The following is a 57153-nucleotide window of genomic DNA, read 5'->3' on the forward strand; positions in this document are numbered from 1 at the left end:
CAGCAGCAGTGGGCTTCGCACCGTTCCCGCCCTTGACGAGGAGTGAACGAATCTTGCCGGCTTCAGCGTCGCTGATCGAGCTGCTGTGGCTCTTCGCAGCGATCGACAGCTTTTCAGCCGCGTCCAACACGTCCTTGTTCTCAAGGCCGAGGTCCTTGGACAGCTCGTAAATTCTGACTTTGCCGCTGCTGGTCATTCAGTTCGGGTCTCCGATCGGTCCGGGCATGGAATGCCGCGGTGGCCACTCACACAGTGGGGCCAATGTTCAGTCTGCCTCAGCGGATTCACCAGGGGTCTGGATAAGCCGCTGTTTCAACACCGCAAGCACTGTTTCGGGCACCTGACAACGCAGGGCTTTCTGTAGGCGTTTGCGACGGGTTGCCTCCTCAAGGCAGTTTCCCTCTGGACAGAGATAGGCCGATCGGCCCATCCCTGCATCGAGGAGAACTCCGTCCTGATGGTCGCGGATCACCCTCCAGAGCTGGCGGCGATCTAACAGCTGGCGGCAGGCCACGCAGCGACGCAGGACGGGGCGCTCACTCACCGGACCTGCTCCTGGTCTGGATCAGCATCCACTGCTGTATCCGTGTTGTCTGCTTCTGGCTCGGTGTCAACTTCTGCTTCCGTGCTGGCTTCAACCTCCTCTGCAGTCTCCTCAAGTTCGGAAGATTGCTCTTCGGAGAATTCCTGGCTGGGTTGCTCCTCGCCGTACTCCTCCTCGTCCTCCGGCAGCGGGTACAGCTCTCGTAGGCGTGCATCTTCTTCGGCCCGAGCAGCCTGTTCGGCGGCCAGGCGTTCCTCAGCTTGTTGCTGGAGGGCCTCCTCTTCCTCGCGCTGGGAGATCAACTCAGCCACTACGGCATCCTCAGCTTCCTGGTCGTACTCCGTGGAGTTCTTAATGTCGATCTTCCAGCCGGTGAGTCGGGCGGCCAGGCGCACGTTCTGGCCTTCACGGCCGATGGCCAGGCTCAACTGATCGGGGGGAACCAGCACGTGGGCATGCTGCCCCATCGGATCAACGAGGCGCACCATGTCCACCCTGGCGGGGCTGAGGGAATTGGCGATGTACTGACCGGGATCCTGAGACCAGCGGATGACGTCGATTTTTTCGCCACGCAGTTCGTTCACCACCTGCTGAATGCGGGAGCCGCGGGCTCCGATGCAGGCACCGACGGGATCGACTTCACGCTCGATACTGTCGACGGCCACCTTGGTGCGGGGTCCCACCGAACGGGAGGGTGGATTGGCCTCGCGGGCCACGGCCACGATCCGTACTGATCCCTCCTGAATTTCGGGAACTTCGTTCTCAAATAGGTAGACCACCAAGCCGGCATTGGAGCGGCTGACGAAAAGCTGTGGTCCCCGCCGGGGAACTTCGCTGACCTCTTTGAGGAACACCTTGAAGGTGGCGTTGGCGCGGTAGTTGTCGTTGGGCAGCTGATCGCGACGGGGGAGTTCCGCCTCGACTTCCGGACGCCCCAGGCCTGAGCTGACCGCCATGATCACTGATTGGCGCTCGAAGCGGATCACCCGTGCGGTCAGCACCGGATCCTCCAGATCGGCGAACTCCTCCTGGATCATGCGGCGCTGTTGATCCCGCAGTTTCTGGGCCAGCACCTGTTTGGTGGTGGCGGCGGCCATCCGGCCGAAATCCTCCTTCTCCGGGGTGACATCCAGCACCACCGTGTCGCCCACCTGGGCATCATCAGCCACCTGCATCACCTCGGCAATGGCGATCTGGTGGTCTTCGCTTTCCACCTCATCAACAATGATTTTGCTGGCGAGAACCCGGTATCCCTCCTCTTCCAGGTCAAGGCCGACGTCGAAGTTGCTGAAGTACTCCTCATCAAAGGGGTCTTCGCTGATCCCGAGGTAAAGGGTGCGCCGGTAGCGCTCGTAGCCCTTCAGTAGGGCCTCCCGCAGGGCTGCTTCCACAACCTGAGGTGGCAGCTTCTTCTCTTCACTGATGTCGTCGATCAGATTGGTGAGACCTGGAAGAAGAACGAGAGCCATCGCGTTGGTTTAAGGGAAGGGTTGAGCGGTTGAAGGGGGGTGAACGCTGGGTTCAGCTGCCTGGACTGGTGAGGCGGACACCGATCACGCAATCGCGGGGAATTCGTTTAACTCGCCCGCGAATGTTGATCTGCAGCGTGTCGGCGTCGCGTTCAAGCAAGAGGCCTTCAAGGCGTTGCTCGGTCTCGCCCTTGTCGCGGTGATGGACCTCGATGGGAAAGCCGCGGAAGGTTTGAAAATCGCGATCGCTGGACAGCTGCTCGCCGATTCCTGGACTGCTGATCTCCAGAACATACGCGTCAGTGAGCAGGGTGGAGGCCTCAAGGGCATCCCCAAGCACTCCGCTGAAACCCGCGCAGTCGTCGAGGCTCACATCCGCTCCACTGCTGTGGCGGATCTGCACTTCCAGGGTCATCGGGCTCATATGAGTGAGCAGCTGGATGCCGCAAAGGTCAAAGCCTTTGCGGGCGGCCACGTCGGTGACCAGCGTTTCGAGATCCGGAAGCAGAGGATGAGGCAACGCGAACTGAGGGCGGACGTTGGTCCGACGTGCATTTCAGTTGTGACCGATCTCCGCAGGGAGATGCCCGTCGGACACACCTTCAATGTAGGGGACTGCCCGCCATCCGTCAGGTGTTGCCCAGATCGATGGGCGGTGCATCGGGGAAAGCGTCACCAGCCTGTTCGGTGCCGCGACCTTCGGAATCCTGATTGATGCAGATGCGCTGACGCTCCGGATGAGTCACGTACTGACAGACGCGACTCCAAAGTTTGCTGCGGCTGCCCTGGGGGCCATTGCTGAACTGCACAATGTCCGCTCGTCCTGGGGAGGACTCGATGACGACCTGGCAGAGCTGACATCGTTGTGAATCAGCGGATTTGCTCAAGGCTGAAGATCACAAATTGGCCCGAAGCTAGGCAGAAGCTTCAAAAGCCGCAGTGCGATCAGTGGCAGCCCTGTACGGAAATGCGGTAGCTGAATCCAGTGGCTTGCGGGTCGTTGTTGGCCCCGATCCGGAAATTCACCTGGCTGATGCTCTTGCCTGAGACCTGCTGGAAGGGCCCAAACATGCGGCCGGTGCCTACAGGCGGCTGCAGTTGTTCATCGGCCACCTTGCGGTTGCTTCCATCGCTGAATTTGAGGAAGGCCTGAATGGGATAACTGCTGGGATCGCTGGAATCGGCGGTGAAAAACAGCTTGAAGCTGCGGTAGGGCTGATCCACCACGAAATCGGTGTTCCAGTTGGTGCGGCCGACTGCTTTACCGATGAGCCCTTTGGGACGCTCCACCTTTTTTTTCACAATGGGGTCGCCGCCGCCCACCGGAGTCAGAAAAGTGCAGGCGGCTCGGGCCTGCATCGGAATGAGCAGCAGGCCCAGGACAGGCAGGACAGCGATGGACCGCATGGAGAACCAGATCAATTGGGTGTGATTGGAGTCAGGGGAGGACCCTCTTCGAACCGCTCCAGCAACACCTGAACAGGAATCTGGGTGCCGAAGCGACAGGCGTTGGTTTCGCTGGCCGCCAGGCTGCCGTGCTCCCAGAACTTGTTGCTGCCGTTGCCTCCGCCACAGAGGCCGAAGTATTCACAGCCCTTCTGGCAGGTGTCGACACCGCTAGTCATGTCGGCCATGAGGCGACGGAACTGATCGGTGTGGGTGGACTCCACCAACGACAGATCACGCAGATTGCCGAGGTTGAAGCTGCCATAGCGGTCGCTGGCCACTGACAGCAGCTCGGGGTCGAAGGTGGAGAAATTTCCCTCCCAATCCACGCTGAGAATTGAGAATGGGCGATTCAACTCGTTCTGGGTCATCCGTTCGTTGCCTTGAATCAGGCTGATCACCTGCTCGAATTCACGCAGCACCACGGGATAGCCGTCCTGCTCGCTGAGCCGCCAGAAAGCCCGGAGGAAGTCGCGGTACTTCTCCTCCATCGCTGAGCCTTGCATCGAGGAGCTGGTGTTGATCCCCTCCTGTTCCTCAACGTTGAAGCCCACATCGGTGATGCCGTTGTCCCGGAAGAAGCGATACATGCGCTCCGGTTGCTCCATGGCATCAGCGGTGACCACCGAGATGCAGTGGAAGGGCACATCGTTGCGATGCAGGGCTTCAATCCCCTTCATTGCCATGGCGTGGGAGCCCCGTCCATTGCGGAAGCGCCGGTGGGCGTCGTGGATGTCCTCTGGGCCATCCACACTGATCCCCACCACGATGCGGTTGCGCCGGAAGCAGTCGCACCATGCATCGTTGATCAACGTTGCGTTGGTCTGCACGTGCTGGGTGAAGTCCAGCTCCTGGGCGTTGAACTGCTCGAGGCTGCGATGCAGGATCGCCGTCGCCTCGTCGTACCAACTGGTGGGCAGGGTGAGCGGTTCCCCGGCATGCCATACGAGTCCGAACTCTGGGCCGGCATAGGGGCTTTCCAGAATCCGCTGGATCAACAGCGGCAGAAGATCCAGGTCGAAGACCCGCTTTTTTTGCCGATCAGGCAAATAGCAATAGGAGCAATCGAGGTTGCACAGCGAGGTGGACTGCACAACCACGAGCCCGATGGGCCCGAACCGGTTGAGGTCGGGCCTGACGTTTGGGGAAGAAACAATCACCAGTTCACGAATCCGCCGCCACCGTTGCCCCAGCCACCGCCACCGTTGCGCCAGCCGCCGCCATAGCCACCGTTGCCCCAGGTGCGGCGGCTATTGCCCCACTTGTTGCCGCTCTTTCCATTGCCCCACTTGCCTTTACCGCGGCTGTTGCCGAACTTTTTGCCCTTGCCGTTCTTCCATTTGCTCTTGGCAACAAGTTCACCCTCGATTTCGGGATCCTTGAGCAGGCTGCCCCAGTCGGTGTTCCGCACCGCTTCGATCCGGGCTTCGATGCTGTTGGCTTTGGCCTGACCGTTCAGCTGCTCGGGAGCTGTGTAGGTGGAGCTGGCTTGGGCGGTTTGGCACAGCACGGCGCTGGAGGCCAGCAGTGCTTGAAAGGCAATCAGTGAACGCTTCATGGCTGTTGATTGATAAAGAAGGAAAGCAATCGAGGAACAGTCAGATTCCCGGTGTCGCAGGGGTGTTGATTTCTGCTGTGATGCTGAGGATCAGGCCGTAAAGAGAGCGGATCGACTCCTGGGTCAGTCCCACATCGCTGCCGGGACCAATCCAACGGTTGATCATGCGGCGCGTTCCGGCATCACCGTCCATGTAGGCCTGCATCATCTGGCCCAAGGCGATATTGGTGGACGAGAGCAGCTTGCCGTTGTTTTGTTTGACGATGCAGCTGATGCCCGAGCGGCCGTAGGGGCGGAAAGGCATCAGAGCCGTTTTGTCGATTCGGCTGTTGGCGGCTAACCACAGGGTTCCTCCACCAAGGATCGGAACCTCACCCGCATAGAAGGCGTCCAACGCTTCCTTGGGAGTGTTGAAGCTTTTCAGCGTGGCGCCGGGCACCACGCTTTTCAGCACCTTGGCGGAGGCGGTGTCCGCAACCACGCCGATGGTCTCTCCTTTCAGCGAGTCAGGGGTTCCATCGATGGTGGTGTCGCTGGCCATGAGCAGCCGTGTGCCACCGACGCCGAAGGGAAGGCTGTAAGTGACCTGAGTGGAGCGCCCCCATGTGAAGGCCACGCCACAGGCGATGTCGGCCTTGCCGGTGATGACGGCACCGATGCCTTCATTGACGGAAGACGCGACTCGGTAAGTCACGTTGCGGCGTTTGGCCTGAATCCGGATCTGTTCGAGAACATCAACCCCGAGGCCTTCGTAGCCGGTGTCGGTTTTTTGATACAGCGGCTTGACTTCCTCAAAAATCACCGCCTTGAGCGTTGTGCTTTCCGCGGAGGCTTGTGGAGTCAGGGCAACTGGGCCAGCCAGGGCAAGCAGCGCTGCCGCTGGAGCCAGAAATGCACGCATGCGAAAACTGCATTTCATTGACTCTTAGCTGGATTTTTCAGGCTTGTCCGCCGATTGCAATTGGCGTTGTGAGATTGCGATCGATCGGGACCAACGCCCGCTTCCACGGCTGGATCCGATAAAAAGAAGTCAATTCGTCGGACCTGGTGTTGCGGTACGCCCTGCGTCAACTGTTGGTAGTGCTGGTGGCAGTGGCCTGCTTGGTCGGTGATGGAGCGTCCGTGCAGGCTCTGGAGCACAGCTTTGTCGCCGATGCCGTTCAGCAGGTCGCCCCGGCTGTGGTTCGGATCGATACTGAGCGCACCATTGAACGGCAGCCGTTTGATCCCACGCTTCTCGATCCGTTGCTGCGGGATCTCCTGGGGGACCCCCCTGCGGGGCCGGGCCGGGAACGTGGTCAAGGCTCCGGTGTGGTGATTGATGCCAAGGGGCTTGTGCTCACCAACGCTCATGTGGTGGATCGGGTGGAGTCCGTCAGCGTCACCCTGGCCAACGGAGATCAACGCGATGGCCGGGTTGTGGGCACCGATGCCGTGACTGATCTGGCCCTAGTGCGTCTTGAGGGTGATCAATTGCCCCCCCGGGCTCCCCTCGGTGACTCCGAAGCCATGCAAGTGGGCGATTGGGCGATCGCCCTCGGCACTCCATTTGGACTGGAACGCACGGTGACCCTAGGAATTGTCAGCAGCCTGCATCGCAACATCAACAGTCTTGGTTTTGCTGACAAACGGCTTGAACTGATTCAGACCGACGCCGCCATCAACCCCGGTAATTCCGGCGGCCCCTTGGTGAACGGTGATGGCCAAGTGATTGGGATTAATACCTTGGTGCGTTCTGGCCCTGGGGCTGGCCTTGGTTTTGCCATCCCGATCAACCTGGCCCGCAGGGTGGCCGATCAGCTGCAGCAGCAGGGTGAGGTGGTGCATCCCTATATCGGCCTTCAATTGGTCGCTCTCACGCCCCGGATCGCGCGCGAGCACAACAAGGATCCCAATGCCCTTGTGCAGCTGCCGGAACGCAGCGGTGCTCTAGTTCAAGCCGTGCTTCCCGATGGCCCGGCCGAAAAAGCGGGCCTGCGCCGCGGTGATCTTTTGATCACTGCTGATGATCGCGATATCCCCGATCCTCAGGTGCTTCTGGAAGTGGTGGATGCTGCTGCCATCAATGCTCCACTGCCCTTGAAGGTGCTGCGGGCGGGTCGCGAGTTGACCCTGTCGGTCAAACCTGAGCCCCTGCCTGGAATGGCTTGAAACCCTTGCTACGGTCGCGCCCAAAGGACGAGACCTGATGGCTGATCTTCAGACCCAGATGAAGCAGGCAGTGGCCGATGCCGCTGTTGAACAGATCAAAGACGGCATGGTGCTGGGTCTGGGATCTGGGTCGACTGCCGCACTAATGATTCAAGGCCTGGGCGCCAAGCTCGCCAGCGGCGAACTCAAAGACATCGTGGGTGTAACGACCTCTTTTCAGGGGGAGGTGCTGGCCGCAGAGCTGAACATCCCTCTGCTCAGCCTCAATGCCGTCAACCGTATTGATCTGGCCATAGACGGTGCTGATGAAGTCGATCCTGGCTTCCAGTTGATCAAGGGCGGTGGTGCTTGCCATGTACAGGAAAAACTCGTAGCTGCACGGGCCGATCGTTTCGTAGTGGTGGTGGATTCCACGAAACTTGTGGATCGTCTCAACCTCGGTTTTCTGCTGCCGGTTGAAGTTCTTCCTGGTGCCTGGCGCCAGGTGAAGCAGCAGCTGGAAGCCCTGGGGGGTACTGCTGAACTGCGGATGGCCCAGCGCAAGGCCGGCCCTGTGGTCACGGATCAGGGCAATTTGGTGCTGGACGCCAAGCTCAATGGAGGCATCACCGATCCAGTGGCCCTGGAGCAGACCATCAACAACATTCCGGGAGTGCTGGAGAACGGATTGTTCGTCAACATCACCGATGAGGTGTTGGTGGGCGAGATCGATGATGGCGTGGCGGGGGTCCGCAGCCTGGGGAAGCGCCTCAGCTGAGGCGCCGTCGCACCGATTCGGCGTGGCTGTGCAGGCCTTCACTGGTGGCCAGCTCCTGCACAGCTGAACCTGTTGCTTCCAGAGCAGCCCGGTTGAATCCGATCAGTGAGGTGTGGCGCATGAAGGTTTCAACGCTCAGCGCCCCACTGAAACGCGCGGCTCCACAGGTGGGCAGGGTGTGGTTGGGACCTGCTAGGTAATCCCCAACGGCTTCCGGAGACCAGGGGCCCAGGAAAATGGCTCCAGCGTTCTGGATCCGATCCGCCAGAGGTTCGGGACGTTCGACCAGGAGCTCTAGATGTTCCGGAGCGAAGCTGTCGCTCAGGCGGGCACAGCTCTCGAGGTCGTCGCACACCACCACCAGCCCCCAGTCCCGCAGTGCGGCTTCGCAGATCTCGCGACGGGGGTGGTTGGAGAGCTGCTCGGCGACCGCGGCATTGATCCCGTCGGCCAGAGCATGGTCGGTGGTGATCAGCACCGCCGCCGCCAGAGGATCGTGCTCAGCCTGCGCCAGCAGATCCGCAGCTACCTGATCCGGCTGTGCGGAGTGGTCGGCAATCACCAGCACCTCGCTTGGACCTGCCAGGGAATCGATGGCCACCTGGCCGTAAACAGCTTGTTTCGCAAGTGTGACGTACAGGTTGCCTGGGCCGCTGATCACATCCACCTTGGGCACGCTTTCACTGCCGTAGGCCATGGCGGCAATGGCTTGGGCGCCCCCGAGGCGGAACACCGTCTTCACGCCGGCAAGGCGCGCCGCTGCCAGCACCACAGGGTTGACTTCGCCATCCCGTCCGGCGGGGGAACAGATCACCAGCTCCTTCACCCCGGCGACACGGGCTGGCACTGCATTCATCAGCACGGTGCTGGGGTAGGCCGCGCGTCCCCCGGGCACGTAGAGACCCGCCCGCTGCACCGGTCTCCAGCGCCGTCCGAGCTGCTCGCCGTGGGGACCTGTTACCGCTAAATCGGCGGGACGTTGGCGTTGGTGGAAATCGGTGATGCGGCGATGGGCCAGCTCCAGGGCATCAAGCAGGTTGGTCGGCAGCGTTGTCCAGGCCTGTTCGAGCTCCTCCTGGGGAACCGCCATCGGCAGAGGCCGAAAGCCATCGAACTGTTCTGTGAAGTCTGCAATCGCCGCATCACCGCGGTCGCGCACCGCCGCAAGAATCGCGTCGACCCGTTCTCTGGCTTCGCTTTGCTGGGTCTGAGCCGTGCGGCTTGATAAGCGCTGCAGTTCTGTCTGGGCCTGTTCCGGATCCCGCACGATGCGCAGGGGAGCGACGGCCGGTTGGCTCACAGACAAAGGAATGGGTGGGAGATGTAGTCAAGTTAGGACTCGACAACACTGGGAAGCGGTCCTGTCACGGAGTAAGGTGATGGATTGTTCGCAACGTTGAAGCCTCAGTGGCCAATAACAAGTCAGCCAAGAAGCGGATTGAGATTGCTGAGCGCAACCGTCTGCGCAACCGCACCTACAAGTCGTCCCTGCGCACGTTGATGAAGCGCTGCTTCACTGCCTGTGACGCTTACAGCGCAACCCCTGGCGACGAAGCCAAGACCACGGTGCAGAGCTCGATGCGTGCCGCCTTCAGCAAGATCGACAAGGCGGTGAAGGTCGGTGTCCTTCACCGCAACAATGGTGCCAATCAGAAGTCCCGTCTTAGTGCAGCGGTGCGCAAGGTTCTCGAGCCCGCCAGCTGATTCGGTTCCAACCGGCAGAATGGGCCGAAAGCGCGTTTCGGCCCAGCTGTGTCTCCCACTCCGACGCTGATCGACAGTCACTGTCACATCGTCTTTCGCAACTTTGACGAGGACCTCGAGGACGTGGCCTCACGTTGGCGCGAGGCCGGTGTCGGCGCTCTGTTGCATGCCTGCGTCGAACCTTCCGAAATTCCTGCGATCCGGGCACTGGCTGATCGATTCCCGGAAATGCGGTATTCCGTTGGCGTTCATCCTTTAGATACCCAGCATTGGGCTGATGACACAGCGGCGGTGCTGCGTCGGGCGGCTTTGGAGGATGACCGGGTGGTCGCGATCGGTGAACTCGGGCTCGATCTCTTCCGCGACAAGAACCTGGAGGAGCAGCTTGCTGTGCTGCGTCCGCAGCTGGATCTGGCGGTAGAGCTGAACCTGCCGGTGATCATTCACTGTCGTGATGCCGCCGAGCCGATGCTGGTTGAACTTCGGTCCCGTCAGGCGGAGGGCCGTTGTCCCGCGGGAGTTATGCATTGCTGGGGCGGCACTCCCGATGAAATGCAGAAGTTCCTGGAGCTCGGGATGTACATCAGCTTCAGTGGCACCGTGACCTTCCCCAAAGCTGAGCCCACCCACGACTGCGCCCGTCAGGTGCCCGAAGATCGGTTTTTGGTGGAAACCGATTGCCCCTTCTTGGCTCCCGTACCTCGTCGCGGCAAGCGCAATGAGCCGGCCTTTGTGGCCTCTGTCGCGACGCGTGTGGCTGAGCTGCGGGGTGTGGATCTCGAGAGCGTGGCTTGCAGCAGCACCGCCAACGCCCGACGATTGTTTGGACTCCCTTAACTGGTCTTCCAAGAGTGTCGACTCCATATGTAAGATGTTGTATTGGCCTGGCCATGCGCGGGATTCGTTCTTGTGCGTGGTGCCTGAAGCGTCCATTTCCTTCCGGTGCACTTGTCGTCGTCAGCTGATCTGACCCGCGATTTCTGAAGAGCAGCAGCGGCTCTGTCGGTTCCTTCCTGGAAACCGTCGGTGCCGCTGTTGTTGCGAATCGTCCTGTCGGGTGAGCTTTTGCCGCCAACCCAGTCCTGCCCAATCCCTTCGTCCTCTCTGCCGGTCCCCGCATGAGCAGCAGCGCGATTCAGGTCGCCAAGACCGCCACCTACCTCCCTGATCTGGTGGAGGTGCAGCGGGCCAGCTTTAAGTGGTTTTTGGATCAAGGTCTGATTGAGGAGCTGGAAAGCTTCTCTCCGATCACGGATTACACCGGCAAGCTGGAGCTGCACTTCATCGGTAGTGAGTACCGCCTGAAGCGCCCCCGCCACGATGTGGAAGAGGCGAAGCGTCGCGATGCGACCTTTGCCTCGCAGATGTATGTCACCTGCCGTCTGGTCAACAAGGAGACCGGTGAGATCAAAGAGCAGGAGGTCTTTATCGGCGAACTACCGCTGATGACCGAGCGAGGCACGTTCATCATCAACGGTGCTGAGCGCGTGATCGTGAATCAGATCGTGCGGAGCCCCGGTGTCTATTTCAAGGATGAAATGGACAAGAACGGTCGACGCACATACAACGCCAGCGTCATCCCTAACCGGGGAGCATGGCTGAAGTTTGAGACTGATAAAAACGACTTGCTTCACGTCCGTGTGGACAAGACTCGCAAGATCAATGCGCACGTGCTCATGCGTGCCATGGGTCTGTCCGACAACGACGTGCTCGACAAGCTGCGTCACCCCGAGTTCTACAAGAAGTCGATTGATGCCGCTAATGACGAGGGCATCAGTTCGGAAGACCAGGCACTACTCGAGCTCTACAAGAAACTTCGTCCGGGTGAACCCCCCTCGGTGAGCGGCGGTCAGCAGTTGCTGCAGACACGTTTCTTTGATCCAAAGCGCTACGACCTCGGGAGGGTTGGTCGCTACAAGATCAATAAAAAACTACGCCTCACCATCCCCGACACGGTGCGCACCCTCACCCATGAGGACGTGCTCTCCACGCTTGATTACCTGATCAATCTGGAGCTGGATGTCGGCGGCGCCAGCCTCGATGACATTGACCACCTCGGTAACCGCCGGGTGCGCTCCGTCGGTGAACTGCTGCAAAACCAGGTTCGGGTCGGTCTGAATCGCCTGGAGCGGATCATCAAGGAACGGATGACCGTCGGTGAAACCGATTCGCTGACTCCGGCGCAGTTGGTGAATCCCAAGCCTCTGGTGGCGGCGATCAAGGAGTTCTTTGGCTCCAGCCAACTGAGCCAGTTCATGGATCAGACCAACCCCCTGGCTGAGCTGACTCACAAGCGCCGTATCTCGGCCCTGGGACCTGGAGGTCTCACCCGTGAGCGTGCTGGCTTTGCCGTCCGCGATATTCACCCCTCCCACTACGGCCGCCTCTGTCCGATTGAGACGCCGGAAGGTCCCAATGCCGGTCTGATCAACTCCCTGGCGACCCATGCCAGGGTCAACGAATACGGCTTCATCGAAACCCCGTTCTGGAAGGTGGAGAACGGTGTCGTCATCAAGGAAGGTGACCCCATCTATCTGTCCGCGGACCGTGAAGACGAAGTGCGCGTTGCCCCAGGTGACGTGGCCACCGAGGGCGACGGTCGGATCACGGCGGATCTGATTCCTGTGCGCTATCGCCAGGATTTTGAAAAGGTCCCCCCCGAGCAGGTCGACTACGTCGCCCTGTCGCCGGTTCAGGTGATCTCAGTGGCAACGTCCCTGATCCCCTTCCTGGAGCATGACGACGCCAACCGGGCCCTGATGGGCTCCAACATGCAGCGTCAGGCTGTGCCGCTGCTGCGCCCCGAGCGTGCTCTGGTGGGCACCGGTCTCGAGACCCAGGTGGCCCGCGACTCCGGCATGGTGCCGATTTCTCGGGTGAATGGCACCGTCACTTATGTGGATGCCAACGCCATCGTTGTTCAAGACGAGGACGGCAATGAGCACACTCACTTCTTGCAGAAGTACCAGCGCTCCAACCAGGACACCTGTCTGAACCAGCGTCCGATCGTCCGATGTGGCGATCCCGTGATCGTCGGCCAGGTGATGGCGGATGGCTCGGCTTGTGAAGGCGGTGAGATCGCCCTGGGACAGAACGTTCTGATCGCTTATATGCCTTGGGAGGGTTACAACTACGAGGACGCACTGCTGGTCAGCGAACGTCTGGTCACAGACGACCTCTACACCTCGGTGCACATCGAGAAGTACGAGATCGAAGCGCGGCAGACCAAGCTCGGTCCCGAGGAGATCACCCGAGAGATTCCCAACGTCGCTGAGGAAAGCCTCGGCAATCTCGACGAGATGGGCATCATTCGCGTGGGTGCTTTCGTCGAAAGCGGCGACATCCTGGTGGGCAAGGTGACGCCCAAGGGCGAATCCGATCAGCCGCCGGAGGAGAAGCTGCTCCGCGCGATCTTCGGTGAAAAGGCTCGCGATGTTCGCGATAACTCCCTGCGCGTGCCTGGCACCGAGCGCGGCCGCGTTGTGGATGTGCGCATCTACACCCGTGAACAGGGTGATGAGCTGCCGCCTGGCGCCAACATGGTGGTCAGGGTTTATGTGGCTCAGCGCCGCAAGATCCAGGTCGGCGACAAGATGGCCGGCCGCCATGGCAACAAGGGCATCATCAGCCGCATCCTTCCCCGGGAGGACATGCCTTATCTCCCCGACGGCACCCCTGTCGATATCGTGCTCAACCCCCTGGGTGTGCCGAGCCGGATGAATGTCGGTCAGGTCTTTGAGCTGCTGATGGGTTGGGCGGCGTCCAACTTGGATTGCCGCGTACGCATCGTTCCCTTCGATGAGATGTATGGGGCTGAAAAGTCTCAGCAGACTGTGGAGACTTTCCTCAAGGAAGCCGCCAAGCAGCCCGGCAAGGGTTGGGTGTACGACCCCGAAGATCCTGGCAAGCTCCAGCTGCGTGATGGGCGCACCGGTCTGCCCTTCGACCAGCCCGTGGCCGTGGGCTATTCCCACTTCCTCAAGCTGGTCCACCTGGTGGACGACAAAATCCACGCCCGTTCCACCGGCCCCTACTCCTTGGTCACCCAGCAGCCTCTGGGTGGTAAGGCACAGCAAGGCGGCCAGCGTCTTGGTGAGATGGAGGTGTGGGCACTTGAGGCCTATGGCGCCGCGTACACCCTGCAGGAACTGCTCACGGTCAAGTCCGATGACATGCAGGGCCGCAACGAGGCCCTCAACGCAATCGTCAAGGGCAAGCCGATCCCCCGACCAGGTACGCCGGAATCCTTCAAGGTGCTGATGCGTGAGCTTCAGTCTCTGGGTCTGGACATCGCCGTCTATACCGATGAAGGCAAGGAAGTGGATTTGATGCAGGACGTGAACCCGCGTCGCAGCACCCCCAGCAGGCCCACCTACGAATCCCTCGGCGTCGCGGATTACGACGAGGACTGACGGATCAACGAACGAACCGATTCCCCGCTCCTTCTTCCATAACCGTCAATGACCAACAGCAACCTCCGCACCGAGAACCACTTCGATTACGTCAAGATCACCCTCGCCTCACCCGACCGGGTGATGGAGTGGGGACAGCGCACCCTGCCCAACGGCCAGGTTGTCGGTGAGGTCACCAAGCCGGAGACCATCAATTACCGCACCCTCAAGCCTGAGATGGACGGGCTGTTCTGCGAAAAGATCTTTGGCCCTTCCAAAGACTGGGAGTGCCACTGCGGTAAGTACAAGCGGGTGCGTCACCGGGGCATCGTTTGTGAGCGCTGCGGTGTGGAGGTCACTGAGAGCCGCGTGCGTCGTCACCGCATGGGCTTCATCAAGCTGGCGGCTCCTGTCTCCCACGTCTGGTATCTGAAGGGGATCCCCAGCTACGTGGCCATCCTGCTGGACATGCCCTTGCGGGATGTTGAGCAGATCGTCTACTTCAACTGCTATGTGGTGCTGGATCCAGGCGATCACAAGGATCTGAAGTACAAGCAGCTGCTGACCGAAGACGAGTGGCTGGAAATTGAAGACGAGATCTACGCCGAAGATTCCGAGATCGAGAACGAGCCCGTGGTGGGTATCGGTGCAGAGGCGCTCAAGCAACTACTCGAAGATCTCACCCTCGATGAGGTTGCTGAGCAGCTGCGTGAGGAGATCAACGGCAGCAAGGGCCAGAAGCGCGCCAAGTTGATCAAGCGTCTGCGCGTGATCGACAACTTCATCGCTACCAGTGCTCGTCCTGAGTGGATGGTGCTGGATGTGATTCCAGTGATTCCGCCTGACCTGCGCCCGATGGTGCAGCTCGATGGTGGACGCTTTGCCACCAGTGATCTCAACGATCTCTACCGGCGGGTTATTAACCGCAACAACCGCCTGGCTCGGCTGCAGGAAATACTGGCCCCTGAAATCATCGTCCGCAACGAGAAGCGGATGCTGCAGGAGGCCGTCGATGCCCTGATCGACAACGGCCGTCGCGGCCGCACCGTCGTGGGTGCCAACAACCGTCCGCTCAAGTCACTGAGCGACATCATCGAAGGCAAGCAGGGCCGCTTCCGTCAGAACCTTTTGGGTAAACGGGTCGACTACTCCGGTCGTTCCGTGATCGTGGTGGGTCCGAAGCTGAAGATGCACCAGTGAGGTCTGCCCAAGGAGATGGCGATCGAGCTGTTCCAGCCCTTCGTGATCCACCGCCTGATCCGCCAGAACATCGTCAACAACATCAAGGCAGCCAAGAAGCTGATCCAGCGGGCCGACGATGAAGTGATGCAGGTGCTGCAGGAGGTGATCGACGGTCACCCGATCCTGCTTAACCGTGCTCCAACCCTGCACCGTCTCGGTATCCAGGCCTTCGAACCCAAGCTGGTGGATGGCCGCGCCATTCAGCTCCACCCCCTGGTCTGCCCAGCATTCAACGCTGACTTTGACGGCGACCAGATGGCTGTTCATGTGCCCCTGGCCATCGAGGCTCAGACCGAAGCCCGCATGCTGATGCTGGCCAGCAACAACATTCTTTCTCCTGCAACAGGCGAGCCGATCATCACTCCGTCTCAGGACATGGTGTTGGGCTCTTACTACCTGACGGCGCTTCAGCCCGATGCGACCAAGCCAGAGTTCGGAGACCGCAGCTGCACCTTCGCGGGCCTGGAGGATGTCATCCACGCCTTCGAGGACACTCGCGTCGGTCTTCACGATTGGGTTTGGGTTCGCTTCAACGGCGAGGTCCAAGACGATGACGAGCTGGAAGAACCCAGCAAGAGCGAATCACTCAGTGACGGCACGCGCATTGAACAGTGGAGCTTCCGCCGCGACCGTTTCGATGAAGACGGTGCCCTGATCAGTCGCTACATCCTCACCACTGTGGGCCGCGTGGTGATGAATCACACGATCATCGACGCGGTGGCCGCTGGCTGAATCAAAACAGACGCCCTTTCCTCCCTTTCCTGATCTGCGCGCAGCCATGACCTCTTCCTCGAAATCCCGCAAGTCCAAATCCAGCAAAGCCTCCAAAGCCTCCAAGGCTGCCAAGGAGGCTCCTGTGAGCGCATCCCGTCCGCTCTCGAAGACCCCACCCCCGTTCCGCAACCAGGTCATCGACAAGCGGGCCCTTAAGCAGCTCGTTGCCTGGTCCTACAAGAACCACGGCACGGCGGTGACCTCGTCCATGGCCGACAACCTCAAGGATCTCGGCTTTAAGTACGCCACCCAAGCTGCGGTCTCGATCTCCGTCGACGACCTGAAGGTCCCCGAGGCGAAGAAGGATCTGCTGGGCCAGGCCGAGGAACAGATCACGGCTACCGAAGAGCGTTACCGCTTGGGTGAAATCACCGAGGTGGAGCGTCACACCAAGGTGATCGACACCTGGACCGAGACCAACGAGCGTCTGGTCGATGCCGTCAAAAAGAACTTTGACGAGAACGCACCGCTGAACTCGGTGTGGATGATGGCCAACTCCGGCGCGCGGGGAAACATGTCCCAGGTGCGTCAGCTGGTGGGCATGCGCGGTCTGATGGCCAACCCGCAGGGCGAAATTATTGACCTTCCGATCCGCACCAACTTCCGTGAGGGTCTGACGGTTACCGAATACGTCATCTCCTCTTACGGCGCCCGTAAGGGTCTGGTGGATACAGCGCTTCGTACCGCTGACTCCGGCTACCTCACCCGTCGATTGGTTGACGTTGCCCAGGATGTGATCGTCCGCGAGGACGACTGCGGAACCACCCGCCACATCGTGGTGGAGGCCGAGAATGGCAAATTCCGCAGCCGGCTTGTGGGTCGCCTGACCGCCGCCCAGGTGGTGAATGCGGATGGCGAGGTGCTTGCTGAGCGCGACACCGAAATCGATCCGCCTCTGTCCAAAGCCTTTGAGGCAGCTGGGGTAAAGGCGGTGAGTGTGCGCTCGCCGCTCACCTGCGAAGCCAACCGTTCTGTCTGCCGCAAGTGTTACGGCTGGGCACTGGCCCACAACGAACTTGTCGATCTGGGTGAAGCCGTCGGCATCATCGCTGCCCAGTCGATCGGTGAGCCTGGAACCCAGCTCACCATGCGGACCTTCCACACCGGTGGTGTGTCCACGGCTGAAACCGGTGTGGTCCGCTCGAAAGTTGCGGGCACCGTTGAGTTCGGCAGCAAGGCGCGGGTGCGCCCCTACCGCACGCCCCATGGTGTGAACGCCCAACAGGCTGAGGTTGACTTCAATCTCACGATCAAGCCTTCCGGGAAAGGAAAGGCGCAGAAGATCGAGATCACCAACGGCTCCCTGCTGTTCGTCGATAACGCTGCCGACATTGATGCCGACGTGACGGTGGCTCAGATCGCTGCTGGTGCGGTCAAGAAGAGTGTTGAGAAGGCCACCAAGGATGTGATCTGCGATCTGGCCGGCCAGGTCCGCTACGAGGAGGCGATTCAGCCCCGTGAAGTCACCGACCGCCAGGGCAACATCACCCTGAAGGCTCAGCGCCTCGGCCGGATGTGGGTGCTTTCGGGCGATGTCTATAACTTGCCGCCCAACGCACAGCCCGTCGTTGGTGGTGAGACCCAAGTCACCGAGGGTCAGGTACTAGCTGAGGCAAGCCAGCGCAGTGAGTACGGCGGTGAAGTTCGCCTGCGCGATTCCATCGGTGATTCCCGCGAGGTGCAGATCGTCACCACGGCGATGACCCTCAAGGACTTCAAGCTGCTTGAGGAGTCCACCCACTCCGGTGAGATCTGGAATCTCGAGGCCAAGGACGGCACCCGATATCGCCTCAACACCATCCCCGGAAGCAAGATCGGTTCCGGTGAGGTCATTGCCGAACTGGCGGATGATCGCTTCCGCACCGGCACCGGTGGCCTGGTGAAGTTCGCACCCGGTCTGGCGATCAAGAAGGCCCGTTCCGCCAAGAACGGCTACGAAGTCAACAAGGGCGGCACCCTGCTGTGGATCCCCCAGGAAACCCACGAGATCAACAAGGACATCTCCCTGTTGATGATCACCGACGGTCAGTGGATCGAGGCCGGCACCGAGGTTGTCAAAGACATCTTTAGTCAGACCGCCGGCATCGTCACTGTTACCCAGAAGAACGACATCCTGCGCGAAATTATCGTCCGCAGTGGTGAGTTCCACCTCTGCACAGATGCCAAGGCGTTGGAGCGTTTCGAGGGCGATGGCCAGATGGTCAACCCCGGCGAGGACGTTGCCAAAGGGCTGTCCGTTGATGTCATGAAGTATGTGCAGACGGTCGAGACCCCTGAAGGAAAAGGCCTGCTGCTGCGTCCGGTTGAGGAATACACCATCCCCAATGAGGCCCAGCTGCCTGAGCTGTCTCATGTGAAGCAGGCCAATGGCCCTCACCTCGGAATCAAGGCCACCCAGCGTCTGGCCTTCAAGGACAACGAGCTGGTCAAGTCAGTCGAGGGTGTGGAGCTGCTGAAGACGCAGCTGCTTCTGGAGACCTTCGACACCACCCCTCAGATGACGGTGGATGTGGAGAAGGCTCCCGACAAGCGTGCCAAGACCATTTCCCGTCTGCGACTCGTGATCTTGGAGTCAATCCTTGTGCGTCGCGACACCATGTCTGACTCCAGCCATGGTTCGACCCACACCGAGCTGCAGATCGAGGACGGTATCTCCGTTAAGGCTGGCGATGTTGTTGCCACCACTCAAATCCTTTGCAAACAGGCTGGTCTGGCGCAGTTGCCAGAAGCGACGGAAGCCGACCCGGTGCGTCGGATGATCGTCGAGCGCCCCGAAGACACCACCACCCTCAGCACCTCCGGCAAGCCGGTGGTGAGCGTCGGCCAGCGGATTGTCGACGGCGACCCCCTCGCTGATGGGGAAACTGCCAGCTGCTGCGGTGAGATCGAGGCTGTTTCCGGTAACAGCGTCACCCTGCGTCTGGGACGCCCCTACATGGTGTCCCCGGACTCCCTCCTGCACGTGCGCGATGGCGACCTGGTGCAACGAGGTGATGGTCTGGCCCTGCTGGTGTTTGAGCGGCAGAAGACGGGTGACATCGTTCAGGGTCTGCCCCGAATCGAAGAATTGCTAGAGGCCCGTCGCCCCCGCGAATCCGCGATTCTCTGCAAGAAACCCGGAACCGTTGAGATCAAGCAGGGTGAAGACGACGATTCCCTCGTCGTCAATGTGATCGAATCCGATGACGCCATCGCTGAATATCCGATCCTGCTCGGCCGCAACATCATGGTGAGCGATGGTCAGCAGGTCACGGCTGCTGAACTGCTGACGGATGGCCCGATCAACCCGCATGAGCTTCTCGAGTGCTACTTCGAGGATCTGCGCAGCCGCAAGCCTCTGATGGAGGCCGCCCAGGAAGCGATCGCCAACCTGCAGCACCGCCTGGTGACTGAGGTTCAGAACGTCTACAAGTCTCAGGGCGTGTCGATCGACGACAAGCACATCGAAGTGATCGTGCGTCAGATGACCAGCAAGGTGCGGGTGGAGGATGCCGGTGACACCACTCTGTTGCCGGGTGAATTGATCGAACTGCGTCAGGTGGAGGACACCAACCAGGCAATGGCGATCACGGGCGGTGCTCCCGCCGAATTCACGCCGGTTCTGCTGGGTATCACTAAGGCGTCGCTCAACACCGACAGCTTCATCTCCGCCGCCTCCTTCCAGGAGACGACCCGGGTGCTGACGGAAGCCGCCATCGAAGGCAAGAGCGACTGGCTGCGCGGTCTCAAGGAGAACGTGATCATCGGTCGCTTGATCCCTGCCGGTACAGGCTTCAGTGGTTTCGAAGAGGAGCTGCAGAAAGAGGCTGGTCCCCACCCCGACATCCTGTCGGAGGACCCCGCTGGTTACCGCCGCATGCAGAACCTGCGTCCCGACTACACCGTTGATATGCCTCCTGCGGCGAGTGCCACTGCTGTTCTGGATGACCCCAGCGATGCCGACCTTGAGGCCACCCGCACCCGCCACAACATCGACCCCTCGGCGAGCAATTTCGCCGCGTTCACCCGTCCGGACGCCGACAATGAGCTGAAGGAAGAGCAGGTGGTTGATGCTGAAGCCGTTGAAGGTCTTCAGGAGGAAGGCCTGCTCTCTGACGAATGAGCTCCGCTCAATTGTTCACCGTCGCAGACCCTTCCATGCTTGAGCCCACTGAGATCCCCACGAGACGCCTGCCCCGGTATGGGTTCCACACCCATACCGAGCGGCTGAACGGACGCTTGGCCATGCTTGGCTTCATCGCCCTGATGGCGGTGGAGATCAAGCTGGGCCATGGTTTGCTGATCTGGTGAGCCAGGCTCTGCTGGGTCGCAGTGCGGCCGAGCTGCAGGACTGGGCGGTTGCCCAGGGGCAGAAACCGTTCCGTGGCCGTCAGCTCCACGATTGGATTTATGCCAAGGGTGCCCGTTCCTTGGCAGACATCACGGTCTTTCCCAAGACCTGGCGTGCCGCGCTGCTCGAGGACGGCATTGATGTCGGTCGCCTGAAGGAAGTGCATCGTTCAGTGGCAACCGATGCCACCACCAAGCTGCTGCTTTCCACAGAAGACGGCGAGACCATCGAAACCGTGGGCATTCCCACCGACCAGCGGCTCACGGTCTGTGTGTCCAGCCAGGTGGGTTGTCCCATGGCCTGCCGCTTCTGTGCCACTGGAAAAGGGGGGCTGCAGCGTTCGCTCCGGACCCACGAAATCGTGGATCAGGTTCTGAGTGTGCGTGAGGCGATGGAACGACGTCCTTCCCACATCGTCTTTATGGGAATGGGTGAGCCTCTTCTGAACAGTGAGGCTGTTCTGGAGTCGATTCGCTGCCTTAATGATGATCTCGGCATCGGCCAACGGCGCATCACCGTCAGCACGGTTGGTGTTCCGAAGACCTTGCCGCAACTTGCGGAACTGGCCATGCAGAGGTTGGGGCGAGCCCAATTCACCCTTGCTGTGAGTCTCCATGCGCCCAACCAGAGGCTGCGCGAGGAGCTCATCCCCACGGCCCATGCCTATCCCTATGAAGCTCTTCTTGATGATTGCCGTCACTATCTGGATGTGACCGGTCGCCGGGTGAGTTTCGAATACATCCTTCTCGGTGAACTCAACGACCAGCCCCACCACGCAGCAGAGCTAGCGGATCGCGTTGGTGGCTTCCAGAGCCATGTGAACCTCATCGCCTACAACCCGATTGAGGAGGAGGAGTTCAAGCGGCCGACGCCGCAGCGGATCGAGGCGTTTCGTCGTGTCCTTGAACGACGTGGTGTCGCCGTCAGCCTTAGGGCCAGCCGCGGGCTTGACCAGAATGCGGCCTGCGGCCAGCTACGGCGTCAGCAGATGACCTCGAGCTCCGCAGAGAGCTGAACGTTGGGACGAACGGTGGGCTGATGGCGTGTTCATCAGCAGACTGCTGCTGAACAGGGTCTTCGAATGACAGCAATCGACTGGCTGCTTCTCGGTGCCTACCTCGCCCTCACCCTGATGCTGGGGTTGTGGCTCTCGCGCCGCAACAGCGGCGAAGAGGATTATTTCGTGGCCGGCCGTCGTCTCAACGGTTGGCTCGCTGGTGCATCGATGGCCGCCACCACCTTCTCCATCGACACGCCGCTGTACGTCGCTGGCCTCGTGGGCGCACGCGGGTTGGCTGGGAACTGGGAGTGGTGGAGTTTTGGTTTGGCCCATGTGGCGATGGCTGTTGTGTTTGCGCCCCTCTGGCGGCGTAGTGGCGTGCTGACCGATGCCGCTTTCACCGAGTTGCGTTACGGCGGTCCGGCGGCGGCATGGCTGCGAGGCATCAAGGCCTTCCTACTGGCCGTGCCGGTCAACTGCATCGGCATCGGTTATGCCTTCCTCGCGCTTCGCAAGGTGGTGGAAGCCCTGGGCCTGGTGTCCGGTCAACCAGCTGCCCTGGGGCTCACAGACACGGTCTGGTTGTTGATGGTCGTCGCCCTGCTCGTGATGAGCTACACCGTTGCCGGTGGCCTTTGGGCTGTTGTGGTCACCGATCTGGTCCAGCTTGTGCTGGCGTTGGCGGGTGCCCTGGCCGTGGCCGTGGCTGCCCTGCATGCAGCAGGCGGAATGACGGCTCTCCTGGAGCAACTGCAGGCCTTGCAGAGGCCTGAGCTGCTGTCTCTGGTGCCCTGGACCTGGGATGAGTCTGGCTTCAGTTGGTTGCAGGGCAGTGGCATCAGCATCCCGATGTTTACGGCCTATATCGCTGTGCAGTGGTGGAGTTTCCGCCGCAGCGATGGGGGGGGCGAGTTCATCCAGCGGATGCTGGCCACCCGTGATGAGCAGCAGGCACGGTTGGCGGGCTGGGTGTTCCTTGTGGTGAATTACCTCGTGCGCAGCTGGCTCTGGATCGTGGTTGCTCTGGCGGCTCTGGTGCTGTTGCCGGCCGGCTCTGATCTGGAGCTGGGCTATCCAGCCCTTGCGGTGCAACTGTTGCCCCCCGTGGCGCTCGGCCTGGTGGTGATCTCGCTGGTGGCGGCGTTCATGAGCACCGTGAGCACATCGGTGAATTGGGGCGCCAGCTACCTCACCCACGATCTGTATCAGCGGTTTATTCGTCCTTCCGCCACTCCGCGGGAGCTGTTGCTGATCGGGCAACTCACCACTGTTCTGCTGCTTGTTCTGGGCGTGATTACAGCCCTGATCAGCGACAGCATCGGTGCGGTGTTCCGCCTGGTGATTGCCATCGGTTCAGGCCCGGGTGTGGTCCTGGTGCTGCGCTGGTTCTGGTGGCGGGTCAACGCAGCGGCTGAGCTGTCGGCCATGCTTTGCGGCTTTTTTGTGGGAGTGTTCACGTCTGTGGTTCCCCTGGTTCGGATTGAGGATTACGGGGTTCGCATTGCGGTGATCACCGGTCTCTCAGCGGTGGTCTGGTTGGCTGTGATGCTGACCACGTCTCCGGAATCGGATGCTGTCTTGGAGCAGTTTGTTCGGACGGTTCGCCCTCCGGGACCTGGTTGGGCACGTCTTCGCCAGCGCTTTGGCGTCATGCCCATGGAGTCCCTACCTGCGATGTTGCGTCGCTTCGTTCTCGCTTGCGGTGTGCTGTTCGGCGGCTTGCTCGGGACGGGTGGGTTTCTGTTGCACCAGCAGTGGACTGGCTGGATTGGTCTGTCGGTTCTGATCCTCTCGATCTGGCAACTGCGGCGGCGTGTCGATGCCGTGCCGTCTTGAGCAGAATGGCGCCTTGGTTGCAGTGTTCCGGTGTCGTTTTTTCGTTCCACCCTTCTGCCGGCTCTGATTGTTCTTCTGTTCGTTCTGGCGTTGGTGGCCGTGAGTGCGCGGATCTGGCTCCCCGGTGACATGCTGGCTCCAGCTCCGATGGGTTGAGCCCTGGAATGCCTCCCGTAGCATCGATCCATGACTGACGATCGCAGCCAACAGAAGGACCAGGGGCTCTCCAACCTTTCCGTGGATCCTGAACTTCTGGCACGCGAGCTGGCGGCCGAAGAGGACGTGGATCCGCTTGATGCGATCCAGCTCGACAACACCGATCAGGATTCCTCCCTGGAGATTGCCAGGGCCTGTGACCAGGCTCTGATCTGGTTGCGGGGCAAACACGGAGAACGTTTGCAGGGTTTGCAAGTGTTTTGCGAATACCGCGACCCCAGGGCGATCGCCTTGCTGCTGCCTCTGCTGCAGAACTCCTGTCCAGTGGAGCGGATGAGTGCGGTTTACGCCTTGGGTCGTAATCCATCGCCTCCGGCCGTTGAACCGCTGCTGCAGCTGCTGCAGATGGATGCCAATGCCTACGTCCGTAAGGCCGCGGCTTGGAGTCTGGGCAATTTTCCGGATGCGCCGGTGCTCAATCCGCTCATCCGTGCCTTGCAGACGGATGTCGCTGCGGTTCGCCTGTGGTGTCCAGGCTCGTTAGCTGAGGCCGGCAGCCGTTCACCGGTGAAGGCAGACCCCGCTGCGGGGCAACTGCTTGTAAGCCTGCGCATCGACAGCGAAGCGGTGGTGCGCAGCAACTGCATTTGGGCCTTGGGCCGTTTGATCGATCAGCTGGTGCAACCGCGGCAAGCCGAGATCGTTGAAGCTCTGGTCAGTGCCCTGCTCCACGACGGTGAGATTTCCGTGCGTGATGAGGCCAGAACCGCTCTCGAACAACTGGAGGATCCGCTGGTGCTGGAACGTCTGCAGACGTTGATCAACGACGGATTCATCCTGTAACAGGGCTATGTAACGAGGAAGGCAACAATCAGCGGTGACCCCCACTAGATTGCTGCGCAAATCACGCCGCTTCGATGCCCCAGAAGACCATTCGTTTCACCATTCGGCCCGATGGTCGTGTGGAAGAGCGGGTCGAGGGGGTTGTTGGTGAGGCGTGCCAGCAGCTCACTGAAGAAGTTGAAGCTGCACTTGGAACGGTTGAACGTCAGGAGTCCACATCCGAAGCGTTTCTGCAGCCTGAGGTCCAGTCCCAGATTCTTCCCGCTCATACGAACTGATGTCGCATTTCAGCACAGTAAAGACCGAACTGCGTCAGCTCGAGCCTCTGGTCAAAGCTCTGGAAGATATGGGCTACGCCCCTGATCAGGGGGAACGTCCCGTGCGTGGCTATCGCGGTCAGACCGTCACGGCCGATCTGGCCATCGCAGTGCAAGAGGGAGGCGACATCGGCTTCCGCTGGAACAGCGCATCTGAGTCCTACGAGCTGGTGACCGATCTAGATCTTTGGAAGCAACAGATTCCTGTGGAACGCTTCCTTTCCAAGCTCACCCAGCGATACGCCTTGAACTCTGTTTTGGCAGCCACCTCAAAAGAAGGTTTTCAGGTCGCAGAACAGACCCAGGCACAGGATGGTTCGATTGAACTCGTGGTGACCCGCTGGGACGCTTGAAACCTGGCTGATCCTTCTTCTTACGCCTTTTCAGCCCCCGCTCGGCCACAGGAGCAACCAACAGGGCGCGAGCCCTTGCTCGGCGGAGATATGCGAGACCAGGCCGTCTGGGTTGACGAGGCCGTTTGCATTGGCTGTCGCTATTGCGCCCACGTGGCTTCCAACACTTTTGTTGTTGAGCCACATCTAGGACGTTCCAGAGCGATCCGACAGGACGGTGACTCCACCGAATGCATCCAGGAGGCCATCGATACCTGCCCCGTTGATTGCATTCACTGGGTTGCCTTCGAGTCGCTTGAAACGCTGAAGCAGAACCTGATTCGCCAGAATCTTCGACCTCGTCCTCAGGGTTGATGGCGCTGCCCACCCGTCGATTCGGCCGCACGGAGCTCGAGATTCCCCTGTTGTCTCTGGGTGGAATGCGGTTTCAGCAGAGCTGGACCGACCTTCCCCCAGACGAAATCACTCCCGCCTCCCAGACCCAGGTCGAAACGACCCTGAAGCGAGCGGTGGATCTGGGCTTTCATCACGTTGAAACGGCGCGGCACTACGGCAGTTCCGAGCGTCAGCTTGGTTGGGCCCTGCCGCGTACGCCCGACCCTTCACGTCTGCTTCAGAGCAAGGTGCCTCCCCGGCCAGATCCCGCCGCGTTTGAGGCGGAACTGGAGCTCAGCTTTGAGCGGCTGGGTTGTGATCGCCTGGATCTGCTGGCCATCCATGGCATCAACCTGCCGGAGCATCTCGACCAGACCCTTCAGCCTGGGGGATGCATGGAGGTGGTGCGCCGCTGGCAGGCGGATGGACGGATCGGCTATGTGGGCTTTTCAACCCATGGACCCACGGCGTTGATCGCTGATGCCTGCGCCTCAGGTGCCTTCGACTATGTGAACCTGCACTGGTATTACATCCGTCAGGACAACAGTCCAGCCCTGGATGCTGCCCGCCGTCAGGACATGGGGGTGTTCATCATCAGTCCCACGGACAAAGGCGGCCATCTGCACACGCCGTCCCAACGGCTATTGGAGCTGTGTGCACCACTGCATCCCATCGTGTTCAACGATCTGTTCTGTTTGCAGGATCCGCGGGTGCACACCATCAGTGTCGGAGCCGCACGGCCAGAGGATCTTGACCTTCACCTGGAGGCGCTGCAATTGCTGCCGGATGCGACGGCTTTGATTGCCCCGGTGGACCAGCGGCTGCGGCGTGCGGCCGATGACGCGCTGGGTCGTGACTGGATGACCACCTGGTTCGTCGGGCTGCCGCCTTGGCATGCGACGCCGGGGGACATCAATTTGCCGGTGTTGCTTTGGCTGTACAACCTGCTTGAAGCCTGGGATCTCGAGAGTTATGCCAAGGCCCGTTATCGGCTGCTGGGCTCGGGAGGGCACTGGTTCGCCGGTGCCAACGCCGATGCCTTTGATGGGGAGGTCAGTGCGCAGGAGTTACAAACCGTTCTGCAGGCGAGTCCGTGGCGTGAGCGCATCCCCGACATCCTGTTCAGCCTCAAGGACAGGCTCAAAGGGGCATCCCAGATGCGACTGTCGAGCGTTTGAACGGTCGACTTACGTCCCAAGGGGTTCACGGCTCGGCGTTCCCACGGCCCTCGGGTAGCTGCGGGGGCAGGGCCCGTTCGGTTGCACCCGCAACAGATGGCGTGTGCCGCGATCGTTGGGGAGCTGCCGGTGCTGAACCTCCACCAGACGGGCCTGCAGCAGGCGCAGGGCCTTGTTGAACGGCACGGCATCGGTGTCATTCCACTGGCCGCGATAGAGCAAGGCCTGCCCGTCCGTGTTCAGCAGGGGCACGAGGTATTCGGCCACCACAGGGGCTGCCGCCACGGCCCGGGCCACGGCTCGATCGAAACTGCCGCGGAACGCGCCGTCGCGACCGGTGGTCTCGATCCGCTCGGTGCGGACGCGCACTCGATCAGCCAGCCCCAGGGTGTTGGCCATGGCTTCAACGGCGGCTGTCTTGCGCCCAACTGAATCCAGAAGGGTCACCCGTGCCTTGGGCAGGGCAATGGCGATGGCCAGCCCGGGGAATCCACCCCCGGTGCCCACATCAATCCAGTGCAACGGCTGTTCCGGTGATTGCAGTTCTCCCGTCAGCGGCCAGAGGCTGTCAAAGACCTGACCCACCCAGAAATCATCACCATCAACCAGGCGCGTGAGGTTGACCTTTTGATTCCAGCTCTGTAGCTGGCCCTGAAGGGCGACCAGCTGGTCGCGCTGCGCTTGCGATGGCTGCCATCCCAGTGCGTCCCAGTACGCCGGTTCAGGCGCGGTGGCGGCCATGGCTGGAGCAACAACTCTTCTTAGGATGAAGGACCGGCCGTCTCCTGTGTCCGAAGCCCGCCTCAGCCATCACGAACGGCTTGGCGTGCGCCCAGGGGTCGACGCTGAAACCCTGCGTCAGGCCTTTCGACGTCAATCCAAAGCCCTGCATCCCGACACGACGCAACTGCCGCCAGATCAGGCCAGCATTGCGTTCCAGCAGCTCAAGGAGTCCTACGACGCGTTGCTGCGCCAGAGTCAATCAACCCTCAACCTGGACTCACCAGCAGTGCCAACGGCACCGCCTCTGGAGAGCCAACCCCGCCCCGATGCCTGGCAGGGCATCGGTCAACGTCGACCTCTGTCTGGCGGTGAATGGTTTTCCTTGTTGTTGTTGAGCATTGCGCTGTTGCTCAGCCTGGTGCTGGGGTTGGGGGTAGCTCTTGCGCAGGGGCGCGACTGGCAGGTGTCACCCAGCTGGTTGGCGGATGAGCAGACTCAAAGAACAACCGTGCGTTCGCTGACTGATGGCCGCCCTGCCCCCGGAGAGCACCCCGCTGAATCAGCACTCTCTCCGGGCGCTTGAGGCCTGGCTTCAGCAGCTGGGTGCGATTCGCATGGATGACAACCCCTGCCAGTGGATGCTTGAGCGTTCTGAATGGAGGGCCCTGCTGCTGCTTGAGCGGGAGGATCTCAAAGTGATTTGGCACCCCGGTTCGCTGGAAGCGATGGTGCAGTGTTCTCTGCCTTACGGCCTCTCCCGAGCCGATGTCGAAGCGGCGATTCAGGCGGGTCCTTGAGGCCAAAAGAGATCAGAGCTGATCAAGGGCCATCGCGATGACCGCGTAGCACCGTTCCAGCTGGGCATCGCTGATGCAGAGCGGTGGTAGCAGATAGACCACCTGGCCCAGGGGTCTCAGGAACACTCCGTTTTCCATGGCCAGTCGCTTCAATTTCGGACCCGCCGGGTTGAGGTAGCCGGAGGTCCCATCCACGACGAGATCGAAGCCGGCGACAGTCCCCGTCAATCGAGGGCGCTGCACCCGCGGATGCCGTGCCAGCTGCTCTAGGTGCGGTCGATGCCGTTCTTCGAACTGTTGAAATGCAGCGGGGTTGCGCTCCAGCAGGTCGAGGCTGGCGTTGGCCGCGGCGCATCCCAGTGGATTGGCGGTGAAGCTGTGGCCGTGCCAGAGGGTCAAGCAGGGGTCTTCACCGACGAAGGCTTCGAACACCTCTTCACTGGCCATGGTGACGCCCATCGGCAGGCATCCACCCGTCAACCCTTTGGAAAGGGCCATCAGATCTGGCCGGATGCCCGCCCGCCGGCTGGCGAACCAGTCGCCACAGCGTCCGAAGCCGGTCAGCACTTCGTCGGCAATCAGCAGCGATCCTGCCTGGCGGGTTCGTGCTTCCACCTGCCGCAGAAATTCAGGCCGCACCATGGCCATTCCGCCGGCTCCCTGAAGCAGAGGCTCGAGAATCACTGCCGCTGTCGGCGTCTCCAGCACGCGTTCGAGCACCTCCAGCGCCGCCGATTCCTTGGCCTCCACGTCGTCGTCGTCCCACCAGGTGGCTGGCCAGGGAACACGGGCGACGGGAAAGAGCTTGTCTTCGAAGGGCGCGCTGAACAGGTTGCGTTCACCAACGGCCATCGCTCCGAAGGTGTCTCCGTGGTATGCCCCGTCGAAGGCGACGATCTGATGGCGAGGTTGTCCCCGGTTGGCCCACCACTGGCAAGCGATCTTGAGGGCCACTTCCACCGCGGTTGACCCGTTGTCGGAAAAAAACAGGCGTTGCAGACCGCAGATTCCGCTCAGTCGCACCGCTAGTTGCTCCGCGGGCTCGTGGGTGAAGTCGGCAAAGATCACCTGCTCGAGGCAGGCGGCCTGATCGGCGATCGCTTTGGCCATCACCGGATGGGCATGGCCATGCAGGGTGACCCACCAGCTGCTGATGGCATCGATCAGGGGCTCTCCTTCCTCGCGGATCAGCAGGGCACCGTCCCCAGAGACCACCCGTTGAGAGCTGGCTGCTTTAGCCATCTGCGTGAAGGGGGGCCAAAGATTTGGATGTCGTATTGGCCCCATGGCAGCAGCTGCAGCTTTTGCCATATTGGATCTGGAGCTGTTACTGATGCCCTAGATGGCTGCCACACGCACCCGTCGTCAGTCCAAGCGTTTTGCCGTCTCAAGCAGGCCTGAGGGGTCTGCAGTGCGTCGCCCTATGACGCGACGCCTTGTCCTCCCGGAGGGCGACTGGCAATCGATCCGCGGTGATCTTGAGCTGCGGGGCTGGTCGTCTTCCCAGCTGGAGGTCATTCAGGCGGAACTCCGTCAGGGCTGGCCCCTGCGGATCGCAGTACGCCATGCAGCGATGCGGTTAGGTACCTGCCCCACGGGTTCAAAATCCCTGGGCTGATCCCTCAACGGCAAACGTCACTGTTCTTTTCTGCCTCTGTGGAGATGGCGCTGCAGTTCACCCAGCGCACGAGCTGCACTTCGATATCGGTGAACAGCACCAGAATGCCCACGCACAGTGCTGAAACAGCCAGAGTCGCCAGGGTTTGACGTGAATTCACAGGGAAGTTTGGTTCAGCACCTGTTGAAATTTAGTGCTGAGATCCTGCTCATGCCAAAGCCGCTCCAGAACTGTTGCTGAGAGTGAGGCTTGCGGTGGGAGTTGCGCTAGCACCGGAACATCACCGAACTGTTCGAGGGTGCCGGGGTTGTCCTGATGCAGAGGGCCGTTCAGGATCAGTCCCAGCACCGTGAGATTGCGTTTTCGCAATGCTTCCAGGCTGAGCAGGGTGTGATTAAGGGTTCCAAGGCCACTCCGGGCGACCAGCACGATCGGCAACTGCCACTGCACCAGTTGATCGATCTGGAGCCAGCTGCGGGTGAGGGGGACCATCAGACCTCCAGCTGTCTCCACCACCAGGGCCCCCCGATGGTTGGGAATCTGGAGTTGGGCCGGGTCGAGAACAGTTGCGTCCAGTTCGGCGGCCCAGTGTGGGGAGACCGGCTCTTGGAAGGCATAGGCCTCGGGCAGCATCCGTTCCGGAGGGAGGTCCAAGAGCTGGCGCACCCGTTCCCGGTCACCACCGCCCTCAAGTCCGCTCTGTACCGGTTTCCAGTAGCTGGCTTTAAGTCCCTGCACCAGCCATGCACTCACCACGGTCTTGCCAACGTCCGTGTCCGTTCCGCAAACCACCAGTCGACTGAAGCTGCTGTTCATCGCTTCACCATCAGGATCAACATCTTCCAGGTCAGGGCGAACCGTGGCGACTGATCGGATTGGGGCCAAGCCCGGAAGACGGCCTTCCACTGACCTGGGGTGAGTTGGCCGGCGTTGGTGACCGAAGCGCCAACGTTGCTCATGGGTCGCAGCAGCTTCAGCGGATTGGCGGCGTGCTGGGTGAAGCTCAGGCACTGTTCCAGTTGCACCACGCCATCGGGGAGGGCCGCCATCAGTTGATCCCGCACTGGCATGGTCAAGGCGGTGCAGTTCTGACTGGCCTTTTGGGCGGCCTGCTGCCATTGCGGAAAACTGCCATCAATTGGCACCGCTAGGGCCAGCCAGCCTTGGTCCGCTAGCGCATCCACCCAGGTCCGAAGTTGCTGCGCCGGATCCGGCAACCAATGAAGAACAAAGCTGGAGGCCAGCAGTTGAGGTGGCACTGGCAAGTCCGGAAGTCCGCTGCTCAGGTCATGCCGCAGGATCTGCGCCCCGCTGGGATGGCTTCTCAGCATGGCGGCACTCCCATCGATGCGCATCACCTCCTGCCCGTGGTGAGAGGCCTCCAGGGCCGCGGCGAGATGACCGGTACCGCTGCCTAGATCAGCCCAAAGGCCGCGCGGGATCGCGCAGCGTCGGCTGAGTTGGGCGAGACGCCAGGCCATTGCCCGTTGCAGCAGGGCGTCGGTTGCGTAGGTCGGTGCTGCGCGACTGAAGCGCTCCAGAACTTGGTCGGAGCGAATCACAGGCCCTCCAGCCATCGCTGTACCACCACGAAGACCCTTGGCGTGATCAGCGCGTGACCCCATGTCGGGTCGCGATGGAGGGTCAGCGGTTGATGCCCCAGTGCATCGATGAGCTGTTGCGCTGACTCTGCAGGCACGACTGCATCCCGTTCGCCCTGCACCACCAGAACAGGAACGGTGTCTGGCCACCCCGTCGGCAGAGTCCGGCAGTCCGCCAGCAGGTCCAGATCCTGCTGGAGACGCTGGCGCCCCAGGGTCGTCAGGCCCTGCAGCAGGGGGTTGGGGGGCAGGGCGCTGAGGGCATGAGGTGAAGCTGCTTTGTCGAGGAAGCGTTCCAGCATCGGCAGTTCCTGGTCAGTGCCCAGGGCTGCCTGCATTCCCTGTAGAGCGGCCCCGATAGAGCGCCCTGCTCGCCCATCCGGCACAAATCTGGTGAAGCTGCCAAGCAGCACCACTGCCGATGCCTTCTCAAGGACGGATGCTGGCAGCAGATGGAGCCCCAGGGAGTGGGCGATCAGCACGTTTCGTTTTGGGACGTTTCGTTTTGGGAAGGTGGTCCATGCCGGTGGAATGGGCTTCTCACTGCCATAGCCCCGTTCGGCGACGTTCCAGGTGGCCCCCCCCTGCTCGAAGTGCTTTCGCCAGTGGGACCAAGCGCCGGCGTGGCCTGCCCAACCATGCATTGCCAGGATCTGCATCATCGAGCGCAGAGGGCTGCGAGCAGTTGCTCCAATGTGCCCTCCGGCAGGTCCCGCCGCAGCACCAGGCGCAACCGGGCGGTGCCCTCAGGCACGGTGGGTGGTCGGATCGCGACCGAAAGCAGACCGGCCTGCTCCAGCTCTTGCTGAAGGTCGAGAGCGTCTTGGTCCCCACCGACCAACAAGGGGAGAACTGGTCCGCTTCCTGGGGGGCGCGGCCAGCCCTGGTTCATGAGTGCTGTTCTCCATAATCCAGACCGTTGGCACAGTTCGGATCCCCAGGTCGGGTTGGACTGGATCAAGTTCAGGGCGGCTTGGGCCCCAGCCACCAGCGGTGGTGCCAGGGCCGTGGTGTAACGGAAGGCTCCACTGGTCTGAAGCAGCCGTTCCATCGTGGTGTGATCCCCTGCGAGAAAAGCTCCTCCGCTGCCGAAAGCTTTCCCAAAGGTGCCGCTGACCAAAGCCACAGGCTGTCGGAGTCCATGGCAAAGCCCGCGGCCTTCTGGACCCAGCACGCCTAGGCCATGGGCTTCGTCGACCAGCAGATGTGCGCCGTGGTGGGCACACAGGTCGGCCATGCCTTTCAGGTCGGGACTGGTGCCTTCCATGCTGAACAGGCTTTCGGTCACGACCAGAGTTGTTGTCGTTGCGTGCTTCAGCCGCTGCAGACGCTGGTCGAGATCCTGAAGATCGTTGTGGGCAAATCGTTGCAGCCGTGCCCCACTCGTGCGGATGCCTGCCAGCAGCGAGTGGTGAATCAGCCGGTCCACCAACACGGTGGTGTGCCGTTCACTCAGGGCTGTTACGGCGGCGATATTGGCTTGAAATCCACTGGGGAACAGCAGCACCCGATTCCGATCCAACCAGGTAGCGAGGGCCGACTCCAGCTCCAGATGACGTGGTCGGGTGCCTGTGATGAGTCGAGAGCCACCGGCCCCGACCCCATCGGAGGCCATGGCTTCCATCGCCGCCGCGACGACAGTGGGATGCCGGCTGAGGCCGAGGTAGTCGTTGCTGGCCAGATCGAGAAGTTGGCGCGTTCCAGACGGATCTTGCAGTTGCCAGGGTTCCCGGCCGGAGTCCCAGCTCCGCAGGCGACGGCGGCGCGCCGGGTGAATGGGAGAAGCCTGGTCCCGCATCACAACAGTTTGGAACCCGCCCTGATCAAGGATGGCCGCAGTCCTCTGATCGTCATGACCTGGGAGCGTTTTACTCTGCTTTTTCCGCTTTGGACGTTGCTGGGAGCTGTTCTGGCCCTGGTGCATCCACCCCTCTTTGTCTGGTTCAAGGGGCCACTGATTGCCCTTGGACTGGGCGTGATCATGTTGGGCATGGGCGTGGGGCTGACGCCGGCAGACTTCCTGCGCGTTGGTCGCAGGCCGCGCGCCATGCTGCTCGGGGTGCTGGCGCAGTTCCTGGTGATGCCGGCCCTCGCAGCAGCCATTTCGGCGGCACTGCACCTGCCCGCACCTCTGGCAGTGGGTTTGATTCTTGTCGGCTGTTGCCCGGGGGGGACCGCCAGCAATGTGGTGGCACTGATCGGCCGCGGTGACGTGGCGCTTTCGGTGGTCATGACAACCATCAGCACCCTGGCTGCTGTTGTGCTGACTCCACGTCTCACGCAGGTTCTCGCCAGTCAGTACGTGCCGGTGGACGGTTGGGCTCTGTTCTTGACTGTCCTTCAGGTGGTGCTCCTGCCCGTCACCGTTGGGGTCGTGCTCAAGCGTGGTCTCCCCGGTGTGGCCCAGCGGATTGAGCCGGTAATGCCCCCTCTGGCAGTGATGTCCATCGTCATGATCGTCTCCAGCATCGTCGGCAGTCAGACAGCGGTGCTGCGTCAACAGGGCCCCGTGTTGATCCTGGCTTGCCTCTTATTGCATGGCGGCGGGTTTTTGCTGGGTTGGCTGATTCCGCGGCTGATGGGCCAAACCGTGCAGGCCCAGCGCACCATCAGCATTGAGGTGGGGATGCAGAACTCGGGATTGGCGGTAGTGCTCGCTCGAAGTGGAGGATTCGCCAGTCCCCTCACGGCGTTGCCGGGCGCCATTTCCGCTGTCATTCACTGTTTGATCGGCAGCGCTCTTGCCGCCCTCTGGAGGCGGCGGCCAACTCCTTCGCTTCGTCAGTCGTCTTAAGTCAAGCCCCCACCGTGGAGTTCGAACAGCAGACGGGCGGCGAGCCCGCGGGAGATGCGTCGTGCCACGAGCAGATCACAGATCCAGGTGAACAGCGGTGGGGCATCGGTGCTGGATGCCAGGCGCTGTTCGAGGGCCTTCAGCTCCTTGACGTCGCGGCAGCCCCGCAGTGCATCAATCAGGGTGTCTTCAGCCGGCCGCGGCTTGGTGAGCTGGGTGGTGGTCACAGCAGGGTGCGTTTCATTCCCTCTGTCATGGCACCGGCGGTGTGCCTCTGTCACCCTTTTGAAGCTGGGTTTCCTGGCACAAAAAAAGCCCCGGTGGGTTCACCAAGGCTCGAAGCATTCTCCCTATTATTTTCACGATTCAGGTCGCTTCCGTCAAAGGATGTCGGCACATCTAATTGATGGCATTGGCCTGGCTTATCGCTTAGTTGAAGGGAAGGCTCTGCAGCCCTCCTTAGGATTGTTCGATGAACCAATCGACACCGGCCACGCCTTCATCAGAGCCCGATGTCGATCGCAGTGCAGCACTGAATCCCTCAGAAATCTTTCCATTCCCGCTGGATGATTTCCAGCTTGAGGCCATGGATGCCCTCAATCAGGGGCACTCGGTTGTGGTGAGTGCCCCAACAGGATCTGGCAAGACGCTGATCGGGGAATACGCCATCCATCGCGCCCTGGCTCACGGCCAGAAGGTCTTTTACACCACACCACTGAAGGCCCTGTCCAATCAGAAATTGAGAGATTTCCGTGCTCAGTTCGGCGTTGAGAACGTGGGGCTGATGACCGGTGACCTCAGCATGAATCGCGAGGCATCCATCGTGGTGATGACCACGGAGATCTTCCGCAACATGCTCTACGCCGAGGCGGATGAGCACGATGATCCCCTGGCTGATGTGGAAGCTGTGGTGCTGGATGAGTGCCACTACATGAATGACTCCCAGCGCGGCACGGTCTGGGAGGAGTCGATCATTCACTGCCCCCCGCCGGTGCAGCTCGTGGCTCTCTCCGCCACGGTGGCGAATGCAGGCCAGCTGACCGACTGGATCGAAAAGGTTCATGGTCCGACCACCTTGGTGATGAGTGATCACCGACCGGTTCCTCTTCAGTTCAGTTTCTGCAGCGCCAAGGGTTTGCACCCATTGCTGAATGATGCTGGAACCGGACTGCATCCCAACTGCAAGGTCTGGCGTGCGCCCAAGGGGCACAAACGCAAGGGACGCTCCCAGAGACCGCCGCAACCGGAACCACCACCGATCAGTTTCGTTGTGGCTCAGATGGCCGAGCGGCAGATGCTCCCGGCGATCTATTTCATCTTCAGTAGACGTGGATGTGACAAGGCGGTTCGGGATCTTGGTGTGCAGTGTCTGGTCACCAAGGAGGAGCAGGCGCGAATCAAGGCGCGCTTAACGGCCTACAGCGACGTCAACCCTGAGGCTGTCCGAGATGGAATCCATGCCGACGCCCTTTTACGGGGCATCGCGGCACACCACGCCGGTGTTCTTCCTGCCTGGAAGGAGTTGATTGAGGAGCTGTTTCAGCAAGGGCTGGTGAAAGTGGTCTTCGCGACGGAGACCCTGGCCGCCGGCATCAATATGCCCGCCCGCAGCACGGTGATCGCTGCGATGTCCAAGCGAACCGAACGCGGGCATCGCCCATTGATGGGCAGTGAGTTTCTGCAGATGGCCGGTCGTGCCGGACGGCGTGGTCTCGATTCCCAGGGCTATGTCGTGACGGTTCAGAGCCGCTTTGAGGGCGTGCGGGAGGCCGGACAACTCGCGACGAGTCCTGCCGACCCTTTGGTGAGCCAGTTCACCCCCAGCTACGGGATGGTTCTCAACTTGCTGCAGCGCCACGACCTGGCGAAGGCCAGGGAGCTGGTGGAACGCAGTTTTGGCCGTTATTTGGCGGGGCTCGACCTCGTGGAGGACGAAGACAATCTCTCGCAACTGCGGCTGCAACTCAGCCAGCTTGAGGGCGTTGCCGGCGATATCCCCTGGGAAGACTTCGAGGACTACGAGAAAATGCGTGGGCGGCTCCGTGAAGAGCGGCGCTTGCTTCGCATTCTCCAGCAACAGGCTGAGGAAACGCTGGCCAACGAGCTGACGATGGCCCTTCAGTTCGCCAGCACCGGCACCTTGGTCAGCTTGAAGTCGCCACAGCTACGAGGGCGCGTCGCACCAGCGGTGATTGTCGAGAAGGTGAAGGGTCCCGGTCAGTTTCCGCTACTGCTCTGTCTGACCGATGACAACGTCTGGATCCTGCTTCCCTGTCAGGCCGTGGTGAGCATCCATGCAGAGCTCAGTTGTCTTCAGGTGGATGGGCTGGCATTACCAGAGTTGACCCGCTCAGGAGAATTGCGTCATGGCGATCAGGCCAGTGGTGGTTTGGCCTTGGCGGTAGCCCATATGGCCCGGCGCCACGACATGACCACCCCGCAATACGACTTGGCCGGGGAAGTGTTGACCCAAGCCCGGCTGGTCCGAGATCTCGAACAGGAGCAGGAGCAGCATCCGGCCCATCGCTGGGGGGATCGCAAGCAGCTCAAGAAGCACCGCCGCCGCATGGAGGATCTGGAACTCGAGATCGCTGAACGTCAGCGGGTGCTGCATCAACGGGCCAATCGTCACTGGGAGACCTTCCTGGCCTTGATGGACATCCTTCAGCAGTTTGGATGTCTCGACGAGCTGGATCCCACGGAGATTGGCCGCACCGTTGCCGCGTTGCGGGGCGACAACGAGCTGTGGCTGGGGCTGGCTCTGATGAGTGGTCATCTCGATGACCTCTCACCCCCTGACCTGGCGGCGGTGTTTGAGGCGATCAGCACGGAGGTCAACAGGCCTGACCTTTGGAGTGGCTTTCCTCCGCCTGCTGCGGCAGAGGAGGCCCTTCAGGATTTATCTGGCTTACGTCGCGAGCTGCTGAGGGCCCAGGAACGCGCAGGAGTGGTGGTGCCAGCCTGGTGGGAACCAGAGTTGATGGGCTTGGTGGATGCCTGGGCCAGGGGAACAACCTGGAGTGATTTGATTGCCAATACGTCGTTGGACGAGGGCGATGTGGTGCGCATCATGCGCCGCACCGTGGATCTGCTTGCCCAGGTTCCCTATTGCGAGGCCATCAGCGAGCAGTTGCGCAGCCATGCCCGGCAGGCTCTGAAAGCCATCAATCGCTTCCCGGTGGCCGAGGCTGAGGATCTGGTTCCATCCTCCGCTGCTCTCAACCCGGCAACGGAGCGGGCGGCCTGAGCTCAGGCGTCAGGAGCGGCCATGGCGCTGGGATCCACCCGTTGATCGAAGTCCGCTTCCGTGATGTGACCGAGCTCCAGGGCCGCCTGTTTCAGCGTCAGCCCTTGATGGTGGGCATGTTGAGCGATAGCGCTTGCCTTCTCATAACCGATGCTGGGGGTCAAGGCGGTGACCAGCATCAAGGAGCGATCGACGAACCTTTGAATCTGCTCCAGATCCGGCTCCAATCCCTCCACCAGGTTCTGGCGGAAGCTGGTTATGGCGTCCTTGAGCATCCGAATCGACTGCAAAAGGTTGAAGCCGATCAAGGGTTTGTAGACATTCATCTGCAGATGGCCGCCTGCGCCGGCGGCCGCTACGGCGCCGTCGAGTCCGATCACCTGGGTGCAGACCATCGCCATGGCCTCGCATTGGGTGGGATTGATTTTCCCCGGCATGATTGAACTGCCCGGTTCATTGGCGGGAAGCTGCAGCTCGCCCAGACCGGCCCTGGGGCCGCATCCGAGCAGACGGATGTCGTTGGCGATGCGCAGTAGGGCCACAGATAGAAGGCGAAGCTGCCCCATCGCATGGACGAGGGTGTCATGGCCAGCCATGACCGCGAACAGATTTTCCGCAGGACGGACATCAACTCCAGCGACCCGGCTTAGCTCGTCCGCGACGGCGTGGCGGAAGCCCGGGGGGGTGTTTAACCCCGTGCCAACCGCGGTGCCCCCAAGGGGGAGGTCGCCAAGGCTGACCAGGCAGTCCTCAATCCAGCCCTGGGATTGTTTGAGTTGATCCCGCCATGCGGCGACTTCATCGCCAAGGCGCAGGGGCACCGCATCCTGCAGGTGGGTGCGGCCGATCTTGACGATCGGCATCCAAGCCTGGGCTTTGGCATCGAAGGCATGCACCAGGGCATCCAGTGCTGGCAGCAGCCCATCTTTCAGCTGCTTGGCCGCGGCGACATGGATGGCAGCGGGAAACACATCATTGGTGGATTGCGATCGATTGACGTGGTCATTGGGATGCACCGGACAGTGACTGCCGAGGGCGGTGCCTGACGCCTTGGACGCCAGATTGCTGATGACCTCGTTGATGTTCATGTTCGTCTGGGTCCCACTTCCGGTCTGCCAGACCCGAAGTGGGAACTGATCGTTGTGCTGGCCGGCGGCAATGGCATCGGCCGCCGTGCAGATCAGCTCCACCAGTTGAAGGCTCAGAAGCTCATGCTGGCCGTTCACCGTGGCGCAGGAGCGCTTGATCCAGGCCAGGGCCTGGATGATTTCGAGGGGGATCCGTTCATCGCTGATGGCGAAGTTCTGAAGCGACCGCTGGGTCTGGGCCCCCCAGAGCGCCTCAGATGCCACCTCAATGCCACCCAGGCTGTCGGTTTCAATCCTGAACGGCTGCGTCATCAGGGCCTCGGGCGATCGAGCGTTGAATCGATCATCCGTGATCACCTTCCTTTAGACGTGCCATCGTTCCGCATCAACCGTTTCCTTGTTGTCCGGTGCAGGTTCACCGTTCCCATGGCATCGCTCTTCCGTTGCCCGATGCATCCCTGGCTCAGCTGCAGGGATACCTCTCGAAGCCTGGCCGTCCGATGAGAGCACTGTTGAATCGCAAAAGAGTGGAGCGGCTGCAGAACGGCCGTTTCCTCTATGCGTCTCGGCCCTATCAGCTGCTGAATTTCCAGCTGCAGCCCGAGGTGATATTTCGCTCTAGTTGGGATGGTGATCGACTCACCATCGTCTTTGAACATTGCACGATTCATGGACTCGGCCGGTTGCAGGATCTGGTTCAGTTCCAGTGCCAGGCATGGATCCGTGCAGAGCCGGAATGTCTGATGGCGAAGGCTGATCTCAGTCTTGAGCTCTCACCGAGTGGAGCCGCGGCACTTTTGCCGCAGCCGCTGATGAGACGCACTGGGCATCTCGCTCTGGATTTGGTGACGGATCGCTTGGAGAAGCGTTGTCGTACCGGACTGATGAAAGGTGCTCTTGATTGGGTTGCAAGCCACTCCTGAACCTGCTTCATTTCACGGTGGTATCGTCACGGTCTTGGGACGTTCTTCGGCTGTTGTGGTGGTGGATGCGACGGGTTCAGCCACGCCGATCTTGAAGTTCCGGAACCTCTCACTTCGCTGCGATAAATCGAACCCTAAAATTACGTTCCAGACTCCTTGGAATTGGGAGCTTCTGCAAGCAAAGAGAATAGCTGTGATTACAAACAGTTCATTCTTGCGATACCAGTTGACTGCCGCTCTTGCTGGCCTTGTCCCTCCAGTATCCGGTGAAATAGTTAGTGATGGGGTAATTGGCTGGCCTGTCGGCGCGGAAGGCGGGTTGGACAGCAAGCTGCGGATCTCACACGCGCTCAACTTTCTCTCTACTGTCTATAGCGACTGTCTTGAAAAGTCTCGCGTTAGTTTGGATGAGTTTTGGGGACTGTTGTCAGAAAAAGGGGTATATCCCAGCTTAATCATCAAAGAACTTTCGAAAGACCAAAAAGACTTCTTCTTTTTAGCGTTATCTGTTCTCTTTTCGTTTGACTGCTATTTAATATCGAATACAAGATTTTTAATGTCTAGGCATGCGAAGCCGCTGCGATCGCTTTTGTTAAAGCAGCTTGAGGGTAAGACCCTTCTTGCCACTGCGAGCAGCAATCGCTTTCGAAGCGAATTTTGTACCGATGGCCTTGTGCTGGGCTCCTTGGGTCAGATTCTGTTTGCAGGTGGAATTTCAGAGTCGATTGAATGGGCTGATCAATATCTTGAAGCATCTGATGTGTCAGAATCAGATGACGATCAACTTGTGATGGGTCAAAATCTTCTTAATTTGGAATCTACTGATGATGGATTTGATGATGGTTTCGGTTAAGGAGGCCTTGATTTCATGAATTTTTTGCGAAAGCTTTTTAATGCAATTTGGCGTCAGGTTGCAATTGTTTTGGCGATAGCCACTTATGAGAATAATAGAAAATCGACAGGAACTTCGATTGGTGCCTGGGAGAGCATTGTGACTCCGTTGCAGATCATGTTGTTCTTTATTGTTATGCGCGTAGGCTTTGCTTTTTTGAGGGGTAGTAATAGGTTTGCGGCGGGTGGTTCAACGGATATGTACTTCAATATCGTTGTTTTTATTGCTTCGGGATTTGCTCTTGCTTTTTTGTTTAGGCAAGGGGCGATTAAGGCGCTTTCTGGCTTGAAGCTAAGGGCTCCTCTTTATTATAAAAGAATCCAGCCATTGGATATTCTCTTGGCTTTATTGGTTAATGATTTTAGGGCTATTTCAACCATATCTTTGGCAATCCTTGGGCTTGTTTGGTATTTCACGTGGACTTTTCAGCTCGATAGTCCCGGCTTGGCGATAAGCGTATACTTGTTAACGATATTCATGGCGCTTGGCTTTGGCATTTGCCTTGTGTTTCTTGGAAGGCTAAACAAATGGATCACGAGGATTCTTAAGCGAATTTTGCAGCGATTAATTATTTTTACCTCGGGAATTTTCTTCGCGACTTTTGAACTTCCAGAGTATACGAGGCCGTTTGTGACGTGGAATCCAATTCTCCATGCAGTAGAGCTGTTCAGATACTCGATGAACAACGAATACCCAATACCAGATATCTCTCTTTCTTATTTGATTTGGTGCTCTATGATTCTTCTTGGCTTTTCATTGATCCTATACCGAACAAATGAGTCAGTGCTCCTGGAGGCTAATGATGATTAGCACTTGATCCTTGTCCAGTCGCTTGCATTCGGTTAATTTTGGTTATGCCTGAATCACTCCCGCCTTCCAGCTCATCCTCTTCTCTCCAAAAGGAGATTCCATCGTCGTTTCGGATTTCTAATTCACTGGTTCAGGATCAGCCAACACCACTCTGGCGAGAGCAGTTGGATAGGATTGCGAAGCCCAGAGTTCTGATCTCGGTTTTTCTGGCAACCTCAGCGTTCTACTGTTTTGTAATTGGGCGGGATCGTTATACGGCCGTTTCAGAGTTTGTGATTCAACAGGCTTTGCCTCTTGAAGGAGCATCAGCTTCGGTGTTGTCGGGTGCAGCCGCTGCTCCTCAGGTTTTGACCTCCCTTGTGGATGGTCAGTACCTCCAGGTTTATCTCGAATCGTCGGATGTCAAGACCCGCTTGTTCCCTGACGGGAAGAAACTCGAGCAGGATTACCGTATCAAGCTTCCGGATCTTCGTGCTGGATTGCCCGCTAACAGTTCTGCTCCGGCACAGCTTGGCTTCTACAGAAAACAACTCTCTGTGGCTCCTCAGCCCTTGAGTGGTTCAGTCATCCTGACGACATCTGGATTTTCACCCGAGCAGGCTTTCAATCTCAACAACGAGTTGCTGAAGCAGTCTCGTCGCTTTGTGAATGAGGTGAATCAATCTATCAATGCTGATCAGAATCTATTTGCTAGAAAAGAGGTGCAACTGGCGCAGACTAATCTCAAGGCAGTCAAAAGAAATCTTGAGCTCTTCCAAGAAAAACATGGAAATCTGAGTGTTCTAACTGAACAGGCTGCAGCCAGCTCGTACATTTCTGGCCTTGAATCGCAACTGGTAGATCTGAAGGTTCAGGAAGCCGCATTGCGCCGCCAGTACCGAGACCCAAATGCACCGGAAGTCTCTTTTATTGCAGACCAAGTTAAAGAACTCGAAGTTCAGATTCGCGAAGAGAGAGATAGTGCCATAAGTAAGAATGGACGAGATTTAAATACTCTTGCCCTAGAAGAAGCTGGGTTGATTTCAGATGTAGAATTTGCGACCCAAACTTTGCAGTCTGCTCGTCTTGCTTCAGACAATAGTCGTCGTGAAAGTCAACGTCAGTTGAAATTTGTGGTTGTTCTTAGTCAGCCTCAGTTGCCGGTTAAACCAGATCACAACTGGCGCTGGCAAGCATTTCTAGGATCTGTCGGAATCATCATTGTGGCTTGGGGTGTGGGTGGATTCCTCCTCAATGCGATGCGGAAAAGCTGATTTATATTTGTTTGATTAACTGATTTAAGGGCGTATAGCACCGCGTCCTTTGCCTGCCAGATAGTAACCGCAGGCCCTTGCAAAGTGAAGACTTCGGCGAATTACTAGTTCGTTGTCGCTGATGTTCGGGTACAACTTCTGTGCTGCTCGATCATTGGCACAAGATCTTTCAACCATTTGTAAGACTTGTTCTTTGGTTGCAGGCAATCTTTCGCCGAGCATTTGGTCATAGAAATGCCATTCTGTGTTGGCGCGTATCACCGTTTCCCGGAAACCATATTCATGGGAATGGCGAACCACTGCTGTTGAGGCATAGGCTTTTTTGTAACCTTTCCTGAGAATTTCACGTGCCCACAATTGATCTTCCCCATACACGACATCTGGAAGCGGCACAGTCTCCCAAATTGATTTCCTCAGGCAGGAATTGTTGTCGGAGTAAAAGCGTTCATGGGTGGAGACAACGCCATTGGAGGTCTGTCGACCAGCATCGAGCTCGATCGGTTTGCGATGGCTTCTGAAAATCCAACGATTGAAGTGTTGGTCAAGGTCATGGGCGGTGAGTTGTCCATGATCGGTATGGGCGATATGGCAGCCGAAGACACCGGCCACACTGGAATCGTTCTGCAGTGGAGCGATGAGATTCATCAGCCACATACGATTCGCCGGAATGGCGTCCTGAGTGATGAAAGCGACGTACTCCCCTCTGGCGAGTGCGACCCCAAGATTGCGGGTTCGGCCATGGCCGAAATCCTCTTTGCGAATCTTGTGCAGGCCCAGTCGTTCGTCTTGAGGCAAATGATCAAGACATCCATCGCTTGAGGCACTGTCGATCAACAACACCTCAAATTTTTCATTGAGATCCTGTGCGAGACAGGACTCAACGACGGTTTTGAGCATCGTTCCCCCGTTGTAAACAGGGATGACCACCGTGACCAAGGGGGGCGATGGCTTTGCTGGCTGAGATGGAGCTAGCGCTGATGGAAGCGATTCTTGAATGAAGGACTCAACAAGTTTGTTGGAGGCATCCCAGTTGAGGTGTTCGGTGGCTGCGATTCCCCTATTGGTTGTGCTTTGCCGGAACGACGCATCATTCAGCAATCGATCTAACGCTTTTGCCAGTTCTGTGGGGGTTGGTTCTGCTAAAACCGCTGTTCCTTCTTGATAGGAGAGACGTGTATGTTCGGCATCGATATCAACAACGGGCAGCCCGCAGGCCATCATTTCATTGGGCACCAAGGAGTAGTTGGTTCCTGAAAGGACGAATCCAACCGTGCATTGGCGATATAGGTTTGCCAATTCCTTGGCATCGAGAATTCCTGCGTGTTTGACTTTTACGGGAATTCCAAGGTCTGGTAGTTCTTTTTCGCCGAAGGTGATGATCTCAAAATAGTCGCCTAGATCAAATAAGGCTCTTAAGGCGAGCAATCCCAGCTCATAAAGCCGTCTTGGCGTGCTGCGTCTAACGTAGAAAGCAATTACATGGGTGCTTCGTTTCTGATCTTTGATGTGGTGATAAACACTGTGATCAACAGCAAGCGGAAACGAGATTGCCGAATTTCCAAATTTTTCCATCCGCTGCTTTAGCCATGGGCTGGCACAAATGCAGGCAAAGTCGTTGTTGGATGCGTACGATTGCTCGGTGAGGATGCTGGAAGTTCCCCGAGCAAAAAAGTAAGGTTCATAGTCTTGAACAAAATAAAATCTTTTTTGAAACTTTGTCATTCCAAGTACTGGATAAGTGCTCATTCGATCGGTCGCTACTACGACGTCACCGCTGACGCGCTCCAGATCCGTTTGACTGTTGCCAAGCATATAAACCTGGTCTGTTTTGAGTGGAATGAAATGTTGATCGATGACACGTTTATGGAGAGCACTAAGGCGACTTGGCTTGTCATCACCTTTTAATTCGGAATGAATCCAGATCGTGCACTGGTGACCACAGCGCTCCAGAAAGTCAATGGTTCTGAAGATGGTCATGTGGCCACCAAGGCCAGGGGTGAAGTTGGGAATAACCCAATGGATATGTAGAGATTTTTGCTGTGTGTTGTTCTGTAGGGACCAGTTTGGCTCTAGCGCTTGGGCTTTGAATTGGATGACTTTCTCGAACCCATTAATTCTAAGTTTGTTGCGACCTTCAATGATGGATTTGTCTGTTTGATGCTGTTTTGAAAGAAAGTATCCGGAGTAAGTTGTTTTTAGTTTTTGGTTGTATATTTCGGTTGTTGAAAGGCCAATCAGCCTTTCAATGCTGTGGGCAATCGTTCCGTCGATCTGTCCGCCTTCTTGGTCGAAGTCTTGCCAAGTCAGATTCCATTCAAGAAGGGGTTTTAGGAGCTCTGACTTGCACCAAAACATGGTCCCCGTTGGAAAGCGGAAATAGCTGTCTCTTCTGATATGACTAAGGTTGAAGCGTGTTAGGAATGGATTTGCTTTTTTGTAGTTGCCATCTTCATGCCCCCAGCACGAATCGTGTTTGATCCCAAGGCTTAGGGCATAGTTCTCCACGGGATAAACAATACCTGTTTGTGATGATTGCAGGGCCTTGATGTTTGTTGCAGCGATGGATCTGCTGCCAATTAGATTGTCCAAGCAGTGGAGGAACCAGCCGCTCAATGCATTGCTATGAGGGCTCTTCTTGGAATGCAACTTAAGAATGAGATCGTAGTTGAGAATCTGATCTCCAAAGCCGACGATGAATGGAGCAACGTCGCGTCCAGTATTGCTGAAGTGTTTGACTTCTACCTTGTTGGCATTGTTGATCCGTGCAAAGATGTTTTGCAAGGCATGGACTGATTCCTTTTTGGTGGAGATGAAGATGTCGATTCTGCACGGTATGTTGGCCAGGTAAGTTGCGATTGTTTCGGCGAGCTCGGGGTAAAAAATATGCAGAAAAACGCCAACTTTCTTTGTCTTTAGATCTTCTTTTATTGAGGAGAGAGCGCTTGTATCTGGCCTTTTGATGTCGGCCATTTTCCGCATGAAATGGATGTTATCCATCGAATAGCGGCTTTCGTTCATGCCAAACTTGAAGCAGTGGACCATCGGGTTGAGCCCACTCGCTTTGACGTCCGGATATTTACTGAAATAGTTGTCTGTATCGAATAGATCGCTGGGGTCAATGCCTTCCTGGTAGCCGGAGGCGCAGTAATGGAGGATGACGTCACCAATGCTTCGAAGTGAATTGGCTTCTTCGGCCTTCAGTTGAGATTTATAGTGCTCGATGTCAAAGACATAGGCGTAATGCGCTAATTCGCGAAAGTCGCGAATGATTCGTTTCTCTGTATTATTATCTTGTAGAGACTTGATATATTCTTGTAGTTCAGGGGTTGTTTTTTTGCGTCTGTTATTGGACGAGTTTGGCCGTTTGGGTTGCCCTAGCTGATTTAGCCGCTTTCTCAACGCTTTGGGTAAAAAATTCTGCCTGCCCATTGCAGAAGCAGACCTCTTCAGCAGCTGACGGGCGTTGTTAGAGAGCATGGAGAGCGGATGACGTTTTTTAGGCATTGTTCTCATCTAGTGCTTCCAACAAAATCAAGATAAACCCCATTACTTGAATGTTCGGTGTGGGTTGCATCGGATTCATTGGATTTATAAACCAGCTAAATGCTTGCGTCATTTTCACTACTTCGTTTTTGTTTGGATCTTTCCCATGCCTAATCTGCTGCCGTCATATCCGGCTCGCTGCCGTACTTTTCTGCACCAGTCCTGATGGGACAGGTACCAGCGCACGGTTTCTGCCAAGCCCTGCTCCACATCATGGCGAGGACTCCAGCCCAGCTCGGAACTGATGCGGTTTGGGTCAATCGCGTAGCGGCGGTCATGGCCCGGGCGGTCGCTGACCGGTGTAATCAAATTGGTGTGGGGAGCTGATGCGGGGCAGCTCTGATCCATCTGCGCACAAATGGCGTCGACGACCTCTTTGTTCGTGCGTTCCCCGTGGCCGCCCACGCAGTAACTGCGGCCGGATTCCCCTTTGCAAGCCGCCAGAAGCAGGGCATCGACGTGGTCTTCCACGTACAACCAGTCCCGCACATTCAGTCCATCGCCATAGAGGGGGATCGACTCGCCTCCGGCTGCTTTCAAGGTGACCACTGGAATCAGCTTTTCCGGGAACTGCCAGGGGCCGTAGTTGTTGGAGCAGTTGGTCAGCACCACAGGCAGGCCGAAGGTGTGGTGCCAGGCCTGAACCAGGTGATCGCTTGCCGCCTTGCTGGCGGAGTAGGGGCTGCGGGGGTCGTAGGGGGTAGTTTCTGAGAAGCGACCCTCGGCACCCAATGAGCCGAAGACTTCGTCGGTGCTGATGTGGTGCATCCGGAAGGCATCCCGGCGCTCACCACTCAAGCCCTCGTAGTGGCCCCGCACCGCCTGCAGCAGGTTGTAAGTGCCGGTGACATTGCTCTCAATGAACACGCCAGGCCCGGAGATGGATCGATCCACGTGGCTTTCAGCCGCCAGGTGCATCACCAGATCAGGCTCGGCCTCACGCACTGCAGCCTCAACAGCAGCTGCATCGGTTAGATCCACCTGCTGAAGCTTGTGTCGGTCTCTTGCCGCGTCGCCAAGTTCGCTGAGCACCTCATCAATCGATGCCAGGTCGCTGGCATAGCCCATCTTGTCCAGATTGAACACGGTCACCGTGCTCTCCCGCAGCAGCCTCCGGACTACGGCTCCTCCGATGAAGCCCGCACCTCCTGTGACAAGAACCCTACGGCGATCTCCCAGCAGTTCAGAGGCGGAAGGCATGGAGGAAACCATTGGTCAGAGTTGAGGTGGGGTGTTGTTATGAGGTGGGGGCTTGAACTCAGCTGCGCTTCATAGCGTTTTGGATTGCTGCAACACATTCTTCAGGGCTTTCTGCCAATACTCCCCTTCCAGTTGAAGGGCGGCTCTGGTGGCCGTGCAATCCAGGAGGGAATAGGCCGGACGCTCCGCTGGGGTTGGGTAGTCCGCTGTTGTGATCGGTTGAACCTCAGCTGGCGTGTCGATGAGCCCTAATTCAGCCCCGATCCGGCCCACCGCCACCGCTACGTCGTACCAGCTGGCAGCTCCGGCATCACTCCAGTGCATGACAACGGGAAGCTCCCTCTCGTTAGCCATCTGGAGGGTTCTCCAACAGGCCTGAGCCAGGGTCAGGGTGCTGGTGGGACAGCCCACCTGATCGGCCACAACGCCCAGCTGATCTCGCTCGCGGTGGAGGCGCAGCATGGTAAGTGCGAAGTTTTTGCCGACGGGCCCGATCACCCAGCTGGTGCGCAGGATCAGACCCCGTCCTCCTGTTCCGAAAACGTTTTGCACCGCCACTTCTCCGGCAGCTTTGCTAGCGCCATAAACCCCGAGAGGGTCGCGGGCCTGCATGGGTTGATAGGGCGTCCCCTGGGTTCCGTTGAAAACAAAGTCGGTGCTGATCTGGAGCAGGCGTCCCCCCTGTTGCTTCAGAGCATGGGCAAAGGCTTCGGGTGCTCCGGCATTCACGGCGTGGGCCAGCTCGGGTTCCGATTCGGCCTTGTCCACAGCTGTATATGCACCGGCGTTCAGAACCCAGTCGGGCTGGTGATGTTGCACCGCCGAAAGGCATGCCTCGGGGTCGGCCAGCTCGAGATCCTGACGGCTGGTGGCCACCAGGTCGAGCTCCTGGGGAGCGGAGGCGATCAGGGCCTGTCCAAGCTGTCCGCCAGCTCCGGTGAGCAGAACTTTCACGGAAACACAACTCCTGCTCTGGCTGCCGCTTGGAAGCTTGAGGCTTCTGCATCCTTGCCCGACAGGCTGACTTCCGCTCCCTCCAGTAGTTCGATCGGCCAGGCGATGGCGAGATCGGCGTCATTCCAGACGATGGCTCGCTCGCAGGATTTGTTCCAGAACCCCCGCGCCTTGTACTGCACTTCAGCAACGCTGCTGAGAGTTAGAAAGCCATGGGCGAAACCTTCGGGAATCCACAGCTGGGATTTGTTCTCGGCACTGAGCTCAGCGCCGACCCAGGACCCGAAGGTGGGCGAGCCGCGTCGGATGTCTACGGCGATGTCATAAATGGCTCCGACCGTGGCACGCACCAACTTGGCCTGGGGTTCTGGGGCAAGTTGGTAGTGCAGCCCCCGCAGCACACCTTGGATCGAGCGGGAATGGTTGTCTTGGGAAAACACCACTGTTTCGCCCACTGCCTCATCGAATGAGCGTCGGTTCCAGCTTTCAAAGAACCAGCCGCGGTCATCACCGAAGCATCTGGGGGTCATCAGCAGTGGACCCTCCATGGTCTGGCCAGTGCTGGTCTTGAGCTGTTCAAATTGCATGGCTCACCTCCAGGCTGGATTGAAGGGCAGTGTGATCGCTCACGCTCTCCTCGAGAATTTGAAGGAGATAGGAGCCGTAGCCACTCTTCTTGAGGGGCTGCGCCAGATGATTCAGCTGTTCCGTTGTGATCCAGCCCTGGCGCCAAGCCACCTCCTCCGGGCACCCCACCTTGAGCCCCTGACGGTGTTCCAGGGTGCGGATGTAGCTGCCGGCATCGTTGAGGGAGTCGCAGGTGCCGGTGTCGAGCCAGGCCATGCCACGGCCCATCAGCTCCACCCGTAGCAGCCCTTCATCCAGATACATCTGATTCAGATCGGTGATCTCCAGCTCCCCACGCGCTGAAGGCTTCACCTGGCGGGCCCGTCCCACGACGCTGTCGTCGTAGAAATACAACCCCGTAACGGCATAGCGGCTCTTGGGCTGTTTGGGCTTTTCCTCCAGGCTCAGCACACGGCCATCGGCATCGAACTCAGCCACGCCATAACGCTCGGGATCACTGACGGGGTAGGCAAACACCGTCGCCCCTTGGGCTTGCGCATTGCTGTTCACCAGCTGGGGCACCAGATCGTGCCCATGGAAGAGGTTGTCCCCCAGCACCAGCGCGGCGGGGTGGCCCGCCAGGAAGTCGGCACCAATCAGAAATGCCTGGGCCAAGCCGTCCGGGCTTGGTTGCACGGCGTACTCGATCGTCATGCCCCAGCGGCTGCCATCGCCGAGCAAGCGGTGAAATGCATCCCTGTCGTGGGGGGTGGTGATGATCAGAACCTCGCGGATCCCAGCCAGCATCAGGGTGCTGAGCGGGTAATAAATCATCGGCTTGTCGTAAACCGGCAGCAACTGTTTGCTGACGGCCTGGGTGATCGGATGCAGCCGCGTGCCGCTCCCGCCAGCCAGGATGATTCCTCGTCGCTCGGATGCGGTGCTCATCGGCTGGCTCACCGGCGTGAAGTCGGCGCCATTACAGCACGAGACCCCTTGCGATTACTCCCATTCAGTCGACGGCGCAGCCGTTCAAGCAGTCGCTGTAACCCTGGTTTCGGCCGTAGTTGGCGTTCAATGCTGGCCGCCAGCTGAGGGTTGCGTTGGCCGATCACCTCGGGCCAGGTGTCGACGGTTTGCCTGGTGGGGTTGTCGCGCAGCAGGCTCACCTTGAGGAAGGGGAAGCCACGTTGCTCAATCAAGTGCTTCCAGTCGTAGTGAAGAACATTGCCGTTGGCGTTGTGGGTGTAAAGGCTCTCCAGCCTTAGTCCTGCGGCACGCAGCTGCACTGGCAGTCCGACCTCGCACTGTTTGATCAGGTCCCGTTTGCGGGGCCAGATCTGCAACGTCTCCCAGAAGCGGGCAAAGGCTGGGCACTGCAGTGCTGCGGGTTTGTAAGCAGTGAAGGCAGACGACAGATGGGGTTCGTACATCAGATCGTCCGTCAGCCCAATTACATCTGCTGAACTGGCATTCAGGCGTTGGAACAGGTCGTCGAGGGGAGTGACCGGTCCCCAGAAGCTGTCGTTGGTGAGCACCAGGAAAGCCGCCTGTTCAATGTCCTGCCGATGCAGGGCTAGAGCTGCTTTCCAGCTGCCGAAGTCATACCCCTGGTTGCGTCGAATAACGATGGCCGCACAGCGTTGGCGCAGCCGATGCAGCGTTCTCGGGTGCCAGCGCAACCCGCTGGCCGATGACACAACAATCACATCGGCGAAGCGCCGGTACTCATCAATCAGTGGGAAGAGGTCGTCCCGAACCCGGTTGTTGCCTGAAAAATGCGCCAGCAGAACGATGGGTCGTTGGCGGCTGGGTTTGAAATTTGAATTCCTCCAGTGCATCAGCACGGCATCGGTAACCGGCCCTTTCGATCGCGGCGCTGTCTCCCTGGGTTGGTAGCGATTGCTGTGGGGGTGAATCCGCTGGCTGGTGAGGGGATCACCTGCGGCAAACAGCGCGGCGTGCTTGGCCCTCAGGTAACCGGATTCCCGTTGATGCCGGGCTAAGGCTGCACCTTCACGGTCTTTGCCGCGACTGATCGATTCGTGATGAACGATCTCCACGAATGGGGTCACGGCAACCGAACCACCGTTTTGCCTGAGGCGCAGACAGAGATCCACGTCGTTGAACACCACGGCGAGATTTTCATCGAATCCTTGGATCCGATCGAAATCGCTGCAGCGGAGCATCAGGCAAGCTCCTGTCGCTGCTGTGAACTCCTCTTGAACCAGCAGGGGGGTGAGCGTGGCCAGTAGAGGGGCACTGCCCAGGTGTTTACCGGGCTCCACCACGCAGCGCCGTTCACCTTTCACAAGTACGACTCCCTGATGCTGGATGCTCCCGTCGGGGTAGTGCAGCTTCGCTCCCACGGCAGTAGTGCCGCGAAATGCGAATGGGTCCAGCAGAGCCTGAAGCACCTCAGCTGAGCGGAATTCGATGTCGTTGTTCAACAGCAACAGATGGCTGCCACGGGCATGGCGTCGGCCAATGTTGTTGAGCCGTGAATAGTTAAACGGCTCGTCCACTCGCACCACGCAAACGTCGTCGAGCTGCGTCTGTTCATCGAGCCAGGCTTGGGTGGCTGGTTGGTCACTGCCGTTGTCGATCAGGATCAATTCGTAGGCAACAGCTCCTGCACAGCGGCGCAGTGAAGCGACACAGTTTTGGGTGAGGTCCACCCGGTCGCGAAATGGAATCAGAACCGAGACCAGCACTGTGGGTTCGGTGCGGAGCTGCAGTCGATGGCAGGCGCACAGCGCTGCAATGGGAATGAGCTGTCCGTCGGGCACGAGAAAGCTGGTGCTGTGCCGTTGCGTGATCGCCAGGATCTCAGCGCTGAGATCGGGGGGCCAGCAGCGGCGGTCCGCCGGCGAGGCCACGTCGGGCACGGTCGGGTTCGCCTGAATCGATCGCTGCAGTAACACCTCTGGACAGTGGGCGACGGCGTCCCCGCGTCGGCAAACCTGCAGCGAAAGATCCAGGAGCAGGGCGTGCAGCGAGCCGGTGGACGCCGGCATCGTCAGTTGTTGCAGCGTTGACCAGCGGATCGTCAACAGGCCGCCAAGGCATCCCCTGCAGAGCAGACGAAAAGGTGTAATTGCGGTTCTGTTCTGGCGGTTCCCCGCCGGAATGCCTGGGTCGTCGCTCCAGCGCAGCGTTTCATCACTGGTCAGCAAGACCGCTGCAGGGTGTTTCATCGCACACTGCGCCATGCGCAGGGCCGCCTGGGGATCCAGCTGATCACTGGCATGGCAGAAGCTGACCAGGGTTTCGCCATCGAGGATTGGCTCGCTCATCCAACAGGAAGGATCCTCTAGAGAGGCGTGGCGGATCTGGCCCCACCCCTGCCCTGGCTTGATGTGGTCGGCCTCGACCTCCGCTTGTGTTTGGTGGAGAACCACCAGCATCGAGGCCGCTGAGGGAATGGACTCGCTTGGTGCTGGGTCTGGAGCGGGGGGCTGGTACCGATCGAGATCCTTGCCAAGGGGCAGTCCTCGCTGGAAGCGTTGACGGCCGATGCCGGCCAGGTGCTCCAGAGCACTAAGGAAGCCCTGATGTGCCGCTGGTCTCAGCCCATCCCGGTAGGCCTGGAGGTGCACCGGCGGCAGATCAGCGAACAGGCTGCGCTTTCCCAGGGCGATCTCGCGCAGGCGACCGCTACTCAAGAGCTGCTTGGCGTCAGTGAGATCCCTGTGGGAAGACAGAAGGTCGATGGGATCTATCCCACTGTCTGCGGGGGACCACTGGGTTGCATCACGCAACAGGGAGACGGGCAGCAGAGACGGATCCAGCAGCTCCTGCGGTAGTTGGGGAAGGTGCTGGCTGAGCTGCTGTTGCCAGCGCTGGATCTCCTCTGCGCTGGCCAAGCCGGACTGCCAGCGCTGCCAGGCATTGGCATCAAGCGTGTTGTCCTTGCCGATTGAAGGCGCCACGCCCTGACCGTCGGAGCGTCCAGTCAAGCGGACGCGGCAAGGGCGTCGATCTGCTGATTGAGCAGGTCCCTGGCCTGGGCGGGTGTGGGGGCCCGCATCAGGTCATGACGCAGTCGCGATGCCCCTGGGAAGCCCGTGCAGGTCCAGCCCAAATGTTTTCTCGCGATCAACAGCCCATGGTCGCCGCGATCCTTCACAAGATCGTCCAATTGATCCCGGGCCAGCGCAAGCCGTGCTGTCGGGTTGGGCGTAGAGGGGATGGCACGACCGGTCAGCGCGGCATCGATCTGTCCCACCAGCCAGGGGGACCCCATGGTCCCTCTGCCCACCATCACGCCGGCTGCGCCGGTTTGATTCAGGCATCGCAGAGCATCCTCGGGAGTGCTGATGTCACCATTCGCGATCAGGGGGATCGTGAGGGCCTCACGGACGTAGGTGATGGCGCTCCAGTCGGCAGGGCCTTTGAAGCCCTGTTCGCGGGTGCGTCCATGCAGCGTGAGCAGTTGAGCTCCTGCACGTTCCAGTTGCTGGCACCACCGCACGGGATCAGCATCACCTCCGCACCATCCCAGGCGCGTCTTCACCGTGACGGGCAATGCCACGGCATCCGCCACCGCTTCCACGATCCGGATCGCCAGTTCGGGATCACGGATCAATCCGGAACCACCCCCCTTGCGAGCGATCTTCCGAACGGGACATCCCATGTTGATGTCGATCAGGAAGGCTCCACTGGCTTCGGCCCGCCGTGCCGCATCGGCCATGGCCTGGGGGCGATGGTCGAACAGCTGCACGCCGATGGGTCCGGACTCGTCGGCCAGTGACTCCACCTTGCAGCGCCCATGCCCCATTTCGAGGCTGGTGGCATTCACCATTTCGGTGAAGAGCAGGGCGTCAGGAGCCCATCGTCGAACCAGGCCACGAAACACCCGGTCGCTCACCCCCGCAAGCGGCGATTGCAGAACACGGCACCGCAGCTGACGTGCGATTCCATTGCCGGGAAGCTGCAGGGGGGATGAAGCAATCATGGGTCCATGCTGCACAACGCAATCGACATGCCCTGGCCGCTGAGTCGTTCGTTGCTCTTGCAGATCCTGGAGGACCGCTGCAGTGATCGCTTTGTCTGCGAAAGGGTTTGGGAACGCTTGGGATACCGGCCCAATGAACTCCAATGGTGCGCCGGTCCAGACACGCCAACGGATTGGGCGGATGCCTTCCCCTTGGCTCCCGAGTTGATCGCCGCGCGGCCGGCATCGGTTCGTTTGACCCGATCGATTCCCAAGGAATACAAGCAGCTGCTGAAGCAGCAGCTCAACTTTGCGGGCTACCGGATCGGTGAGCTTTTCCCCCGACGGACCCGTCGTGCCACGGCGGTGAACTGGCTCTTGGCCTGGCTGGCACAGCAAGGGGAGTCCCTGCCGGAACAGGGGCCTTTAGGGCCAGAGCTTCCGGCTCCAGTCGATCCGGTGCAGGGGCACCCCGGCGATCTGCCGGTGGGGTAATTCAGGCTTGAATAGTGATCGGCGTGCCCTTCGGTGTGTTGTGGAACAACCAGCGGGCGTGGGTCATGGGCATGCGCACACAGCCATGGCTGCGGGGGACGCCGAAGGGTTGCCCGGCGTTCTCCTGCCAGGGCGCTGCATGGAGGCAGATGGCCTCGTTGGCACTGACGCACATCGTGTATGGCACGCCCGGAACGGTGTAGGTGCGTCCGTACATCGTGGTGGAGCGGTACTTCGTGAAGACCTTGCTGTTGAAGGTCGGTGTTGGCGTTGAGGCCTTGCCGGTGCTGACGGGGATCACCCGGACGACTTCCTGTTGGCTGTTGTAAACCGTCAGGCGCTGGTCGGAGAGGTCGACCACAAGGCTGGCGACGAGCTCGAGCATGGCAAGGGAACACACTTCACCTGCTCTAGCTGTCTCAATTGAGACTCATTTGTCTCGCCCGGAAAGAATTTCGGTTCTGCTCGCGATCGGCACCAGGCTGCGCTGCAGAGGAGCTGGAGTTGGAGTCCCCAGCAGCGCGCGCCATTCCGGTGGCGGTTGGCGATTAATCCAGCAGTCCTGTCGTTGATAGAGCCAGTGCAGCAGGGCCTCGCGTTGCGCGAGGGATGGTTGTCTCCGCCACGCCAGCCAAAGCGCTACAAGACCCGTCAGCAGAAACCAGCCTTCCGCCCTTAGCAGAACCAGGCTGACAGTCGTGGAAAGGTTGCTCTCCAGGTTCAGGCTGGCGGTTTAGCGCCAGTGCAGGTAGCGGGGTGTCAGCAGGCTGATCAACAGGATCAGGCTGCGACGGGCCCACAGCGGTGATGCCTGTTCAGGACGTCGCGTCAGCAGTAGAGGCCAAGCAGGAGCAGCAGCTCATGGGCACTAAAGGCGTCTCTGTAGGGTGAATGATTGGCCTGAACAGACCCTTGGCGCGTCCCGTCGTCGCAATCATCGGACGCCCCAATGTCGGTAAGTCGACCCTTGTGAATCGGTTGTGCCGCAGCCGAGAAGCCATCGTTCACGATGAGCCCGGCGTGACGCGTGATCGCACCTATCAGGACGGCTATTGGGGAGATCGGGAATTCAAGGTCGTCGACACCGGTGGACTGGTGTTTGATGACGACAGTGAATTTCTGCCGGAAATCCGGGAGCAGGCGGCTCTTGCTCTCGAGGAAGCCAGTGTGGCCTTAGTAATCGTGGACGGTCAGCAGGGACTGACGGCCGCTGACGAATCCATCGCTGAATTTCTGCGCAGTCATCGCTGTCCCACGCTTCTCGCGGTCAACAAGTGTGAGTCGCCTGAACAGGGCCTGGCCATGGCCGGCGAATTCTGGAGTCTTGGGCTTGGTGAGCCCCATCCGATTTCGGCCATTCACGGGGCCGGAACCGGTGAACTCCTTGATCAGGTGCTCACATTTCTCCCGCCGAAGGATCAAGAGGGGGAGGAGGAGGAACCGATTCAGATGGCCATCATCGGCCGGCCGAATGTTGGGAAATCCAGTCTTCTGAATGCCATCTGTGGTGAGCAGAGGGCCATCGTCAGTCCGATTCGCGGCACAACGCGCGACACGATCGACACCAGCATTATCCGTGAGCAACGCCCCTGGCGTCTGGTGGACACAGCTGGCATCCGCCGGCGGCGCAGCGTCAACTATGGCCCGGAATTTTTCGGGATCAACCGAAGTTTTAAGGCGATCGAACGCAGCGATGTCTGCGTGCTGGTGATTGATGCCCTTGATGGCGTGACCGAGCAGGATCAGCGCCTGGCGGGTCGCATTGAGGAGGATGGACGAGCCTGTGTGGTGGTTGTCAACAAATGGGACGCCGTCGAGAAGGACAGCCACACCATGACGGCGATGGAAAAAGAGCTGCGCTCCAAGCTGTACTTCCTCGATTGGGCCCCGATGTTGTTCACATCGGCACTCACCGGCCAACGGGTGGACAGCATCTTTGCTCTGGCCGCCTTGGCGGTTGAACAGCACCGTCGCCGTGTCAGCACCTCCGTTGTGAATGAGGTGCTTAAGGAAGCACTCAGCTGGCGTAGTCCGCCCACCACCCGAGGGGGACGTCAGGGCAAGTTGTATTACGGCACGCAGGTCGCAAGTCGACCCCCCAGCTTCACTCTTTTCGTTAACGACCCCAAACTGTTCGGGGAGACCTACCGGCGCTATGTCGAGCGCCAGATCCGCGAGGGCCTCGGCTTCGATGGAAGTCCGTTGCGTCTGTTCTGGCGCGGCAAGCAACAGCGCGACGCTGAACGCGATCTGGCCCGACAACAGAGCCGTAAGGGCTGAGTCATGGACTGGTTACGCCAGGTCCCGATGGGCCAATACGTCGATGGCTCCAGTGGTTGGCTTAGGCGGTTGGACCCTCGACTGAAGCTGGCCTGGTCCCTCGTCTTTCTGCTCACACCTGTTTTGGCCGGGCCCTTGTGGCGCGTCGCTCTTGTGGTTGCTCTGGTGGTGATCACCCTGGCCAGTGGTCTGGCCCGGTCGCTGTGGTGGCGGTCCGTTCTTCTGCTGACGGCGTTGGCGCTTGTGGTAGGCCTGTTATCGATGCTGTTGCCGGCTGTTGATCCCCCTGCGGCTTTTCCCCTTCGTAATCCGGTCGAGCTTCCTGGGCTAGAGACGGAAGGACCCTCCTGGGATCTGCTGCGCCTTGGACCCCTGCAGTTGGGTGGTCTCAAGCTGGGTCCTCTGGTGGTGGACCGTGCCTCTGCAGTGCTGGGGCTGCGGACGTCGACCTTGATCTTCACGGTGATTCACAGCGTCAATTTGATGTTGATCACAACCCCTCCGGAGGATCTGGTCTGGGCTCTCAGTTGGTGTCTGACTCCTTTGAAGTGGCTGGGGTGTCCTGTGGAGCGGCTGGGGTTTCAACTGTTGTTGGCCCTTCGGTTTCTGCCTCTCGTTCAGGAAGAGCTCCAGAATCTGCTGCGATCTCTTGCCAGTCGTGCCGTCAATCTGCGCCAGCTGGGTTTCAAGGCCGGCTTCGGCTTGGTGCTGGCCGTGGGAGAGAGGCTGTTGGCCAACATCCTTCTAAGAGCTGAGCAGGGAGCGGATGCACTGGTGGCCCGCGGTGGTCGGATTCTTGGTCCTTCGTATTTCCGCATGCCTCCTGAACGTCCTGCTCACCTGCTGAATGGCCTGGCGATGACATTGCTCTTGTTGGTGATCGGGCTCCGGGGTCAGTACGGTGCTCTATGACCTCTGATCACGGCTGATCACGGCATGGCGTCCGAGCGATATCTGAATCACCCAACCTTCGGGATGCTCTATCGGGTAGCTCCGGCTGGTGAGGGT

At 59.4% G+C, this 57153-nt stretch carries 55 protein-coding genes and 1 pseudogene (1 of these 56 only partly in view); 29 read left to right on the top strand and 27 right to left on the bottom strand.

What is annotated here, in order from left to right; translation table 11 throughout:
• From FZZ88_RS04445 to grrP, 9 genes are all read right to left on the bottom strand, one after another.
• A partial coding sequence (locus tag FZZ88_RS04445; RefSeq protein ID WP_230332831.1) for a translation initiation factor IF-2 N-terminal domain-containing protein occupies window positions 1-196 on the bottom strand: 196 nt, incomplete at its 3' end.
• A gap of 69 nt (window positions 197-265) precedes the next feature.
• Window positions 266-544 (bottom strand): YlxR family protein, encoded by a 279-nt coding sequence (locus tag FZZ88_RS04450; protein WP_166017949.1) that lies wholly within the window; start codon window positions 542-544, stop codon window positions 266-268.
• Window positions 541-2013: a transcription termination factor NusA gene (gene nusA, locus FZZ88_RS04455; protein WP_166017951.1), complete on the bottom strand. Its 1473-nt coding sequence runs from the start codon at window positions 2011-2013 to the stop codon at window positions 541-543. The genes FZZ88_RS04450 and nusA overlap by 4 nt, the downstream gene beginning before the upstream one ends.
• A gap of 52 nt (window positions 2014-2065) precedes the next feature.
• The gene (rimP, locus tag FZZ88_RS04460) at window positions 2066-2533 is read right to left on the bottom strand and encodes a ribosome maturation factor RimP (protein WP_166017953.1); all 468 of its coding nucleotides are present in this window, start codon (window positions 2531-2533) and stop codon (window positions 2066-2068) included.
• A 109-nt stretch (window positions 2534-2642) separates the two neighbouring features.
• Window positions 2643-2900: a hypothetical protein gene (locus FZZ88_RS04465; protein WP_166017955.1), complete on the bottom strand. Its 258-nt coding sequence runs from the start codon at window positions 2898-2900 to the stop codon at window positions 2643-2645.
• Window positions 2901-2958: 58 nt separating this feature from the next.
• A complete protein-coding gene (locus tag FZZ88_RS04470; protein ID WP_226423726.1) occupies window positions 2959-3420 on the bottom strand; it encodes a hypothetical protein in 462 nt (153 codons plus the stop codon).
• Window positions 3421-3431: 11 nt separating this feature from the next.
• Window positions 3432-4619, bottom strand: coding sequence for a cyclophane-forming radical SAM/SPASM peptide maturase GrrM/OscB (grrM, locus tag FZZ88_RS04475; protein ID WP_166017958.1), 1188 nt, complete (start codon window positions 4617-4619; stop codon window positions 3432-3434).
• Window positions 4616-5017 carry a GrrA/OscA1 family cyclophane-containing rSAM-modified RiPP gene (grrA, locus tag FZZ88_RS04480; RefSeq protein ID WP_166017960.1) on the bottom strand — a complete coding sequence of 134 codons (402 nt, stop codon included), beginning with the start codon at window positions 5015-5017 and terminating at the stop codon, window positions 4616-4618. Before grrA ends, grrM begins: the two co-directional genes overlap by 4 nt.
• A gap of 40 nt (window positions 5018-5057) precedes the next feature.
• Entirely contained in the window at window positions 5058-5918 is an 861-nt protein-coding gene (gene grrP, locus FZZ88_RS04485; protein WP_166017962.1) for an extracellular substrate binding-like orphan protein GrrP, read from the bottom strand.
• Between the two features lie 179 nt (window positions 5919-6097).
• On the opposite strand from grrP, the gene FZZ88_RS04490 reads away from it, so the two are divergent.
• On the top strand, window positions 6098-7168 hold the full coding sequence (locus FZZ88_RS04490) for a trypsin-like peptidase domain-containing protein (RefSeq protein WP_226423738.1): 1071 nt from the start codon (window positions 6098-6100) through the stop codon (window positions 7166-7168).
• Window positions 7169-7205: 37 nt separating this feature from the next.
• The gene (gene rpiA / locus FZZ88_RS04495) at window positions 7206-7925 is read left to right on the top strand and encodes a ribose-5-phosphate isomerase RpiA (RefSeq protein WP_230332832.1); all 720 of its coding nucleotides are present in this window, start codon (window positions 7206-7208) and stop codon (window positions 7923-7925) included.
• On the opposite strand, the gene hisD is transcribed toward rpiA, so the two are convergent.
• Window positions 7918-9225 carry a histidinol dehydrogenase gene (gene hisD, locus FZZ88_RS04500; protein WP_166017967.1) on the bottom strand — a complete coding sequence of 436 codons (1308 nt, stop codon included), beginning with the start codon at window positions 9223-9225 and terminating at the stop codon, window positions 7918-7920. The genes rpiA and hisD overlap by 8 nt on opposite strands.
• A gap of 107 nt (window positions 9226-9332) precedes the next feature.
• Here hisD and rpsT point away from each other — a divergent pair, with 107 nt between their 5' ends.
• The 14 genes and pseudogenes from rpsT (at window position 9333) to FZZ88_RS04565 (ending at window position 26424) form a co-directional block, all read left to right on the top strand.
• Window positions 9333-9629 carry a 30S ribosomal protein S20 gene (gene rpsT, locus FZZ88_RS04505; protein ID WP_115022238.1) on the top strand — a complete coding sequence of 99 codons (297 nt, stop codon included), beginning with the start codon at window positions 9333-9335 and terminating at the stop codon, window positions 9627-9629.
• 48 nt (window positions 9630-9677) lie between these two features.
• Complete coding sequence (locus tag FZZ88_RS04510; protein WP_166017969.1) at window positions 9678-10466, top strand: TatD family hydrolase; 789 nt, start codon at window positions 9678-9680, stop codon at window positions 10464-10466.
• A 281-nt stretch (window positions 10467-10747) separates the two neighbouring features.
• A complete protein-coding gene (rpoB, locus tag FZZ88_RS04515; protein ID WP_166017971.1) occupies window positions 10748-14041 on the top strand; it encodes a DNA-directed RNA polymerase subunit beta in 3294 nt (1097 codons plus the stop codon).
• Window positions 14042-14089: 48 nt separating this feature from the next.
• Window positions 14090-15994 (top strand): annotated as a pseudogene (locus FZZ88_RS04520) (DNA-directed RNA polymerase subunit gamma).
• A gap of 46 nt (window positions 15995-16040) precedes the next feature.
• Window positions 16041-20138, top strand: coding sequence for a DNA-directed RNA polymerase subunit beta' (locus tag FZZ88_RS04525; RefSeq protein ID WP_166017975.1), 4098 nt, complete (start codon window positions 16041-16043; stop codon window positions 20136-20138).
• Between the two features lie 35 nt (window positions 20139-20173).
• Complete coding sequence (locus tag FZZ88_RS04530) at window positions 20174-20326, top strand: high light inducible protein (protein WP_115093315.1); 153 nt, start codon at window positions 20174-20176, stop codon at window positions 20324-20326.
• The gene (rlmN, locus tag FZZ88_RS04535) at window positions 20323-21381 is read left to right on the top strand and encodes a 23S rRNA (adenine(2503)-C(2))-methyltransferase RlmN (RefSeq protein ID WP_166017977.1); all 1059 of its coding nucleotides are present in this window, start codon (window positions 20323-20325) and stop codon (window positions 21379-21381) included. Before FZZ88_RS04530 ends, rlmN begins: the two co-directional genes overlap by 4 nt.
• Window positions 21382-21447: 66 nt before the next feature.
• Window positions 21448-23202 (top strand): sodium:solute symporter family protein, encoded by a 1755-nt coding sequence (locus tag FZZ88_RS04540; protein ID WP_166017979.1) that lies wholly within the window; start codon window positions 21448-21450, stop codon window positions 23200-23202.
• A gap of 30 nt (window positions 23203-23232) precedes the next feature.
• The gene (locus FZZ88_RS12145; protein ID WP_255453122.1) at window positions 23233-23358 is read left to right on the top strand and encodes a hypothetical protein; all 126 of its coding nucleotides are present in this window, start codon (window positions 23233-23235) and stop codon (window positions 23356-23358) included.
• 30 nt (window positions 23359-23388) lie between these two features.
• On the top strand, window positions 23389-24201 hold the full coding sequence (locus FZZ88_RS04545; protein ID WP_115022225.1) for a HEAT repeat domain-containing protein: 813 nt from the start codon (window positions 23389-23391) through the stop codon (window positions 24199-24201).
• 74 nt (window positions 24202-24275) lie between these two features.
• On the top strand, window positions 24276-24479 hold the full coding sequence (locus FZZ88_RS04550) for a DUF2997 domain-containing protein (protein WP_166017981.1): 204 nt from the start codon (window positions 24276-24278) through the stop codon (window positions 24477-24479).
• A complete protein-coding gene (locus FZZ88_RS04555; protein ID WP_115093245.1) occupies window positions 24479-24871 on the top strand; it encodes a DUF1257 domain-containing protein in 393 nt (130 codons plus the stop codon). Before FZZ88_RS04550 ends, FZZ88_RS04555 begins: the two co-directional genes overlap by 1 nt.
• 3 nt (window positions 24872-24874) lie before the next feature.
• On the top strand, window positions 24875-25225 hold the full coding sequence (locus tag FZZ88_RS04560) for a ferredoxin (protein WP_226423739.1): 351 nt from the start codon (window positions 24875-24877) through the stop codon (window positions 25223-25225).
• Window positions 25225-26424 carry an aldo/keto reductase gene (locus FZZ88_RS04565; protein ID WP_166017983.1) on the top strand — a complete coding sequence of 400 codons (1200 nt, stop codon included), beginning with the start codon at window positions 25225-25227 and terminating at the stop codon, window positions 26422-26424. Before FZZ88_RS04560 ends, FZZ88_RS04565 begins: the two co-directional genes overlap by 1 nt.
• A gap of 9 nt (window positions 26425-26433) precedes the next feature.
• Here FZZ88_RS04565 and rsmG read toward each other — a convergent pair whose 3' ends face one another.
• A complete protein-coding gene (rsmG, locus tag FZZ88_RS04570; protein WP_166017985.1) occupies window positions 26434-27165 on the bottom strand; it encodes a 16S rRNA (guanine(527)-N(7))-methyltransferase RsmG in 732 nt (243 codons plus the stop codon).
• A gap of 25 nt (window positions 27166-27190) precedes the next feature.
• Between rsmG and FZZ88_RS04575 the strand changes: the two genes are divergently transcribed.
• Window positions 27191-27730 (top strand): J domain-containing protein, encoded by a 540-nt coding sequence (locus FZZ88_RS04575; RefSeq protein ID WP_166018108.1) that lies wholly within the window; start codon window positions 27191-27193, stop codon window positions 27728-27730.
• Window positions 27672-27944: a DUF3143 domain-containing protein gene (locus tag FZZ88_RS04580; RefSeq protein ID WP_226423728.1), complete on the top strand. Its 273-nt coding sequence runs from the start codon at window positions 27672-27674 to the stop codon at window positions 27942-27944. Before FZZ88_RS04575 ends, FZZ88_RS04580 begins: the two co-directional genes overlap by 59 nt.
• Before the next feature lie 12 nt (window positions 27945-27956).
• On the opposite strand, the gene bioA is transcribed toward FZZ88_RS04580, so the two are convergent.
• Window positions 27957-29255 (bottom strand): adenosylmethionine--8-amino-7-oxononanoate transaminase, encoded by a 1299-nt coding sequence (gene bioA, locus FZZ88_RS04585; protein WP_166017987.1) that lies wholly within the window; start codon window positions 29253-29255, stop codon window positions 27957-27959.
• Window positions 29256-29286: 31 nt separating this feature from the next.
• Here bioA and FZZ88_RS04590 point away from each other — a divergent pair, with 31 nt between their 5' ends.
• Entirely contained in the window at window positions 29287-29562 is a 276-nt protein-coding gene (locus tag FZZ88_RS04590) for a hypothetical protein (protein WP_166017989.1), read from the top strand.
• A gap of 4 nt (window positions 29563-29566) precedes the next feature.
• On the opposite strand, the gene FZZ88_RS04595 is transcribed toward FZZ88_RS04590, so the two are convergent.
• The 5 genes from FZZ88_RS04595 to FZZ88_RS04615 are packed head-to-tail and all read right to left on the bottom strand — an operon-like array spanning window position 29567 to window position 32961.
• Window positions 29567-29722, bottom strand: a complete 156-nt coding sequence (locus FZZ88_RS04595; RefSeq protein ID WP_166017991.1) for a hypothetical protein — start codon at window positions 29720-29722, stop codon at window positions 29567-29569.
• The gene (gene bioD, locus FZZ88_RS04600; protein ID WP_166017993.1) at window positions 29719-30378 is read right to left on the bottom strand and encodes a dethiobiotin synthase; all 660 of its coding nucleotides are present in this window, start codon (window positions 30376-30378) and stop codon (window positions 29719-29721) included. The genes FZZ88_RS04595 and bioD overlap by 4 nt, the downstream gene beginning before the upstream one ends.
• On the bottom strand, window positions 30375-31187 hold the full coding sequence (locus FZZ88_RS04605) for a methyltransferase domain-containing protein (RefSeq protein ID WP_226423729.1): 813 nt from the start codon (window positions 31185-31187) through the stop codon (window positions 30375-30377). The genes bioD and FZZ88_RS04605 overlap by 4 nt, the downstream gene beginning before the upstream one ends.
• Window positions 31121-31822, bottom strand: a complete 702-nt coding sequence (locus FZZ88_RS04610) for a serine aminopeptidase domain-containing protein (RefSeq protein ID WP_226426232.1) — start codon at window positions 31820-31822, stop codon at window positions 31121-31123. The genes FZZ88_RS04605 and FZZ88_RS04610 overlap by 67 nt, the downstream gene beginning before the upstream one ends.
• Complete coding sequence (locus FZZ88_RS04615) at window positions 31822-32961, bottom strand: 8-amino-7-oxononanoate synthase (RefSeq protein WP_166017997.1); 1140 nt, start codon at window positions 32959-32961, stop codon at window positions 31822-31824. The genes FZZ88_RS04610 and FZZ88_RS04615 overlap by 1 nt, the downstream gene beginning before the upstream one ends.
• Before the next feature lie 54 nt (window positions 32962-33015).
• On the opposite strand from FZZ88_RS04615, the gene FZZ88_RS04620 reads away from it, so the two are divergent.
• Window positions 33016-33957, top strand: a complete 942-nt coding sequence (locus FZZ88_RS04620; protein WP_166018110.1) for a bile acid:sodium symporter family protein — start codon at window positions 33016-33018, stop codon at window positions 33955-33957.
• Here the strand turns inward: FZZ88_RS04620 and FZZ88_RS04625 are convergent.
• Window positions 33954-34184, bottom strand: a complete 231-nt coding sequence (locus FZZ88_RS04625; RefSeq protein ID WP_115022205.1) for a hypothetical protein — start codon at window positions 34182-34184, stop codon at window positions 33954-33956. The genes FZZ88_RS04620 and FZZ88_RS04625 overlap by 4 nt on opposite strands.
• 245 nt (window positions 34185-34429) lie before the next feature.
• On the opposite strand from FZZ88_RS04625, the gene FZZ88_RS04630 reads away from it, so the two are divergent.
• Window positions 34430-37204 carry an RNA helicase gene (locus FZZ88_RS04630; protein ID WP_166017999.1) on the top strand — a complete coding sequence of 925 codons (2775 nt, stop codon included), beginning with the start codon at window positions 34430-34432 and terminating at the stop codon, window positions 37202-37204.
• 2 nt (window positions 37205-37206) lie between these two features.
• Here FZZ88_RS04630 and FZZ88_RS04635 read toward each other — a convergent pair whose 3' ends face one another.
• The gene (locus FZZ88_RS04635) at window positions 37207-38604 is read right to left on the bottom strand and encodes a class II fumarate hydratase (protein WP_166018001.1); all 1398 of its coding nucleotides are present in this window, start codon (window positions 38602-38604) and stop codon (window positions 37207-37209) included.
• A 95-nt stretch (window positions 38605-38699) separates the two neighbouring features.
• On the opposite strand from FZZ88_RS04635, the gene FZZ88_RS04640 reads away from it, so the two are divergent.
• From FZZ88_RS04640 to FZZ88_RS04655, 4 genes are read left to right on the top strand one after another with little or no spacing between them, the layout of a single operon-like run.
• Window positions 38700-39215 (top strand): DUF1997 domain-containing protein, encoded by a 516-nt coding sequence (locus FZZ88_RS04640; RefSeq protein WP_166018003.1) that lies wholly within the window; start codon window positions 38700-38702, stop codon window positions 39213-39215.
• Complete coding sequence (locus FZZ88_RS04645; protein WP_166018005.1) at window positions 39199-40068, top strand: hypothetical protein; 870 nt, start codon at window positions 39199-39201, stop codon at window positions 40066-40068. Before FZZ88_RS04640 ends, FZZ88_RS04645 begins: the two co-directional genes overlap by 17 nt.
• Before the next feature lie 15 nt (window positions 40069-40083).
• Entirely contained in the window at window positions 40084-40917 is an 834-nt protein-coding gene (locus FZZ88_RS04650) for an ABC transporter permease (RefSeq protein ID WP_166018007.1), read from the top strand.
• 44 nt (window positions 40918-40961) lie between these two features.
• A complete protein-coding gene (locus FZZ88_RS04655; protein ID WP_166018009.1) occupies window positions 40962-42170 on the top strand; it encodes a sugar ABC transporter in 1209 nt (402 codons plus the stop codon).
• Between the two features lie 24 nt (window positions 42171-42194).
• On the opposite strand, the gene FZZ88_RS04660 is transcribed toward FZZ88_RS04655, so the two are convergent.
• The 7 genes from FZZ88_RS04660 to dusB form a co-directional block, all read right to left on the bottom strand.
• Entirely contained in the window at window positions 42195-45674 is a 3480-nt protein-coding gene (locus FZZ88_RS04660) for a rhamnan synthesis F family protein (protein ID WP_226423730.1), read from the bottom strand.
• Between the two features lie 117 nt (window positions 45675-45791).
• Window positions 45792-46925 (bottom strand): dTDP-glucose 4,6-dehydratase, encoded by a 1134-nt coding sequence (rfbB, locus tag FZZ88_RS04665; protein WP_166018013.1) that lies wholly within the window; start codon window positions 46923-46925, stop codon window positions 45792-45794.
• A 57-nt stretch (window positions 46926-46982) separates the two neighbouring features.
• Window positions 46983-47867 carry a dTDP-4-dehydrorhamnose reductase gene (gene rfbD / locus FZZ88_RS04670; RefSeq protein WP_166018015.1) on the bottom strand — a complete coding sequence of 295 codons (885 nt, stop codon included), beginning with the start codon at window positions 47865-47867 and terminating at the stop codon, window positions 46983-46985.
• Complete coding sequence (gene rfbC, locus FZZ88_RS04675; protein ID WP_166018017.1) at window positions 47864-48454, bottom strand: dTDP-4-dehydrorhamnose 3,5-epimerase; 591 nt, start codon at window positions 48452-48454, stop codon at window positions 47864-47866. The genes rfbD and rfbC overlap by 4 nt, the downstream gene beginning before the upstream one ends.
• Window positions 48444-49382 (bottom strand): glucose-1-phosphate thymidylyltransferase RfbA, encoded by a 939-nt coding sequence (gene rfbA / locus FZZ88_RS04680; protein WP_166018019.1) that lies wholly within the window; start codon window positions 49380-49382, stop codon window positions 48444-48446. The genes rfbC and rfbA overlap by 11 nt, the downstream gene beginning before the upstream one ends.
• Before the next feature lie 8 nt (window positions 49383-49390).
• Window positions 49391-52393, bottom strand: a complete 3003-nt coding sequence (locus tag FZZ88_RS04685) for a rhamnan synthesis F family protein (RefSeq protein WP_166018021.1) — start codon at window positions 52391-52393, stop codon at window positions 49391-49393.
• Window positions 52390-53391 carry a tRNA dihydrouridine synthase DusB gene (gene dusB, locus FZZ88_RS04690; protein WP_166018023.1) on the bottom strand — a complete coding sequence of 334 codons (1002 nt, stop codon included), beginning with the start codon at window positions 53389-53391 and terminating at the stop codon, window positions 52390-52392. Before dusB ends, FZZ88_RS04685 begins: the two co-directional genes overlap by 4 nt.
• Before the next feature lie 6 nt (window positions 53392-53397).
• On the opposite strand from dusB, the gene FZZ88_RS04695 reads away from it, so the two are divergent.
• A complete protein-coding gene (locus FZZ88_RS04695; protein WP_166018025.1) occupies window positions 53398-53865 on the top strand; it encodes a DUF1823 family protein in 468 nt (155 codons plus the stop codon).
• A gap of 1 nt (window position 53866) precedes the next feature.
• On the opposite strand, the gene FZZ88_RS04700 is transcribed toward FZZ88_RS04695, so the two are convergent.
• A complete protein-coding gene (locus FZZ88_RS04700) occupies window positions 53867-54250 on the bottom strand; it encodes a L,D-transpeptidase (protein WP_115022181.1) in 384 nt (127 codons plus the stop codon).
• A gap of 527 nt (window positions 54251-54777) precedes the next feature.
• On the opposite strand from FZZ88_RS04700, the gene der reads away from it, so the two are divergent.
• The 3 genes in view from der to FZZ88_RS04720 are tightly spaced (at most 24 nt apart) and all read left to right on the top strand, a layout consistent with a single transcriptional unit that may run on beyond the window.
• Window positions 54778-56145: a ribosome biogenesis GTPase Der gene (der, locus tag FZZ88_RS04710; protein WP_115022600.1), complete on the top strand. Its 1368-nt coding sequence runs from the start codon at window positions 54778-54780 to the stop codon at window positions 56143-56145.
• A 3-nt stretch (window positions 56146-56148) separates the two neighbouring features.
• On the top strand, window positions 56149-57057 hold the full coding sequence (locus FZZ88_RS04715; protein ID WP_166018027.1) for an energy-coupling factor transporter transmembrane protein EcfT: 909 nt from the start codon (window positions 56149-56151) through the stop codon (window positions 57055-57057).
• Window positions 57058-57081: 24 nt separating this feature from the next.
• On the top strand, window positions 57082-57153 hold the 5' portion of the coding sequence (locus tag FZZ88_RS04720; RefSeq protein WP_166018029.1) for a PipX family protein. 195 nt of this gene lie beyond the right edge of the window; only the first 72 of its 267 coding nucleotides appear in the window; the start codon lies at window positions 57082-57084; its stop codon lies off the right edge, out of view.

Origin of the sequence: Synechococcus sp. PH41509, from assembly GCF_020514285.1 — a bacterium.
In the GTDB taxonomy this organism is placed as follows: Bacteria; Cyanobacteriota; Cyanobacteriia; order PCC-6307; family Cyanobiaceae; genus Parasynechococcus.

What these genes read in the sequence shown, in the direction of transcription:
- nusA (WP_166017951.1), bottom strand. Translation starts at nt 2,013, where the DNA reads ATGGCTCTCGTTCTTCTTCCAGGTCTCACCAATCTGATCGACGACATC.
- FZZ88_RS04470 (WP_226423726.1), bottom strand. Translation starts at nt 3,420, where the DNA reads ATGCGGTCCATCGCTGTCCTGCCTGTCCTGGGCCTGCTGCTCATTCCG.
- grrA (WP_166017960.1), bottom strand. Translation starts at nt 5,017, where the DNA reads ATGAAGCGTTCACTGATTGCCTTTCAAGCACTGCTGGCCTCCAGCGCC.
- grrP (WP_166017962.1), bottom strand. Translation starts at nt 5,918, where the DNA reads ATGCGTGCATTTCTGGCTCCAGCGGCAGCGCTGCTTGCCCTGGCTGGC.
- rpiA (WP_230332832.1), top strand. Translation starts at nt 7,206, where the DNA reads ATGGCTGATCTTCAGACCCAGATGAAGCAGGCAGTGGCCGATGCCGCT.
- rpoB (WP_166017971.1), top strand. Translation starts at nt 10,748, where the DNA reads ATGAGCAGCAGCGCGATTCAGGTCGCCAAGACCGCCACCTACCTCCCT.
- FZZ88_RS04525 (WP_166017975.1), top strand. Translation starts at nt 16,041, where the DNA reads ATGACCTCTTCCTCGAAATCCCGCAAGTCCAAATCCAGCAAAGCCTCC.
- FZZ88_RS04530 (WP_115093315.1), top strand. Translation starts at nt 20,174, where the DNA reads ATGCTTGAGCCCACTGAGATCCCCACGAGACGCCTGCCCCGGTATGGG.
- FZZ88_RS04540 (WP_166017979.1), top strand. Translation starts at nt 21,448, where the DNA reads ATGACAGCAATCGACTGGCTGCTTCTCGGTGCCTACCTCGCCCTCACC.
- FZZ88_RS04545 (WP_115022225.1), top strand. Translation starts at nt 23,389, where the DNA reads ATGACTGACGATCGCAGCCAACAGAAGGACCAGGGGCTCTCCAACCTT.
- FZZ88_RS04550 (WP_166017981.1), top strand. Translation starts at nt 24,276, where the DNA reads ATGCCCCAGAAGACCATTCGTTTCACCATTCGGCCCGATGGTCGTGTG.
- FZZ88_RS04555 (WP_115093245.1), top strand. Translation starts at nt 24,479, where the DNA reads ATGTCGCATTTCAGCACAGTAAAGACCGAACTGCGTCAGCTCGAGCCT.
- FZZ88_RS04565 (WP_166017983.1), top strand. Translation starts at nt 25,225, where the DNA reads ATGGCGCTGCCCACCCGTCGATTCGGCCGCACGGAGCTCGAGATTCCC.
- rsmG (WP_166017985.1), bottom strand. Translation starts at nt 27,165, where the DNA reads ATGGCCGCCACCGCGCCTGAACCGGCGTACTGGGACGCACTGGGATGG.
- FZZ88_RS04575 (WP_166018108.1), top strand. Translation starts at nt 27,191, where the DNA reads ATGAAGGACCGGCCGTCTCCTGTGTCCGAAGCCCGCCTCAGCCATCAC.
- FZZ88_RS04580 (WP_226423728.1), top strand. Translation starts at nt 27,672, where the DNA reads ATGGCCGCCCTGCCCCCGGAGAGCACCCCGCTGAATCAGCACTCTCTC.
- bioA (WP_166017987.1), bottom strand. Translation starts at nt 29,255, where the DNA reads ATGGCAAAAGCTGCAGCTGCTGCCATGGGGCCAATACGACATCCAAAT.
- FZZ88_RS04590 (WP_166017989.1), top strand. Translation starts at nt 29,287, where the DNA reads ATGGCTGCCACACGCACCCGTCGTCAGTCCAAGCGTTTTGCCGTCTCA.
- bioD (WP_166017993.1), bottom strand. Translation starts at nt 30,378, where the DNA reads ATGAACAGCAGCTTCAGTCGACTGGTGGTTTGCGGAACGGACACGGAC.
- FZZ88_RS04605 (WP_226423729.1), bottom strand. Translation starts at nt 31,187, where the DNA reads ATGGGGTCACGCGCTGATCACGCCAAGGGTCTTCGTGGTGGTACAGCG.
- FZZ88_RS04610 (WP_226426232.1), bottom strand. Translation starts at nt 31,822, where the DNA reads ATGCAGATCCTGGCAATGCATGGTTGGGCAGGCCACGCCGGCGCTTGG.
- FZZ88_RS04615 (WP_166017997.1), bottom strand. Translation starts at nt 32,961, where the DNA reads ATGCGGGACCAGGCTTCTCCCATTCACCCGGCGCGCCGCCGTCGCCTG.
- FZZ88_RS04620 (WP_166018110.1), top strand. Translation starts at nt 33,016, where the DNA reads ATGACCTGGGAGCGTTTTACTCTGCTTTTTCCGCTTTGGACGTTGCTG.
- FZZ88_RS04630 (WP_166017999.1), top strand. Translation starts at nt 34,430, where the DNA reads ATGAACCAATCGACACCGGCCACGCCTTCATCAGAGCCCGATGTCGAT.
- FZZ88_RS04635 (WP_166018001.1), bottom strand. Translation starts at nt 38,604, where the DNA reads ATGACGCAGCCGTTCAGGATTGAAACCGACAGCCTGGGTGGCATTGAG.
- FZZ88_RS04650 (WP_166018007.1), top strand. Translation starts at nt 40,084, where the DNA reads ATGAATTTTTTGCGAAAGCTTTTTAATGCAATTTGGCGTCAGGTTGCA.
- FZZ88_RS04655 (WP_166018009.1), top strand. Translation starts at nt 40,962, where the DNA reads ATGCCTGAATCACTCCCGCCTTCCAGCTCATCCTCTTCTCTCCAAAAG.
- FZZ88_RS04660 (WP_226423730.1), bottom strand. Translation starts at nt 45,674, where the DNA reads ATGCCTAAAAAACGTCATCCGCTCTCCATGCTCTCTAACAACGCCCGT.
- rfbB (WP_166018013.1), bottom strand. Translation starts at nt 46,925, where the DNA reads ATGGTTTCCTCCATGCCTTCCGCCTCTGAACTGCTGGGAGATCGCCGT.
- rfbC (WP_166018017.1), bottom strand. Translation starts at nt 48,454, where the DNA reads ATGCAATTTGAACAGCTCAAGACCAGCACTGGCCAGACCATGGAGGGT.
- rfbA (WP_166018019.1), bottom strand. Translation starts at nt 49,382, where the DNA reads ATGAGCACCGCATCCGAGCGACGAGGAATCATCCTGGCTGGCGGGAGC.
- dusB (WP_166018023.1), bottom strand. Translation starts at nt 53,391, where the DNA reads ATGATTGCTTCATCCCCCCTGCAGCTTCCCGGCAATGGAATCGCACGT.
- FZZ88_RS04695 (WP_166018025.1), top strand. Translation starts at nt 53,398, where the DNA reads ATGCTGCACAACGCAATCGACATGCCCTGGCCGCTGAGTCGTTCGTTG.
- FZZ88_RS04700 (WP_115022181.1), bottom strand. Translation starts at nt 54,250, where the DNA reads ATGCTCGAGCTCGTCGCCAGCCTTGTGGTCGACCTCTCCGACCAGCGC.
- FZZ88_RS04715 (WP_166018027.1), top strand. Translation starts at nt 56,149, where the DNA reads ATGGACTGGTTACGCCAGGTCCCGATGGGCCAATACGTCGATGGCTCC.